This window comes from Bacillus sp. 5RYD7K, from assembly GCF_059831465.1.
In genome coordinates this window covers 1852501-1910171 of the sequence record NZ_CP191200.1, presented here as the reverse complement: position 1 = coordinate 1910171, position 57671 = coordinate 1852501, and the positions used below count along the sequence as shown (strand labels likewise).

Here is a 57671-nt window from a genome sequence, read left to right as displayed (position 1 = left end):
GTTCTATTAATCGATAAAGGAAACAAGCTGGGACGGAAGCTGGCGATTTCCGGCGGCGGGCGCTGCAACGTGACCAACCGCCTCCCTGTTGAAGAAATTATCAAACACATCCCCGGCAACGGCCGCTTTTTATACAGCGCATTTTCCGAATTTAATAATGAAGATATCATCGCCTTTTTTGAAAACCTCGGCATTCAGCTGAAAGAAGAAGACCACGGGCGCATGTTCCCGGTGACGGACAAAGCGCAAAGCGTTGTCGATGCGCTTTTGAACCGTTTAAAAGAACTGAATGTCACCATCCGCACAAATGAAAAAATCAAAGAAGTGCGGTACGAGAATGGCAGAACAGCAGGCATTACGACAAACAATGACGAACACATTAACGCACACGCCGTCATTATCGCGGTCGGCGGAAAATCAGTCCCCCATACAGGCAGCACCGGAGACGGCTATGCCTGGGCGGAAGCGGCCGGGCACACCGTGACTGAACTCTTTCCGACAGAAGTGCCGGTTACATCGTCAGAACCGTTTATTAAGCAAAAAACCCTTCAGGGGCTGTCTCTTAGAAACACGGCCGTCAGCGTCCTGAATAAAAAAGGCAAACCTGTCGTCACACATGTGATGGACATGCTGTTTACCCATTTCGGCTTGTCAGGCCCCGCCATTCTCCGCTGCAGCCAGTTTGTCGTCAAAGAACTGAAAAAGCAGCCAGAGGTCAAGCTCCGCATTGATCTGTTTCCCGGCATCACCGAGGAAGAGTTGTTTCAGCGGATGCACAAGGAGCTGAAAGACACGCCGAAAAAAGCGCTCAAAAACGCGCTCAGACCATGGATGCAGGAACGGTACCTGCTTTTCCTTCTGGAGCGGAACAGCCTTGATCCTCAGATCAGCTTCACGGAGTTGCCGAAGGATCAATTCAGGGCGTTTGTCAAAGACTGCAAACAATTTACGGTTTCAGCAGACGGAACGCTTTCTTTGGACAAAGCGTTTGTCACGGGCGGCGGTGTTTCCGTAAAAGAGATTGAACCGAAACAAATGGCGTCTAAAAAAATGGAGGGCTTATATTTTTGCGGGGAAATCCTTGACATTCACGGCTACACCGGAGGCTATAATATCACGTCAGCCCTTGTTACGGGCCGTCTCGCCGGTTTAAATGCAGGACGTTACTCACACTCGCTGTAAAATGGTTTTAAGCACATTAACCTGAGCGCCCCACCAAAAACATGATAGAGTTTTCTGCGTTTTGTTTCACCTGATTGAGGGAATAGGAAGAAAAGGATGATCTGCAATCGTACGATCATACTAAAGCAAATGGCGTATTGAAAAAATAGTCAAAGGGTGAGAACGGTTGAAGAAAAAGAATATCTCCAGTGTTTTTTGGATTGTGATCGTTATCACAGCCGCTGCGGTTTTATGGGGAGTTATTTCACCTGACAGCCTGCAGCAAGTGACAGATACGGCACAACGTTTTGTTACGGATTCTTTCGGCTGGTATTATCTGCTGGCCGTTTCAATATTTGTCGGTTTCTGTCTCTTTCTCATCGTGAGTCCGATCGGCAAAATAAAACTCGGAAAACCCGGGGAAAAACCGGAATTCGGCTTATTATCATGGTTTGCCATGCTATTCAGCGCAGGCATGGGAATCGGCCTTGTATTTTACGGGGCTGCGGAACCGATCAGCCATTACGCGATCAGCTCTCCCTCAGGTGAAACAGAAACGCCCCAAGCTTTTCGTGATGCGCTCCGGTATACGTTTTTCCATTGGGGGCTGCACGCTTGGGCCATATACGCCGTCGTCGCTTTATGTATCGCATATTTTCAATTCAGAAAAGATGCCCCCGGTTTGATCAGCAGCACACTGACACCGATTTTAGGCGATAAAGTGAACGGTCCGATCGGCAAGACGATTGACTGTATCGCCGTATTTGCAACGGTTGTCGGTGTGGCGACAAGCCTGGGGCTCGGCGCGACTCAGATCAACGGCGGTCTGCATTATTTATTCGGCATTCCGAAGACATTTTCCATTCAGCTGATCTTGATCGTTGTCGTGACCGTGCTTTTCTTAATTTCTGCGTGGAGCGGAATCGGAAAAGGAATTAAATACTTAAGCAATATCAACATGGTGCTCGCGGGTATATTAATGCTATTCATGCTCATTGCAGGCCCGACGGTGCTGATTATGAACTCATTTACCGATTCTATCGGGCAGTACATCCAAAATATCGTGCAGATGAGCTTCCGCTTGTCACCGAATGATCCCCAAAAACGCGAATGGATTAACAGCTGGACCATTTTCTATTGGGCCTGGTGGATTTCCTGGTCTCCGTTTGTCGGCATTTTTATCGCCCGTGTATCAAGGGGCCGGACCATCCGGGAATTTTTAATCGGTGTGTTAGTGACACCTTGTATATTGGCCTTTTTATGGTTTGCGATTTTCGGCGTATCTGCAATGGATCTCCAGCAGAAAGGCGTCTTCAATGTCGCCGGATTGTCGACGGATACGATGCTGTTCGGCGCTCTCAGCCACTATCCGCTCACAATGGTGACATCCGTGTTGACGCTTGTTCTGATCGCTGTATTTTTTATTACATCAGCCGATTCAGCGACATTTGTGCTTGGAATGCAGACGACTTACGGCTCGTTGGACCCTTCAAACCGGGTGAAAGTCACCTGGGGCATTATCCAGTCTGCCGTGGCAGCAGTTTTATTATATTCCGGCGGCCTTGCCGCACTGCAAAACACAGCCATTCTCGCTGCGGTTCCGTTTTCAGTCGTAATCCTTCTGATGATCGTGTCTCTGTACAAGTCATTAGCGAGTGAAAGAAAAGGAATCAAACAAGCGGAGAAATACCAAAAGCCGCGAAGTCCCCGCGTCAAAAAAGCATAATGCACAGTGAAGCCCGGCCATTCGTCCGGGCTTCTTTATTTCCGATATAAAATGAGAGCGGAAAAACAATAAAGCTGCTCCCCTTCCGGATCACAGGCTGCCGCGACCGTATATTTGATATCAACGAGCTGTTCTTCAGAAATCCCCTTTAAAAATGAATTGACTTCAGTCTGCAAATCCTTTTCATGCTCCTCATCAAACACAGCTATCTTCAGCACGTCATCCTCTCCTTTCCCTATCAATTTATTCCGTCAGAAATGAATTATGATAGGGAATAAACAAGTTTTTCGTTTTCACTTTATTTTTACCAATCTTTGATAACGCTTACAAAAATGTAACGGTAGCCGGAGCTGATAGACGAACTCCAAATTCCGCTTGATGAATATCCTAGGAGATGCGCAGAACAAATCAAAAATTGGGAAACGATGAGAGACGGCATCATCAACAATCAAAACCTGACGCATGAACGCTCGAAAGAATACGGTTCGAGAATGATAGAGGCGATGGAGAGGGGGCATTCGTCTATGTTCGGCGGCAATGTGCTGAATACGGGGCTGATACCGAATCTGCCGGCGAAAGCGATCGCAGAAGTGCCGTGCGCCGCCGTCAAAACTCAAATGATGCCGTGCTATTCAGGCGAACTTCCGGAACAGCTCGCGGCGCTCAACAGAACGAACATCAACACACAGCTTTTAACCATTGAAGCGGCCGTCACTTTAAAAAAGGAAGCCGTCTATCAGGCAGCGATGCTTGATCCGCATACGAACGCCGAGCTTTCCATAAATGACATCATATCTTTGTGCGATGACTTATTTGAAGCGCACAAAGACTGGCTTCCGGCTTATCACTAATCATTCGCGATCCGGCCCTTGAGGGGGCCGGACGCTTTATATGTTCAGCACCAGTTTGACCGTCTGTAGGGTGTGTCCTTTAAAGTCTTCTTCAAATTCACATACCCATTGAAATCCTTTAGCCTGATAAAAGGACAAGGCGGGGCGGTTCTCTTTTTCTGCATGGACATAAAGCTCTTTTATCCCGCCGGACTGTCTGATGCATTCTTTAAGAAGTGCCGTGCCTATCCCGCTTCCCTGACAATCCGGATCAATATAAATGGCGGCGAGCTCCGCTTTCCCGTCTTTTTGAACCGGGGTGGCATTTGCAAAACCGAGATGTCTTCCCTCTTTTTCTTCTGCCACAAGGAACAGTGAATGACGAAGCCGGCGTTCCATCATCTCATCATGATAGGCAGATTCGAGAAACTGATCCTGAATGTGTCTGGGGATAATCCCTTCATACGTATGATGCCAGCTTCGTTCCGCGATTTGCCGGACCTGTTTGATATCACTTGCTTTCATAGCGCGTATGACCGGTTTCACCTGATCGCCTCCCGTTTTTTCTATAAAAAAAGAAGAAAAGACGTGCATCCCTTTTCTTCTTTCACTTCACAACGTTATTTCTTCGGCTTTGTTTCGCCTTCCCATTCCAGCATTCCGCCTTCAACATTAACCGTACGGAAGCCCTGCTCATGTAAATACATACAAACGTTCATGCTTCTTTTTCCGGAACGGCAGATAAATACATATTCCTTTTCCTTGTCTAACGCATCCATCTTTTCTGGGATGTCCCCCATGCGGATATGAACAGCCTGCGGAATCATTCCTTCGGCTACTTCTTCATCTTCTCTGACATCAATCAGATACAGCTCTTCTCCCGCTTTTAATTTTTCTTCAAGTGCGGCTGTGCTGATTTCATTTATTTTCAATTTGTGACACTCCCATTCATCTTTATGGTGTAAGTATACCAAAGCCCGCGGTGCAATTTCTATGATAGAGGCCTGATAAAAAAGCCCCTCTCACAGAGGAGAGGGGCTTCGTCCGGTCAGTTTGCCACGATATTGACAAGCTTGCCCGGTACGGCAATGATTTTTCGGATCGTTTTTCCTTCAAGCTGCTCTTTTACTTTTTCGTCAGCTTGTGCGAGCTGTTCTAATGCTGCTTTATCAGCATCAGCCGGAACCATTAATTTCGCTTTTACTTTTCCGTTCAGCTGGACGACGATTTCCACTTCATCATCCACCAGTTTTGATTCGTCATAAGCAGGCCAGGCTTCGTATGCAATCGAACCTTCGTGGCCGAGTTTCTCCCACAGTTCTTCCGCCAAATGCGGCGCAACAGGAGAAAGCAGCTTCACAAAGCCTTCGACATATTCTCTCGGAAGTTCATTCGCTTTGTAGGCTTCATTAATGAAGACCATCAGCTGAGAGATGCCCGTATTAAAGCGAAGCGCTTCGAAGTTTTCTGTCACTTTCATAACCGTTTCATGATAGACGCGCTCAAGAGTTTCGCCCGCGCCTTCTGTCACTTTGCCCGTCAGCTCGCCGTTTTCCTCGATAAACAAACGCCATACACGGTCAAGGAAGCGGCGCGCTCCGTCAAGACCTGATTCAGACCAGGCGATAGAGGCATCAAGAGGCCCCATAAACATTTCGTACAGGCGGAGCGTATCTGCTCCGTGAGACGCCACAATTTCATCCGGATTAACGACGTTTCCGCGGGATTTACTCATTTTTTCATTATTTTCCCCGAGAATCATTCCTTGGTTATACAGCTTTTGGAACGGTTCTTTCGTCGGTACGACACCGATATCATAGAGGAATTTATGCCAGAAACGCGCGTACAGAAGGTGAAGCACGGCATGCTCCGCTCCTCCGATGTAAATATCGACAGGCAGCCATTTATCCAGTTTCTCAGGTGAAGCGAGCTGATCCGGATTTTTCGGGTCGATAAAGCGAAGGAAATACCAGCAGCTTCCCGCCCATTGCGGCATCGTGTTCGTTTCTCTTCTCCCTTTTCTGCCCGTTTCAGGATCAGTGACCTCTACCCACTCTTTAATGTTGGCAAGCGGTGATTCACCTGTTCCGCTCGGTTTGATCTCATCGGTTTTCGGCAGAATCAGCGGCAGCTCTTCTGCCGGAACGGCTGTTGAAGTGCCGTCTTCCCAATGAATGACCGGAATCGGCTCGCCCCAATAGCGCTGGCGGCTGAACAGCCAATCACGCAGACGGTATGTCACTTTTTTCTCACCGTTTTTCGTTTCTTCAAGCCAGGCGATCATTTTTTCAATCGCTTCCGCTTGATTCAGTCCGTTCAGAAAGCCGGAATTGATATGTTCTCCGTCTCCCGTGTACGCTTCCTCTTCCGTGTTTCCGCCTTTTACGACTTCTTTGACAGGCAGGCTGAACACTTTGGCGAATTCAAAATCGCGTTCATCATGCGCCGGCACGGCCATTACAGCACCCGTTCCGTAAGAAGCGAGGACATAATCAGCTATCCAGATCGGCAGCTTTTCCCCGTTTGCCGGGTTTACCGCATATGCGCCCGTGAAGACGCCCGTTTTTGTTTTCGCAAGATCCGTCCGTTCCAGGTCACTTTTCGCCTGAACTTCTTTAATATAAGCGTCTACCGCTTCTTTTTGTTCAGCCGTCGTGATGGCCTCCACAAGCTCATGCTCTGGAGCCAGCACGGCATAAGCCGCGCCGAACAGCGTGTCCGGTCTTGTCGTAAACACCGTGAATGTGTCGTCAGTGCCGTCGATCGCGAAATGGACGTTTGCGCCTTCTGAGCGTCCGATCCAGTTGCGCTGCATGTCTTTAATGCTTTCAGGCCAGTCAAGCTCTTCTAAATCTTCAAGAAGCCTGTCCGCATAAGCGGTGATTTTCAGCATCCATTGTCTCATCGGGCGGCGTTCAACCGGATGGCCGCCCCGCTCGCTTTTGCCGTCAATGACTTCTTCGTTCGCAAGCACCGTTCCGAGTGCCGGGCACCAGTTGACCGGCACTTCGTCTACATAAGCGAGACCTTTTTCATACAGCTTGGTGAAGATCCACTGCGTCCACTTGTAGTAGTCGGGATCAGTCGTATTGATTTCACGATCCCAATCATATGAAAAACCGAGCGATTGGATCTGGCGGCGGAAATTATCGATATTGTGTTTCGTAAACTCAGCCGGATCATTCCCCGTGTCAAGCGCGTATTGCTCGGCGGGAAGCCCGAACGCGTCCCATCCCATCGGATGAAGCACGTTGTACCCTTGCATGCGTCTCATGCGTGAAAGAATGTCGGTTGCCGTATAGCCTTCCGGATGCCCGACATGAAGGCCGGCTCCTGAAGGATACGGGAACATGTCAAGCGCGTAAAACTTCGGCTTGTCACTCTCTTCGCTGACGGCGAACGTTTTATGCTCCAACCAGTAATTCTGCCATTTCTTTTCTATTTTTTCGTGCTGAAAACTCAACGCAAAAACCTCCTTCTGATTGAATACGGCGTATGTAGTCCAAGTATTGACGGGATAAGGAAGATGATATTCAGATTATTCTAAAACTAAAAAAAACTCCCTCATCCCAAAAAGGGACGAGAGATTTTTGTTTCCCGCGGTACCACCCTCGTTAGCGCGGTTTTAAGCCGCACTCACTTGATACTTTTAACGCAGTTATGCGTCAGCGGTTTTGCCGCTGCAACTCTGAGGCGAGTTCGGAAACAGACTTGATTGACTTGCACCGGCCGTCAACTCTCTGACTGCAAAATCTGCTTCTTACTGCTCCTCTTCACTGTTCTTATCGCTACCGTAATCTTACCTGTATTTTATAGAATTCTGTTCATAAGTGCAAGCAGGTTTGTATACAATGGGAATGTACCCAGAACGGGTCATGAGCGGGGATATTATTTTGATGGAGGATTTTTTTGCTGGTGTGGTTTTGCTTCGGCCGAATCACTGTTTTGTTCCCTGACAAAATCAAAGCTCCTGAGAACAGCTTCTCCGCCGTAGCCTGCGATTATGGATAAGATGACGAGTTGAATTCCTGAATCGGGGTTAGCGGATAAGACAAGTAAGATGGAAGCAGCCATTCCGATAAAACCATCTTCCAAAAAACCGAGATAGATAAACCGCTTTGTCATTCTGGGTTTCTCCAGCCTGCCTCTCTTTTTCACATGACCGAGAACCCCCATGATTCCTCCAATTACACAAGCAATAATTACCTGATGCAGCATCTTCATCACCTTCCTAAAGCCCTTATTTAGTAAAGCGACTTCAGGCCATCCAGCCCCCTTACGAATACGATGATTTTCGATATCTACATACCGGCGAATGAGCAGGAAAGTAAAAAGCTTGTTTCTTCCATTATATGTGAACACATGATCGGTAAGCTTGATGCATTAGATTCATTTTTCACCCAGTGACAATGACCTAGTCACTTACTTAGCAATGATGTGCCTTCCCTTATATATTCAGTGTATATGAAGACAAGCCCGAATGACAAATTGCAAACTGCGGCTGCTTGAAACAGAACATGTGTTATGCTACGGTTACTGTAGATTCATTTAAAAAGGGGAGAAACAATGGCTGAAAAAAGTGCACAGCTTTACGGCCAAAAGGGGGTTTTATATGGCTGACTCAAATGTACTCGGAAAACTGGAGCAGCTGGAGCTTATCAAAAAGGCGCTTGATCACGCACGCATCGGCGTGGTGATTACAGACCCCTCTCTTGAGGACAATCCCATCATTTATACGAATCAGGGATTTATGGATATGACAGGCTATTCTTCCGAAGAGATATTAGGTAAGAACTGCAGATTTCTGCAAGGAAAAGAAACCGACCGAAAACAAATCGCGAAAATAAGAAAAGGCCTAAAACATAAAGAAAAGATCACGGTGCGGCTGAAAAATGTCAAAAAAGACGGCACCTCGTTTTGGAATGAACTCAATATTGATCCTCTTTATGTTGAAGACAAGCTCTATTTTGTCGGTTTTCAAAAAGACATCACAGAGCAGAAAGAGTACGAAAAGCTTCTTGAGGATTCCCTCGGTGAAATTGCGACGCTGTCAACGCCGATCGTTCCGATTCGAAACGGGATCTCCGCCATGCCGTTAGTGGGGAATTTAACAGAAGAACGATTTGATTCCATCGTGACAACTTTGACAGACATATTAACCGCATCTAAAGATGATTACTTAATTATAGACTTATCAGGTTTAGCTGAGGTAAACGAACAGACCGCAGACCGGATTTTCAAATTGCATCATCTGCTTAATTTAATCGGCACAGAATTAATCATCACCGGGATCAAGCCTTCCCTCGCCATGAGAATGAATCAGCTTGATGCAAGCTTTACTTCATTAAAGACGTATTTAAATGTTAAGGACGCGGTCAACGTGCTTCCGGTCTTATAAACAAAAAATCCCGCCGAAACAGCGGGATTTTTCATGTCGTCATCGCACTTGGACGTTTTGTTTATTAACGGTTTTCAGACGTTTGTCATACAGCACCGTCGCTAGGATGCTGACGACAAGAAGCGCCATCAGGATCAAGAGCAGCACGCTCATGCCGTATTGATCAACCAGCACGCCGCCAAGGAGCGGCCCGATCATTCTGCCGCCCGTCGCCGCACTGTTGACGAACCCTTGGTAAAACCCTTCTTTCCCCTTAGGCGCAAGCTGATCGGCAATAGTAGGCACGGCAGGCCAGACAAGCATTTCTCCGATTGTTAAAATCACCATCGCGGTAAGGTACATCGGAAAGTGCTTGGCGCCAAGGAGCACGCCGAACGAGACGATAAAAATACAAAAGCCGATGACCATCTGCGTTTTTAACGCACCGGACCATTTTTTCAGAACAGCACCTATAAGCGGCTGTCCGGCGACAATCAGGATTCCGTTTACGGTCCAGAGCACACTGTATAATGAAAGCGGCATACCGATGCTTTGAGTATGTGACGCAACGGTTGTGGACCACTGCGAATAGGCAATCCACCCGAGAACATACCCGCCGCTCAGTATAAGAAGCGCCGTAAATTTCGTTCTGCTGCTGACAGGCTCGTAGTCCAGTACAGAGACCTGGCCCGCGTTTCCGGTTTTAATATTTCGAAACCCGAAAAATACGATAAGGAAAAACAGCACATACAGCAAAGCATTGGCTAAAAACACGTACGTAAACGAGTACGCCGCAACCATTCCGCCGAGTGCCGAACCGACCGCGACACCTGCGTTCTGAGCTACATAAATTGCATTAAAAGCTTTCCGTCCGCCCTCTTTCCAGACTGCTCCCGCCATGGCGTAGCTGGCCGGAAACACGATGCCGGAACCGAACCCGACAATGACGAGCAGCCAAATATAAACGGGCCACTGGTGAAACAGAACGAGTCCGAGAAGACTTGCCAAGGTGATGATAATGCCTAGCATAATGGATTTGAATCCGCCGATTTTATCAAACAAAAATCCGCCGCATAAATTCCCCGCCACACTGGCTCCGGAATTCAGCATCAGCACAATCCCCGCGACAGTCAGCGATTTTCCTAAATGATTATGAATATAGATCGTATTCAGCGGCCACAAAAAAGATGCGCCCGTCACATTGATAAACATTCCGATAATTAATATCTTCAAAGCGCGCGGCATACCGATCCCCCTGTCTCTATAAAAAACCCCATGAAAAAACGGAAACCGCAAGCTGCAGCTCCGTATCGATCCCATTATCATAGCAGATTCATTTTATCGCCGCGGACGCCTTTTTACAACATCAGAATCTGAAAAAAATAATGCCGGAATGTTGAAAAAATTACAAATGATCGGCTTCACAAACATAAACAGGCTTCATGCTCTTTTCCTCAGCAGCCAAAACGGAATATACAGAATGAAAAAGCTCAGCACAACCGCCGCTTCCATTGAAAGAAGATACCACGGCCAAGGGCCGAGAACATTCAGAAGCGAAGCGGTCTTCGGTTTTTTCATTAAATAGAGGTAGTTTGCATTCAGCACACGGTCAATCAAAAAGACACACGCCCCGTACAGATTTACGATCAGCAATGACACCCAGAGCGCGCGCACCGACGGTCTGTACTTTTGGGCACCGGCCATAAACAGACAGGCTAGAAACACACAGCCGTGCGAGATAAAAAATACGATGTACCGAAAATGAGGGAAAGAATACGCCCCTAAATCAGGTGTGGCCATCGCTTGTATGGCGCTGCCCAAACCGGCAAAATAGAGAAAGGCGAACAGCTTTTTGCTTTTTGTCATGACCATCAGCATCGCCAAATAGACGGAAAGGTCGCTCAGCTGCAGCGGCAGAGATGTTTTCAGCGACCAGGCATGTTGGCTAAGCAGCCATATATGATAGCTAATCTGCGACACGGCTAGAAGAATGAACAGCACATATCGGAAAACGCGATTCGGCCGGCCGTGATGGAGCGTTTTCCGGAATACGATCACGCACGCCCCCAGCAATCCGATGATCAGCAGCGTGAAAATGTGTTCCTTGGAAAAAAGATGAAAAGCCCCTGTTTCAGATTTCAATTGAAAATACTTTTGCATAAGGCTCCCCCGTGCGAAAAAATGACGTATGTCTATTCTTTTAAAAATCGCTTTTTTCTATTCATGCAGAAAAAAGCCCCGCTGTGCGGGGCTCCTCAACTTGTTTTACAATGCGGACCGAATGACCTTTTTATAATAAAGCACCGACAGCATGCCGAAGATGGAGTACAGCAGCGTGTACAGCGCCATGACGATGATCATCGGCGTCCATACTTCCGTTCCGAACAAAAACCACCCTGACTGAACGGCAAAATAGCTGTGGAACAGCCCGAGAACGAGCGGAATGCCGAAATGATACACCTGCTTCCGGCGGATGCCTTTCAGCAGATCTCCCGTTGTGAAGCCGAGCTTCCGCAGTATCGTGTAATCAGCCTTCTCATCCTCACACTCGCCCATTTGTTTAAAATAAAGGATACAGCCCGAGGTGATCAGAAAGGTTAAGCCTAAAAACCCGACAATAAACATGATCAGCCCCATATTTTTCTTTTGGGTGTCAGCCGTTTCAAACTGTGAAAGGGCGCCGTCTGAATAATGCTGTGCCTGAAACAGGTCATCAGCTTTTTGGACGTCCTCTTCATGTTTGAGTGTAATGCCGAAAAACCGATTTGATTTTCCCTGAATGGACGGGTCGATATCTTTCTCGATCCTGTCAAATACGTGCTGTGTGACGATCACGGTCGGCAGCCCTCCGCTTGTAAATGTATATGACAGGAGGAAGTCGTTCTTCAAGCCCTTATACGCCAGCGGTATTTTATCCGTTTTGCCGTTTATATCAATGGAACCCGACGTTTTCAAGTCGAGAAATCTTTTCATCATATCATTATATCCGGTAAACACGGCTTCTCCGTCGGAGAGTGACACGCCTTCTGCGTCTTTCTCGCTGACAACCGGCAGCGCCAAGCTGGACGGGTCCTGTGCGAAGCTTTTCATATCGCCGTTTACGATGTTCTTCACATTGACACCGGCTTGAATGGTCTTGATTGTTTTCACTTGATGTTCAATTCCTTTCTTCTTCAATAAGGCGGTAAATGAGTCTGCCTCCTTTTGGTTATCAAACGCAAAGTCCGCCGCCGTATTTTGCTCAGCCGATTTTTCCGCGGAGTAGTACGAGATATAGCTTAAAGACAGCAAACCGATGGACAGCGCCGACAGCGTCGTAATAATTGTCAGCAGGACGGCGTTAGACTTCATCCGGAACATAATGGATGACAAAGACAGCACTTCACTGACATTCAGATACCCGCCTTTTGATTTCCGGATGAGGTTTGCCAAAAAACTGACTGAACCTTTAAAAAACAGATACGTTCCGATAATGACCGATCCGAGAATAAACACCATTGCCGAAAACAGTTCATTCATGGTTGTAAAACTGCCTCCGAATAAATCTGCGGACACGGCATAGCCGGCGATAATGGCCGCGATACCGATGACGCCGATTGTCATCTGCACCCAAGAGAGCCGCCTTATGCCGCTTTCTGACGATGACGCGGTTTTAAATAAAGACAAAATGCTTTGCCGTTTAATAAATAAGTAATTCATCATCATAATCAGCACATAAATGGCCCCGAACACAATTAACGTCTGAACGAGCGCCTTGCTTGAAAAAAACAGTGAGACAGAGGCTTTCACACCGACTGTATGAAACAGCATCATCATACATAATTTCGAGAGAGAAAAGCCGGCAAAAATACCGATCCATATCGATCCGAAATACAAAATGAAGTTTTCTGTGCTGAGTATGCGGAAAATGTGCATTTTCGTCATGCCGATTAATCGGAATAAGCCGATTTCCCGGCCGCGGCGTTTGATAAAAATGGTGTTGGCGTATAAAAGAAATACCGACACGATCGCCACAAGCAGTATGGAGGCGGCCCGGATTGCCGCTGCTCCTTTTATGGAGCTTTTCATTTCATCAAGCGCCGGATCGTATTGCATCGTGACAAACGCGAAATAAAGGGCGGAGCTGAACACCAGCGCAAACACGTAAAGGTAATAGTTTTTCATATTCTTTTTCAGGTTCTGGAAGATCAAATGATGAATGCTCATGCCTGAACTCCGCCCAATACACCTTGCGTTTTCATAATATCCTGAAAAAAGTCCGGTCTGTCCTGGCCGCCTTTATTCAGCTGTGTATACACGCGGCCGTCTTTAATGAAAACCACACGTCCGGAATAACTGGCGGCAACCGGATCATGCGTCACCATCACAATGGTGGCGCGGCGCTTCTGATTCAAACGGCTGAGTTTATTCAGCAAATCCGAAGCGGCTTTAGAATCAAGCGCTCCCGTCGGCTCATCAGCAAAAATAATCCCCGGCTCGTGAATAACAGCTCTCGCGGCAGACGTCCGCTGTTTTTGTCCGCCGGAAATTTCACTCGGATACTTATCTCTCAACTCATAGATGCCAAGCTCCTCTGCCGTCTCGGCAAAACGCCGATCCGCCTCTTTTTTAGGCATTTTCGTAATGGATAACGGCAGGAGTATATTTTCTTTCACGGTCAGCGTATCCAATAAATTATAATCCTGAAAGATAAAGCCGAGGTGCCGTTTTCTGAATTCGGCAAGCTGTTTTTCTTTCATGGATGTGATCTCCGTCTCATTCAGCCTGATCGTGCCCGCGCTCACTTTATCAATGGAAGAAAGCACATTCAAAAGAGTGGTTTTCCCTGATCCTGACGGGCCCATAATGCTGACGAATTCCCCTTTTTGGATCTGAAGATCAATTCCTTTCAGCACCTCCTGCTTATTCAGCTTATTTCCGTAGTTTTTTCGAATATTGCCTGCTTCTAAAATCATCACGTTACGATTCTCCTTTTACATTGGTTATCTTCATTTTAAAAACAAAAGCCGTTTTTTTCGTTTGATTAAGCGAACAAAAGAGAAAAGCATGTGACACTTTTGTCACACGCTGAACATGCTGACGGCGTCGTTTTGTTTCGGAAATACCAAGGTAAAAACCGTGCCTCGTTTCGGCTCTGATCGCACGCTGATCTGGATGTGAAGCGGAGCCGCAGCTTTTTGAGCCAAATACAGGCCCATTCCCGTTGACGCGTGATCACGGCTCATCCGCGTGGAGGTGAACCCCTTTTCAAAAATGCGCGGAAGATCTTTAGGCTTGATGCCGATGCCGCGGTCTTTTATATCCACATGCACCCGGCCGTTTAGTTCATAACTTTTTACGGTTATATCATCCGCTTCGCTGTATTTGACGGCATTGCTTAACAGCTGTCTGATGATGAAAGAAAGCCATTTTCCGTCACTGAGAACGTCCGGTGCCTCAAGTTGTATGTCAAACCCGATTCCTTTTTGTATACACCATGATTGCAGATTTTTAATTTCTTTGAAAACGAGCGGGCGGAGCTGAATGCGCTGGAACGATAAATCATTTTCGATAAAGGACAATCGTTTCTGATGAAGCTGCTGGTCGAGGAGATGGTGAATCCGCAGCCATTCATAATGCAAAGGGGCTTTCAGCAGCTGTTCATCAAGGCGCTCGATCATGAGATGCATCGCTGTCAGCGGTGTTTTGACTTCGTGAATCCACGACATCAGCTCATCCTTCTCATGCTCTGACGCCGCCTGCATATGAAGTGAGCTATTTCTTAATCGCTCTGTCTGTTCTTCAATGCTTTCTTCAATGATCAACTCAAACGGACTGTCGGGCGCTTTTAGACCGGAAATATCTAAATCAGCGTCCCAATCTTTTAAGCTTTTATAAAAAGCGGTCTCTTTCCGATAGCGGAACAAGAGAAAAACGAGAAAGGCGAGAAGTGACAAATAAATAAAATACAGCGCCGATAAAAATGGAATGGACGGATCAATATATGCCGCGAAAAGGAGTACGGCCTGCTGAAAAAGAAACATCGCGATCCAGCTTTTTCTTTCGAGCAGAAATGATTTAATCATAAAGACCGTCTTCCTCCTTCGCGATATACCCCTGTCCCACTTTGGTCTCAATCATTTTCCCGATACCTAAATGATCGAGCTTTTTCCGCAGCCGGTTGACATTCACCGTCAGCGTGTTATCGCTAACGAAACGTTCATCGTTCCATAGGCTTCTGATGAGTTCTTCGCGGCTGACGATTTTATTTTTCTGCTCGGCCAGCAGCTTTAAAATCAGCATTTCGTTTTTGGTCAGTTCGACCGAACCGTTTTTATGGCTGACTGTGCCGGTTTCTGTGTCAATGACCGCCCCGCACCATCTTTTCATCAGCACCGGTTCTGTGCCGTATTGGTGCACGCGGCGGAATACCGCCTGGATTTTCGCGATTAACACATCAAAGTGAAAAGGCTTCTGTATAAAATCATCCGCCCCGAGCTGCATCGACATGACCATATCTGCCGGATGGTCACGCGAGGACAAAAACAGAATCGGTACGTTTGATTGAGAGCGTATCATTCTGCACCAGTGAAAGCCGTCAAATTTCGGCAGCTGCACATCAATGATTACCAAATCAGGCTTGATTTCTGAAAACTCCTGAATGACCCGGCTGAAATCCTTTATTCCGTGCACCGCAAATGACCAGCCCGTTAATCTTTCTTTCATCTCGTGAAACAAAGTGTTATCATCTTCTATTAACAAAATGTGAAACATTTGTATTCACCCTTTTCTGATTAATAGATGAAAAACCGGCTGTTGCGTCCAGCCGGTTTTTTCTCTTTACAATTCTCTTCTTAATGCGGTCAGAACGTTGGTTTTTGTCGCTTTCCGTGCCGGATTCATACCCGAAATCACCGCGACCCCCGCACAAATGACCACTGCGATCACCACGAGGCTGAGCGGAATATAAGAGAAGGTATAATGAAGATCTTCAGCTCCGGTATTTCCCCCTACCGCTTCCAAAATAAGCGGGACAGCCAGGTTAACGGCAAAACTCACTCCGTAGGAAATGATAATACCAATGACAGAACCTAATATTCCGATATAGGCGCTTTCCATCAAAAACATTCTGCGGATGATGGACGGGCTTGCGCCGATCGCTTTCATAATCCCGATTTCCTGCGTTCTTTCCGTAACCGCCATCGTCATCGTATTGAAAATACCGATGGCAGAAATGACGACGGCGATAAAGCCGACAAAGATCAGACCGATTTTAAAGACGAGGAAAAACGTGTTGACGCCTTGCAGCTCGGTTGTGACGGACATGACTTGATAACCGTCATCACTCAAATCATTTGTTAACTGTTCAACATTGTCAAATTTGTCAGCGTAGACTTTTATGCTTTTTTCAGCATTTCCGCCTTTAAAATCTAAGAATTTCGAAAAATCCTTTTTGAATTGATCACTGATAAAAATATTTGTGTCCTCCATCCAATCTTGGGACGGTTTTTTTGTAATCCCGACAATTTTAAAGTCGTATGTTTTGGTTCCTTCCGTTTTTCCGCTATCATTGTTCGTCTTAGAAATGCTCAGCTGTATGGTTTTATTCAGCAGATCCTTCGTATAGCCTTTTGGCTTTTTCACGTCCGAGACATCGTCTTGATGATCCTTTAAGTCCTTGTTGTAAGCCTCAGCTTCTTTTTTCGTCCATAGGTTTTTCGCGAAATCATAACCGACCACAATTTCATTTTCTGATTTGGCTACTCTTCCCTGATCAAGCTCCATATTGGCTTTTACTTCATCTTTCATGTTCGTTAACACGACCGTTGAACCTTCGTTTGTCCTGTTATCCAATGACGCTTTATTCGGTTCATATACTTCGGTTCTTTCAACGACAGACTTGACATTCTTATATTTTTCCAAGTCTGATTTCTTCACGGCTTTTCCGTTCTCTTGGCCGAGCACTCTTATTTCCGTTACGATCTGCTGGCTCATAGTTATGTCTGTTATCGTTTTTTGTATGCCGAATCCGACGGAGGCCAGCACAACCAAAAATGCACATGCCATCGTTGTTGCAAGCACAGTCATGAAAACACGCAGGCGGTTTTTCTTCATATTTCTTCTGATAAAGTGAACCTGATCCTTAAATCTCAACAGTAACGCCCCCTTTTAATACGCCGTCATGCAGCTGGAATTTTGAGTGCGCAATCGAAGCGACTTCATCGTCATGCGTGATGATGACAAAAGTAATCCCGCGCTCCCGGTTCAACTGCTGAATTAATGCAAGCACCTCAAGCTCCGTTTCCGAATCAAGGCTTCCCGTCGGCTCATCTGCTAAAATGATCGACGGATTTAAAATCAGCGCTCTTGCGATGCTGACACGCTGCTGCTGGCCGCCTGACAGCTCATTCGGATAATGATTCGCATGATTCTCAAGCCCGACCCGTTTCAGCATGTCCGCGACTTTCTGCTTCCGTTCAGACGGTTTAACTCCTTTTAGGGCAAGCGGCATTTCAACATTTTCATAGGTTGTCAGACTCGGAATGAGCTGGAAGCTTTGAAAAATAAAGCCGAAATGCCCGAGGCGGAACTGAGCCCACTCCTTTTCACTGAAGCCCGTCACATCAGTGCCGTTAATGACGATACGCCCCTTCGTCGGCGCTATGTAGCCGGAAATTAAATTCAGAAGCGTCGATTTTCCGGAACCGCTTCGCCCGACGATACAGGCGATTTCCCCTTTTTCAACCGTCAAAGAGACGTCTTTCAGCACCGGAACCTGACTCTCTCTGCCTTTCCTGCCGATTTTAAATGAATGATCGATATGCTGTACCTCTATCACGTACACCACTCCCCTTTATATTTGTTTCGTTTTTTTATAGATGAAGTAATAACTGATGAAAAACCCGATCACCGCGCCGATCAGCATGCCGAATATGTAACCGGTATATGAACCGTTACCGTTATAAGCATATCCGCATACACCCGCACTTCCCAGCATACTAAGCGCCATGACCAGCCCTTGGATCATGCGTTCTGTATGTTTGTTTAAGATAAAATGTCCGCTTCGCTCACTCGGCATTTTCAGGAAATTCACATAGCCGAAAAGATAGAAACAAAATCCCATTAAGGCAGATATAAGCAAGGCATGTTTCGTGTAATACATCCATGGTGTATGGATGTAAGCGGCAGGCATGAAATAGATCAGAAATCCGCTCCAAGGAAAATCAATATTCTGCACAGACTGGCTGCCAAAAAGGAACTCAGCATTTAACAGGTAAATGATCAAGACAACGATCGGAAAAACGGAGACCATGAACGCTGTGATCAGCTGTGCTGCTAAATTGCCTGTTATCGTGCCGGCGGCTGTCACTAATGCATAAATCATCAAGCTGATGACCAGCATCCCGGCGCTGAATGAGTGAAAATGATCTACAGCGTCAGGTTTAAGCGCAAGAAACAATATGTCAGATAATCCGTAAGAAACAAGCTGCGAGCCGGCTAACACGGATGCTCCCAACAAAAACTTAGTATGGAATATCCGGCTTCTCGAATACGGCAGACTCAATGTGAACATGTTTTCAGCCCGTCCCGCTCTTGTCAGAAAAAGCCCCAATATAACCGGAGGAATGAAGTGCAGCCCAATCAAATTCTGATTGCTGTAATTCATGCTGAATGTACAAACTGAACCTGAATATTGATGAAGCGCACCCAAACAATCTTTATAGTGAAAATACTCATTTATAATTGCCAAAGGGCCTAATATAGATAAGAACCCCGCTGTAAGCAGCAGCAGCGTCTGCCGCTGCTTCCATTCTTTATAAAGCAAACCGTTAATCGGCACCTTGCCTTCCCCCAAACTTCTCATTTGCAAACGAATCTACATATGCTTTGTTTTCCTGTAAACCGTAAAATAAGTGATAAAAAACCCGATCACAGCGCCGAAGAACATGCCGGCTAAATAGCCGAACATCGTGTTTGTGACTTCATATCCGAATAATCCAAACCCCATAACGGCAAACACAATCACCAAAATCTGCACCGGGCGGTCCAATTTTCTCCAAAGAAAGAATCTGCCGTTCCGTTCATTCGGATGTTTCAGAAAGCTGACATAACCGATCAAATAAAAGACGAGGCTCATCACTGCCGGAATTATTAAGACTAAATCTCTTTCTCTGATCCAGTCGTTAAACACATATCCAATAGGAGTTATAAATACAAAAAGACGAGATTCGATATAGCTGCTGATGAAAGAGAATTGATTTCCCACACTAATATCGAAAACAACCTCCAGATTCGCGGCCGGCAGACCGATGAGTAAAAAGGGCAGAACCGTTACTGTAAACGCCGTTAACAGCTGGGCGAATATATGTCCCGTTAATGCGCCGGCTGCCATTAACAGGGCGAAAGCCATAAAACTGATCACAATCACTCCGATTGAAAAATGATCAAAATCGTTCGTATGGCTCGGTTTCAGCAAAGATATGAGCAATGACGCCGCTCCGTAGCCTATCGCCTGAGGAACAACAATGACTGCCGTGCCAAGCCAGAATTTAGTCTGGTAAATTTGACTTCTGCTGTAAGGCATGCTTAACAGTGCATCCATCGTTCCTTTGGTCCGTTCCAAACCCAATAAGCAGGCAGCAACGATGACACTCACAACCCAGCTGAAAGAAAGAAGCGACCCATTCGTATAACTCAACGTAAATTCACAATCTTGAAGTACTTGGTTATTCAAACATCCTTGATATGTTGAGTAGTTGTTATAAACCATAAAAGGGTTTGCTGCTATTAAAAAAATACCGCACAATATAAACAGCCACTGATTTTTCTTCCATTCCGTGTACAATAGTCCCCGCGGTATCATTCCGGTTCTCCTCTCTTACACATGCTTCGTTTTTTTATAAATTACAAAATAACTGACCAAAAACCCAACCGCTCCTCCGACAAGCATCCCGACTACATATCCTGTCATTGTATGGCCCGTCGAATACCCAGACAGACCAAAACCGAGAACGGCGATAATGATCACTACAATCTGAACGGGGCGGTCAAGCTGTCTCCAGAGGAAAAAACGGCCGTTCCGTTCCGCCGGCTGTCTGACATAGCAAAAGTACCCAATGGCATAAAATACAATGCTCATCACTGCCGGGATGAGTAATATATACTTGCTGGCAGATACCCAATCCGTATTAACATACATGATCGGAATCAGATATTGAAACGAATCGTTTAGGTAAGCATTGACTGACGGCATCAGCTCATACATGCCGACCCCGAAGATGACTTCCGCATTTGTCAGCGGCAACGAAATAATCAGGTAAGGCGCTATCGACACAGTAAACGCCGTTAACAGCTGGGCGAACGTATTGCCCGTTAAGCAGCCTGCACTCGCGACCAATGCAAAAGCCAAAATACTCACAATGATCTCACCGACGCTGTAATGATGGAAGAAATATACGCGCTCAGGCTTTAACAGAAGAATGAGCAGCTCGGCCAGCCCGTAGCCGATGACTTGGAATCCGGCAATGACCGCCGCTCCGAGCCAAAATTTGGTGTGAAACACCTGAGCGCGGGAATAAGGCAGACTGAACAGCGCATCAATCGTTCCTTTCGTACGCTCCAGTCCGAATAAGCAAACCGCCAAAATCACAGCGGGCGCCCAGTTCAAGCTCAGCATTCTGCTATCCAAAGAATTCACATAAAACTTACAATATGCTCCGTGGGTATCCAGACAGCCTTGGTAGACCAGATAGGTATTTAATACTTCAAACGGATTAACTGCCGCTAAAAAAATACCGACCATCACGAGAACAGTTCGATTCTGCATCCATTCTCTGTACAGCAATCCCCTGTCTACCATCTCCGGTTCCCCCCAAACTTCGCGATGAAGACTTCTTCTAAATTCACAGGAAGTTCGTTCCATACTTTCGGCCGCAGCTCTTGCAGAAATTTCTTTTTCTTCTCATCGTTTTTCGGAATCAGCACTGTATAAAATACACCGGCATGGTCGAGAATCGGTATGTTTTGTTCTCTGATCATCAAGTTGACATCCTCTTCAAACGCCATTTGGATTTTTATGTATTCTTCCTTCATATCATCCAAATCCATCACATTCGTCAGCTGGCTGCCTTCCAAAAATCCGATCCGGTTGCACATTCGCTCAATATCTTCTAAACGATGTGAGGTAATCAGGATGCTCGTTTCCCGTTCAGCGACTTCGTCCACCATAAGCTGAAGCACGTCATGACGTGTTACGGCGTCAATGCCGTCCGTCGGTTCATCCAAAAGAATCAGTGCCGGCCGTGAAGCAAAGGCAAGGACGAGCGCGAGCTGTTTTTTCAGCCCTGTTGATAGTTCACGGTATTTCTTCGTTTCCGGAATATTGTACCTGTTCATCAGCTCATTGGCGTAAGTCACATCAAAATTCGGATAGATTCTGCTTACAATCGCAACAAGCTGTTTATATGTATATTTGTCATAAAAAGGATTTTCAACAGGCATATAAATGATATTCTGTTTTACTTTTGGGTGCCGCTTTATTTCCACCTGATTAAATAAAACCGTTCCTTGATCCGGCAGGAGAATCTGCTGAATGAGCCGGAGCAGCGTTGTTTTCCCTGATCCGTTTCGGCCAAGCAGCCCGAAAATTTCTCCTTTTCCGATAGTAAGTGAAATGTCTTTGAGCACTTCTTTACTGTCAATTGTTTTTGAGAGATTACGCAATTCAATCATGATCCGTGCCTCCTTTCACATCAGCGCTGATTTCCTTTATCCATTCCTGCAGCTGCTCCAGCTCAACTCCCGCGTAATGGGCATCGATGATGAGCTGTTTCAATTGCTCTTTTATCATCGTCATCTTCCCTTCAACCAATGTCTTTTTTGCATTCTCCGATATATACGTTCCTCTTCCCCTCAGCGTTTCAATGACGCCATCGCGTTCAAGCTCCTTGTACGCTTTGCTGACGGTATTCGGATTGGCGATAATGATCGTTGCCAATTCTCTGACAGAAGGAAGTTTATCCCCCGGCTTCATGATCCCTTTCAAACAAAGCTCTTTCAATTGCTGTATGATTTGCTCATAAATCGGAGTTGAGCTTCTCGGGTCGATTTGAATCATTTACTTCCCTTCTTTCTTTTACGAGCTGCTCGATTTCTTTAAATGTTCTGCCACTGAAAACCGATGACGACAAGAATGACAAACAGACTGCTGGCCAAAACCGAAGCGGCGATAATAAGAGGCACATCTTGTTTTACGGATCTTTTGTTTTTCATGAAAGCTCTCCTTTCCTTTGCTCAGCATTTATATGTCGTTTTTATTTTTTTAAGTGTTTGTAGTGTATTACGTCAAGTAGTACACATAATACAATAAACACACTCCGCCTTATTGTCAATTCTTTTTTGAAAAGAAATACAAAAAAACCCGCCGGGATTCCGGCAGGGTTTTTTGCACCATCTGAGACAGCGCGGTCAGTAATCGAAATTACGCTGCAAAATCATATTGTTTTGCAAAGTCTGCAGCTGCAGCCTCATTCGGTAAAGCTGTTCTCTCTGCTGATCATTCGCAGATAATGACAGCTTGTTTAATTCATTCACCGCGTTTTCAAGCATCATTTGCGCTTCACTGTACTCATTATCATTATAATGCTCTTGTTTTGAAGCGGTTATAAATTGCTCATTCGCAAATTCATACGCCTGTTCGCTTCTTTGGAGATGTTCATCTACTGATTGTCTTGTTGCCAACGAAACCCCTCCTCAGTGAATGGAAATCAAATTTAGTTTGAGCGGATGAAAAATGAATAACACCCGAAGGTTGCAGGAAAGTGAACCAAATTTTCCGTATATCAGCTAAAGGAATGAGAATTCTGTCTGCAGTCATAATAAGCAAAAGAAAGCCGCATCTGTTTTCACATTGTGAACCCCCATCATTCATGCTACAATTTTAGGATGCATCTGATGTGAGGGAGGCTTTTTGAACATTGAACGAGAATAACCCTTTTCCTTATTCAAATACGGAAAAACGGTACCATACATTAAATTATCATCTGCGGGAGCATTTCGGAAATAAAGTGTTTAAAGTCGCGCTTGACGGCGGTTTTGACTGTCCGAATCGGGACGGCACGGTTGCACACGGCGGCTGCACGTTCTGCAGCGCTGCGGGCTCCGGCGATTTTGCCGGCAACCGGGCCGATGACTTAATCACGCAATTTCACGATATCAAAAACCGCATGCACGAAAAGTGGAAAGACGGCAAATATATCGCATATTTTCAAGCTTTCACGAATACGCATGCTCCGGTAGAGGAGCTGCGTGAGAAATTTGAATCCGTACTCAAGCTTGACGGCGTTGTCGGCATGTCTATCGCAACCCGTCCGGACTGCCTGCCCGATGATGTCGTGGAATATTTAGCCGAACTGAATGAGCGGACATATTTGTGGGTTGAGCTCGGGCTGCAGACCGTACATGAGCGGACCGCCCTTCTGATCAACCGCGCCCATGATTTTGACTGCTATGTTGAGGGCGTCAATAAGCTGAGAAAACACGGCATCCGCGTTTGTTCCCATATCATTAACGGGCTTCCGCTCGAAAACAGGGACATGATGATGGAAACGGCCAAAGCGGTTGCCGATTTGGATGTTCAAGGCATCAAAATTCACCTGCTTCATTTATTAAAAGGCACACCGATGGTGAAGCAGTATGAAAAAGGAAAGCTCGAATTTCTTTCTCAGGAAGAATATGTCCAGCTTGTATGTGATCAGCTCGAAATCATTCCCCCGGAAATGATCGTTCACCGCATTACGGGAGACGGGCCGATTGAATTAATGGTCGGGCCGATGTGGAGCGTCAACAAATGGGAAGTACTGGGCGCCATTCAAAAAGAGCTGGAAGCACGCGGAAGCTATCAAGGAAAGCTTTTCAGGAAAATCGGGGAGGAGACTGCCCTATGACCTTGATGCATATCCTCCCTTTCAGTAAAGAATTGCTGAAGTCAGCCGCACAAGAAGGAGATATCACGGTTGACGCGACGATGGGCAACGGACATGATACATATTTTCTGGCAGGCCTTGTCGGTGAGACAGGACATGTTCATGCCTTCGATATTCAAGCGGACGCACTCGCCAAAACGAAGGAGCGGCTCGGTGCCGCCTTCAGCCCGCGCGTCACGCTTCACCATAAGAGCCATGATCAAATCAAGGCCTCTCTGCCCAAGGAAGTGCACGGGCATGTGGCTTGTGCGGTATTTAATCTCGGCTATCTGCCCGGCGGCGATAAAACCATTACGACAAACGGCCGCTCAACCATTTCTGCCATCGAACAGCTCCTTGAGCTGCTGAAGGAAAACGGGCTGATCGTTCTCGTTGTCTACCACGGTCATCCTGAAGGCAAGACGGAAAAAAGTGCATTACTGGAGTACTGCAGCAATCTTGATCAGGAAAAAGCCCGCGTGCTGAGCTACGGCTTTCTCAACCAGCGAAACGACCCACCGTTTATTATAGCGATTGAAAAGAAATCTGCCGGCAAATAAAGAATCGGCCCGTATATGACAGGCCGATTCTTTTTGTGAATGGTGTTTACATTTTTTCAAAAGTCCCTTACCATTAATAATGGAAAAAAGTACATGTTTAAATGTAACATCCGGGAGGGGCAGCAGTTTGAATATTCTTCGCATCATATTTTCCAGTGTTCCCTATGTCATGTTCGTCATCATCTTATCAAGGCATTTAGGATTTGAGTTCGCAAAAACCTATTATTGGTGGTTTGCCGCATTTTTCGTCATCGGGCTGATCGGCAAATTTGCAATGCACCTTGCAGCAAAAAAGAAACCATTAGAAAAAGAGACAGCGTAAATGCGCATGTCTCTTTTTATTTACTGCTTTTGCAGCACGTTACGTGTATATGCGGGATTGTTTGTAAATACCCCATCTACTTTTTGTTTCAGCATAATCGGCGTCAGAGCCCGCTCATCTTCCTTATCAAAAAAGACGTGAACCTTCATCTTATTGTGATGGATACGTTTGACGGCGGCTTCATTTGTTAATTTAGCATTAAGACCGACTGTATCAGCATATGTTCTGATGGCTTGCAGCTGCTTATCATTTATGTTCTCAGCCTCTTTATCTTTTAATAACCGAACAAGAGGGACGTTTTTATTCATAGATCGAACTTTCTTTAAGCTCTTCTCGCTAAAGGATTCAATGACCGCTTTATGACTGGAAATCAGCTTATATTTTTGTAATATGTCAATCAGCTTCTTTTCCATCACCAGGCTGCCGTTGCTTTCTCTTGTCTCAATATAGTAATTGGCAGTTTGTCCGAATTTCTCTATGATTTCTTCAATCGTTAAAATCTTTTCTCCTTTTCCGGCATTCAGTTTTTTGATCTCAGCCAAAGACAGATCCTCTGTCAATCCTTTACCATCAGTTGTCCGATCGACCGTTTTATCATGAATTGCAATCAGATGGCCGTCCTTTGTCTCCCTTAAGTCTATCTCAATATAGTCTGCTTTGTCTTTAATGGCACGTGCATAGGATAAAGCAGTATGCTCCGGTTCAATCGCAGAAGAGCCCCTATGCGCTATTAATACGGGATGATAGCCGGCGAAAGCATGTATGACGGAGCAGCCGCCCGTCATGGAAATTAATCCTATGATGACTAAATACTTTAATTTTTTCATAAAATTAAAATATCATATTATGCCTGCGCAAACAATGTTTCATTCTTCACATAAGAATAAAAAAACCGCACCTTCATGATATACACACACGAAAGGCGCAGTTCACCCATTACGAACTTTTCGTCCAAGCCATCTTCTGAAATTTGCGGTAGGCTCTTCCGTTGATATAAAAGAAAAATGACGTTTTGCCGCTTGCTCTGATCAGCTTTCGCGCGAGGCGGCCCATTTCTTTTTGGCTGGCGACTTTGTCATCGGATAAATAGACGCCGAGCAGCCCCCTGTTAATCAGCCGGTGGAAGTTTTCATGCGGAATGCCGTGCAGATGTTCATCCGCTTTTTCAATAAAATGCTTCAGTCTCTGCATCATTTCTTCATGAGACTGATAATACGTGCAGAAATTCAAATCGCCTTCAAGCAGATCCTCTTCCTGGTCAATTAAATAATCGAGCAGAATGTGCAGGCCTTGTATGTACGGAAAATAACTGCTGCGGATTTTCTCAGCGGTATGTTCGTTAAAATCTGGCTGGAATGAGTAAGCAACGAGACAGAAAATGCCTAACGTCGAACCGGCGCAGGCCGAGAACTCAAACCATTCCATTTCCGGAAGCTTTGACTGATACTGCTCAAACCAGGCTTTAAGCCTCGGAACGCGTTCATGTTCTACGACATGCTTATGAACCTGAAGATCGCAATAATAATCGCACAGCTCAAGCAGATAAGGTTTAATAAGGCTGTAGTGTTCTATTGACCCAAGCACCCGCTGGCATGTTTTGACCAGCTCATGAAGATAACCGCCGTCATCCTGCTCCTCTCTGTACTGATAGTACGGCTGCACCTCTGCACCCACCGTCAGCGCGTCACGCATGGAAAGGTGAAGCATGCGGAAATCCTCCGGGTCAAGCGATGTGCTGCGGTCGCACAGATTGTCCAGATAATCACTGATCGTCTGATACGCAATGATAAATTGCACACACTTCTCTTTTTGCTCTCCCGACAGCAGTGCTAAAATGCCGCCGCCTTCACAATGAAACGATTTATCACGGATACTTGCGGCCGCCTGCTGCCGCAGCTCGGTATTTTTAATGGAATCTGATTTTTCCCGCCACATATTCAATTCCTGATGAACGAGCGGAAAAATTTCCCGATACACTTTTGCCATAAGGTTAAAAGGATGTTCCGGTACTGTCAACATATGCACCCCCAGCGAATTCAAATATACTGATCTGTAAAGGCTTTCGCCGCCTTAAACACAGCTTCTCTTTCCGGTTCATTAAAAATTTCATGATAAAGCCCTTCCCACTCCCGGTAAGACTTATTATGGGAAGCCACACCGGCAAACCATTTGCGGACTTTCATTTTATCGACGATTTTGTCATCACCGCCCTGCATAAGCAAAAGCGGCACCTTTAAAAACGCATCGGTCGGCACCATAGCGGCATCAATCGTTTTTATAAGCTCTCTGTACCATCTTACAGATACTTTCGTGACATATAAAGAATCGTTTTGATCCGCTTCAATCATATCCGCATTCCTTGTCGCCATATCAGGTGATAAACCGGAGTCCACTCTGATGGACGGAGCGAGGACATTCAGCCCTTTAGACGCAAAATCAAGCACTTTATTGACTTTTATTTGCAGCCCGAGACAAGGTGATGATAAAATGAGTGCCGTAATGCGGGGATTTCTCTGCTGCTTAAACCATTCTATCGCAATCAGTCCGCCCATGCTGTGGCCCAGAAGGAAAACGGGTGCTTCAAGCGTTCTCGCTTGATCAATCCATATATCTACTTCATCAATGTATTCTTGGAAAGAGCGAATATGCCCTCTGGCGCGGGTGGATGTTCCCTGACCCGGCAAATCGCCCATCACCACGTTATATCCGGAAGATCTCCACATTTCAACGAGCCATTTATAACGCCCGTGATATTCACTTGCCCCGTGGATGATGACAATGGTACCGACGGGCCTGTCTGCTTTCCAAGTCCACATGCAGTTCACCTCTTACATAAATTTAAAGAAAGAAGGATGAGACATGATAATCTACCCTTATAAACAATTTACGCCGGATATACATCCTGATGCGTTTATCGCGGATAACGCCGTCATTACGGGTGACGTCGTGATCGGAGAACAATCAAGCATTTGGTTCTCAGCCGTCATCCGCGGGGATGTTGCGCCGACAAGGATCGGAAAAAGAGTCAGCATACAAGACTTGAGCTGTCTGCATCAAAGTCCCGGCCGCCCGCTTCTTATTGAAGATGACGTCACGATCGGCCATCAGGTTACACTGCACAGCGCAGTCATCAGAAAGAATGCTTTAATCGGTATGGGCTCCGTCATTCTGGACGGGGCGGAAATCGGAGAAGGCGCGTTTATCGGCGCCGGAAGTCTCGTTCCTCCGGGCAAAACCATTCCTCCCGGCTGTCTTGCGTTCGGCCGGCCCGCAAAGGTCATCCGCCGGCTGACAGAAGAAGACATACGGGACATGGAAAGAATCAGAACGGAATATGTTGAAAAAGGCCGATACTATAAAACACTGCAAGAGAAATAAAAAAGATCAGCTTTGTTTTACTACTGTACCATTTTTCAAAATATTATTTAAGTAATAACCATTTGCGTTCCGCTGATTGTCAGGAAACAGTAGCAAAATGTTCAGGAATTTGTTTTATTCTTCCCCCTTTTACCCGATCCTATGAAAAAAGAGCCCATTTCAGCGGGCTCTTTTTTTACGCTTTTTCAGCGAATGTCTGTCCGTTTTCCAGGTTTATGTGTTTTCTTTTGTGGAAGCCTTTCCCGTAATAGGCTGCTAATAAAATGCCGAACCAGACAGGGCCGATGATGACAGCAACCCTGGTTTCTGCATCAAAAGCCATCAGCACAACGACAAATGCGAGAAAAGCCAGTGAGATGTATGAGGAAAAAGGGTATAAAGGCATTTTATATTTCAGTTTTTTCCGTTCTTCCGGCTGTAAACTTTTACGGTATTTCATTTGGGAAAGCAAAATAATCGACCATGTCCAAATTGCTCCGAACGTCGCAATGCTTGTCACCCACGTAAACACTTTCGCCGGCACCACGTAGTTCAGCAGAACGCCGATGCATAACGCACCCGCTGAAACCAATACCGCTTTTCCCGGCACGCCGCCTTTTGTGACCGTGCCGTAGGCTTTCGGGGCTTCATTTTGCTCCGCGAGATTAAACAGCATGCGTCCCGTGCTGAAGATCCCGCTGTTGCAGGAAGAAAGAGCCGCCGTCAAAACGACAAAATTAATGATTCCGGCTGCTGCGGGAATTCCGATTTTTTCAAATGTCAAAACAAACGGACTGCCGCCTGAACCGATTTCCTGCCACGGATAAATTGACATAATGACAAATAAAGCTCCGACGTAAAAAATGAGAATGCGCCAAAAAACCGTATCAATGGCCCGCGCCAATGATTTTTCCGGATTTTTGACCTCACCGGCTGTGACACCGATCAGCTCAATTCCGAGATATGCAAACATGACCATTTGCAGCGACAGCAGCACCCCTTTAATCCCATTCGGGAAAAAGCCGCCGTTGCTCCATAAATTGCTGATTCCAAGCGCGACGCCTCCGTTTCCGAGACCGAATACGATCATCACCAGACCGATCGCAATCATTGACAGAATCGCCAAGACTTTAATGAGCGCAAACCAGAATTCAAGTTCACCATACGCTTTGACCGCCAGAAAGTTGACAGCTGTCATAATGACGAGTGCACAAAGCGCCCAGATCCATGACGGCACGTCAGGGAACCAGTAGCCCATATAAATGCCGACCGCGGTGATTTCCGCCATACAGGTCACGACCCATAAAAACCAATAATTCCAGCCTGTTAAAAAACCAGCCAGCGGTCCGAGATAATCTCTTGCATAGCGGCTGAATGAGCCGGCAACAGGCTTTTGAATCGCCATTTCCCCTAATGCCCGCATAATAAAAAACATGACCAGCCCGCTGCAGGCGTAAGCGGCTAAAATCCCCGGTCCTGCAAGCTTTATGGCAGAAGCTGACCCGAGAAACAGTCCGACCCCTATCGCGGCGCCCAAAGACATAAGCGAGATATGCCTCTCTTCCAAACCGCGGTGAAGCGTTTTTCCTTTGTTTTGCATAACTCTCCCCCCTGATTTTGACAGAAAAGTAACAAACCGAGACGAAATAGCCAGAAAGCACTTTCCGGCATCTGCCCGATTAGTCCTATTATAACCTTTTTCTGAATATTGCGTAATACTTTACTGAAAACATAGCGGAATAGACGGTTTACATAAAACAATAGAAAAAAAGGCTTTCGATAACATCGAAAGCCTTTTGGATTAAACGAAAATGACTTCTTTCGGCTGGTGATTCAGCTCTTCCGGCACCAGTCTTTTTTCAACATTGATGCTGTGCCAGATCATGAAGATCAGCACGGTCCAAATTTTGCGGCTGTTGTCCGCTCTGTCGGCGCAATGATCTTCCAGAAGCTGAAGGACATAATCCTTTTCAATATAAGCGTCTGTTTCACTTTCACGAATGATGTTGCGCACCCATTCGTTCATTTCATTTTTCAGCCAGTGGCGGATCGGCACAGGGAAACCGAGTTTTTTGCGGTTCAGCACATGATCAGGCACAACTCCTTCAGCGGCTTTACGCAGAAGGTATTTCGTCGTACCGTTTTTCGTTTTCAGTTCATCCGGAATTTTAGATGCCACGTCAAACACGACTTTATCAAGGAACGGCACGCGCAGCTCCAATGAGTTAGCCATCGTCATTTTGTCAGCCTTTAACAGGATGTCGCCGCGCATCCACGTGTGAATGTCGACATACTGCATTTTATTAATGTCGCTGTATGAACGGCTTTCCGTAAAGTACGGCTTCGTAACATCACGGTATGAAAGCTCTGGGTTGTAATGTTTGAGCAGCTGTTTTTTCACAGGCTCTTCAAAAATCTTCGCATTTCCGATATAACGGTCCTCAAGCGGTGTACAGCCGCGGACTAAGAGGCTTTTTCCTCTCATTCCTTCCGGCATGACGGACGCCACATGAAGAAGCATTTTTTTCAGACCGGACGGAATGCGTTCAAACGGTTTAAGCGACAGCGGTTCGCGGTAAATATTGTACCCGCCGAACAGCTCGTCCGCGCCTTCCCCGGATAACGCAACCGTTACATGCTTTTTCGCTTCTTTCGCGACAAAATACAAAGGAATCGCCGCCGGATCTGCAAGCGGGTCATCAAAGTGCCACACGATTTTCGGAAGCTCGTTCATATACTCCTCAGGAGAAATGACTTTGCTGATATTTTCAATCCCGAGCGCGGCAGCTGTTTCCTTCGCTACGTCAACCTCACTGAAACCCTGCTGTTCAAAGCCGACAGAAAATGTTTTAAGGTTCGGGTGAAATTCTTTCGCAACTGAGACGATAAAAGAAGAGTCGATGCCGCCGGATAGAAACGAGCCGACAGGAACGTCACTTCTCATGTGGACTTTGACAGAGTCAAAGATTGCGTCTCTGACTTCTTTCACCAATTTATCTTCATCGGACTGAACGGGCTTAAAGTTCGCTTTGAAATACGTTTTAAACGTGATTTCGCCTTCCGGGCGGATCGTAAACTGGCTGCCCGGCTCGACTTTTTTCACTTCAGCGTCAAGCGTGCCCGGTTCAGGAACGAATTGGAAAGACATATATTGCTGTAAAGAAGCTTTATCGAGATCAATACCGTTTTGAGCGGCCATTAAACTTTTTCTTTCAGATGCAAAATACACTTTGTCCCCGATGGTTGTGTAATACAGCGGTTTAATGCCGAACGGGTCTCTCGCGCCGTACATGACACGGTCAGTTTTGTTCCAGATTAAAAACGCAAACATTCCGCGAAGCTTTGAAGCAGCTTCTTCTTTATAATGACGGTATGTCGCAAGGAGCACCTCGGTATCGGAATCTGTATTGAAAGTGTAGCCTTTCGCTTCAAGCTCTTCTCTCAATTCAATGTAGTTATAGATTTCGCCGTTAAAAATGATCCAATATTTCTCATCTTCATATGATAAAGGCTGTCCGCCGTTTTCTACGTCAATAATACTGAGCCGTCTGAAGCCGAATCCGACGTGCTCATCATGATAATACCCATCGCTGTCAGGACCGCGGTGAACGATCATTTGGTTCATTTGTTTGATTAGCTCTTCTTGATCTGCGGTTTGAGTTAATGGATGCTTATTAAAAACACCGACAAATCCACACATAGTATAGCCTCCATAAGTGTAATTTTCTAATTGGACCCCCTTTTTATAGACGCTTTGTTACGCCATTGGTTTCACGCTATGTAAAAAATAAGCATGGCAGCATCTGCAAAAAGGGAAAGCCGCTTAAATAAGCGGCTATAAAATTATTCTCCTAGTGCTTCTTTGCGAAGCGCATCCGCCTTGTCAGTACGCTCCCAAGGAAGATCCACATCGTGACGTCCGAAGTGGCCGTAAGCGGCAGTCTGCTTATAGATCGGACGGCGCAAATCAAGCATTTTAATAATGCCGGCAGGTCTCAGGTCGAAGTTATTCCGTACGACTTCGATCAGTTTCTCTTCAGAAGCTTTTCCTGTATCAAATGTATTGATGGAAATAGATACAGGCTGTGCCACGCCGATTGCGTATGCAAGCTGCACTTCACAAGAATCAGCAAGTCCTGCAGCCACGATGTTTTTCGCTACGTATCTCGCAGCGTAAGCCGCTGAACGGTCTACTTTCGTCGCATCCTTACCGGAGAATGCACCGCCGCCGTGGCGTGCATATCCGCCGTATGTGTCAACGATGATTTTACGGCCGGTAAGTCCCGCATCGCCTTGAGGACCGCCGATTACGAAACGTCCCGTAGGGTTGATGAAGTATTTTGTTTCGTCATCAATCAGTTCCTCTGGCACGACAGGGTTAATGACATGCTCTTTCAGATTGCGCTGAATCTGCTCAAGCGTAATTTCCGGATGGTGCTGAGTTGAGATGACGATCGCGTCGATGCGGACCGGCTTGTTGTTTTCATCATATTCAACGGTAACTTGCGTTTTTCCGTCAGGGCGAAGGTACGGAAGAATGTCTTCTTTGCGGACTTCGCTCAAACGGCGGGCCAATTTATGCGCCAAAGAGATCGGAAGCGGCATAAGCTCTTTCGTTTCGTTACACGCATAACCGAACATCAGACCTTGGTCACCTGCTCCGATAGCTTCGATTTCAGCATCGCTCATTGTGCCTTCACGCGCTTCAAGAGCCTGATCGACACCCATCGCGATATCCGCAGACTGTTCATCAATTGATGTTAAAACAGCGCAAGTCTCCGCATCAAATCCGTATTTTGCCCGTGTGTAGCCGATTTCTTTAATCGTTTCACGGACTGTTTTCGGAATGTCAACGTATGTTGATGTTGTAATCTCTCCGCTTACCAGCACAAGGCCTGTCGTTACAGATGTTTCACAGGCTACGCGCGCGTTCGGGTCTTTTTTTAAAATCTCATCTAAGATGCTGTCAGAAATTTGGTCACAGATTTTATCCGGATGACCCTCGGTAACAGATTCAGATGTAAATAATCGACGGTTTTTACTCATTCACTTTTCCTCCTGAAAAAAGATCTTTTGAAAGACCTTCTCATATGATACGGAACTCGCTCCCTCTTAATACAATGTCATACTATATCAGAGAATGTTAATTGGCATATTTTATGAAATAAAAAAACCTTTTCCACTCGAGGAAAGGGTTTGGTCTGTGTGCCTTTCACTCTTATCGCTCAAGGAAATATTAAACCTTGCATCAGGTTAGCACCTTGGTTTCCCACAGTGTATTCACCTGCTTTTTTACAGAGAAACCGGTTGCTGGGCTTCATCGGGCCTGTCCCTCCGCCAGCTCGGGATAAGAGTATCCGCTCAATGAAATATCTTATCGTAAAAGGGCGGAAAGTGTCAATATGAATTAAAGCGATTACGCGCCTTTATTTCGGGAAGCAATGGAAAAACACAAACAAAAAATAATAAACAGTATAGACTATTTTTATATATGTGTTATACTAATTACACATTCAGCGAAATAAAAATAAACCGGCAAAGGAAGGGTTTTATGAAATTAGTTGATTTAACTGCAGATCTTCAAGCATTACTCGCAAGTCCAAATGTGCATCATAATTTATCGGCGCCAAAACTTACCGAAAAAGTGATCACCCGAAATGAAGGCACACTGACATCTACGGGCGCCGTACGTGCCACTACCGGTGCATATACGGGGCGATCACCTAAAGATAAATTTATCGTTCGTGAAAAAAGCACAGAAAATCAAATTGATTGGGGCGCGGTGAACCAGTCCATTTCTGAAGAGGCGTTTGAAAAGCTGTACGCCAAAGTCGTCAGCTACTTAAAACAGAGAGATGAACTGTTTGTTTTTGAAGGATTCGCAGGCGCAGATGAAAAATACAGACTGCCGATTACAGTCGTAAATGAATTTGCATGGCACAACCTGTTCGCGCGCCAGCTGTTTATCAGACCGGAGACGGCTGAAAGGGATCCGGAAGCACAGCCGTTTACCATTCTCTCAGCTCCGCATTTTAAAGCGGATCCGGAGACGGACGGCACGCATTCGGAAACATTTATCATTGTCTCTTTCGAAAAGCGCGTCATTTTAATCGGCGGCACCGAATACGCCGGAGAAATGAAAAAATCAATTTTCTCCATTATGAACTTCCTTCTTCCGCAGCAAGATATTCTGCCGATGCACTGCTCAGCCAACGTCGGTGAAAAAGGTGATGTCGCCTTGTTTTTCGGTCTTTCCGGCACGGGGAAAACGACGCTTTCAGCCGATGCGGACCGGAAACTGATCGGCGATGACGAGCACGGCTGGTCAGACTCCGGCGTGTTTAACATTGAAGGCGGATGTTATGCTAAATGTATCAACCTGAGCGAGGAAAAAGAACCGCAGATTTTTCGTGCGATCCGCTTCGGGTCTGTTCTTGAGAATGTTGTGCTTGATGAAAAAACGGGTGAGGCGGATTACGACAATTCCTTCTACACGGAAAACACAAGAGCCGCGTATCCGATTGAGATGATCGGCAATATCGTGCAGCCGAGCATTGCCGGCCATCCGCAGGCGATCGTCTTTTTAACGGCGGACGCGTTCGGGGTGCTCCCTCCGATCAGCAAACTGACGAAGGAACAGGCGATGTATCATTTCTTAAGCGGGTACACCAGCAAACTCGCGGGAACCGAGCGCGGCGTGACATCTCCGCAAACGACTTTCTCAACATGCTTCGGTTCGCCTTTCCTGCCGCTTCCGGCTCACGTCTATGCCGAAATGCTCGGGCATAAAATCGACGAGCACGGCGCTCAAGTCTTCCTGGTCAACACAGGCTGGACCGGCGGAGGGTACGGAGTCGGAGAGCGGATGAAACTTTCGTATACAAGAGCGATGGTAAAAGCCGCAATTGACGGCACGCTTGATCAGACAGATATGACGGCTGACAGCATTTTCGGCCTGCACAGTCCCGTTCACGTTCCGGGCGTTCCCGATGAGGTTCTTCAGCCTGAAAACACATGGAGCGATAAAAAAGCATACAACGAAAAGGCGCTGTTTTTAGCCAATGAGTTTAAAGAAAACTTTAAAAAGTTTTCTCATGCAGACTCGATCGCCAAAGCCGGCGGGCCTCTCGTTTAATCAAAAAAGCCAAGGGCGCTGCTGGGGACTGACCCCATAATATGAGACAAACAAAAAACACCTTCAAGTTTGAAAACGGATCGTTGTTATCCGAAATTAGACTTGGAGGTGTTTTTCTATGAGGACAAGAGTGAGTTATCCGGTTGAAGTCAAACAGAAAGCTGTAGAAATGAGATTGGCGGGCGTGCCTGTGAAGGAGATCATGCAGGAATTGAATATAAAGAATAAGACGCAGGTGCAGACATGGGTCAGGTGGTATAAAGCTGGGGATACACATCGATTCGAACAACCTGTCGGAAAGCAATATTCTTATGGGAAAGGTCCAGAGTATTCTTCCGAATTAGAGAAACTGCAGGCAGAAAATTGTTATCTGAGACAACAGAATGAAGTGTTAAAAAAGTACAACGAATTGGAAAGGAAGCTGATAGCGAAACGCCAGTCGAGCTTGTAGAAGCATTGCGCGGCACAATGACCATAAAGGATATCTGTATTCATTTAGGTATCTCACGAGCATCTTATTATCGTTGGAAGAAGAATCTGATGAAAGATAACCCTAAATACCATTTAGAAAAACAAATCGGCACGTTGTGCCGAGAACACAAGTATCGATATGGCTATCGGAAAATCACAGCCATATTAAAAAAGGAAATGCGTATGAATCATAAAACAGTTCAGCGCATTATGCAGAAGAATCAGTGGCAATGCCGGGTTAAGGTGAAAAAGCGCAAGAAGAATGGGCAGCCATATGCCGTGGCCGAGAATATATTGGATCGAAACTTTCAGTCTGATCGCCCTCTGGAAAAGCTAGTAACGGATATCACATATTTGCCTTATGGGCAGAAACAATTGTATCTTTCCAGTATATTGGATTTATACAATGGAGAAGTGATTGCTTTTACGATTGGCGATAGACAGGACACAGACTTTGTCTTACACACACTTGATCAGCTGCCCGCACTGCCAGAGAACTGCGTGTTACATAGTGACCAAGGTTCTGTTTATACATCTTATGAGTATCAGAAAGCTGTTAAAACAAAAGGCATTACCATGAGCATGTCCCGCAAAGGGACGCCCGCTGATAATGCCTCCATCGAATCGTTTCATTCCTCACTAAAGTCTGAAACGTTCTACCTCGACAGGTTGGAAAGCACTACGACGACCATCGTAGAACAAACTGTCGAAACCTATATACACTATTATAACAACATTCGTATTCAAACGAAACTAAACAACCAGCCGCCGGTCACATACCGACAGCTGGCTGCTTAAAGGTGTTTTGATCCCTGTCTCAAAAACGGGGGTCAGTCCCGCTGCCCTCGGCTTTTGTTTTTTCAGTTAGTCGAATGAAGCGAAGTGAGTCTGTATGTAATGCTCGTCCGTCCGTTCGCCCATTCGAGCTTTTGGACTTCGCCGGTTCCGGATTTCTCGCCGTTTTTTGTTTTGCGCACGTCCATCGGAATATCAAGAGGATAAACGCGGTAGCCCTCTTTCTCCAATAAAAAGATATTTTCCTCTATCCGTTTTTCATTGCCTTTTGTCACAATCATTGTATTAAATTCAACAGGCATTCCCAAAATGAAAATCCCCTTTCATTCTCTTTTTCTTTATTATCATATCATAAATCCGTTACCTTACCTTGTCTTCATCCATTCCGCCAGACGCCGGACAATGCGCCTGTTTTCCTGCGGCGGAAAATAATGCGTAAAACCGCTGTAATACCAGGTTTCCACCGGTTTTCCCGCCTCTTTCAGCCTGTCCTCAATCATCCGGGCATGTTCGATCGAAACATTTTCATCATTCTCGCCGTGGATGAGCAGCACAGGCGCTTGAATACGGTCTGCTTTTTCAAACGGCGAACGCCATCTGTATTCATCCGGCACCTTTTTCGGCGTGCCGCCGATCACCCGCTTCATCATCCGCCGCATATCCTTCCGCTCTTCATAAGTAAGCACCATATCACTCACACCGCCCCAAGAGACGAGCGAAGCCGCCTGATGCCCCATCTCGATCGCAGTCAAAAGCCCCATGATGCCGCCCCGGGAAAACCCGAAAATATGGACCCGGCCTTCCCTGACGTTCGGGTGATCCCGAAGCAGGCGGAAAGCGGAAAATGCGTCCTCTCTGTCCTCTCCCGCAAAATCTTCATTTCCCTCGCCGCCCTGATTGCCTCTGTAATAAGGTGCAAACACGACAAAGCCTTGGGAAGCAAACTGAACGATTCTTCCCGGGCGGACCATGCCGACATTTTTTATGCCGCCGCGCAAATATAAAAAACCGTCGTATGTACCCGGCGCCGCAGGCTCGGCAAGGAGCCCCTTTACCTTCAGCCCTTCTGACTCATAGCACACCGCAAAGAGCCGGACATGCGGGCTCGGAGACGGAAACCTTCTCTTTTCAACCAGCAAAGCAAATGAGCCTCCTTCATCATCAGTTTTTTTATTCTTTCCCAACCTGAATATGGGCACTCACACATTTTTTATACCCATCATACGATATGTAAAGCAAAAAAGGTTATTTTAACGCTTAATACAAGGAGGTTACAACGTGAACAAATGGCTCAAAACGAGCTGCATCTTTGTCATATGCGCCTTTTTCCTGCTCATTCTTCCGGCCTGCAGACAGGAAGAAAGTCTGACGAAGGTGAAGGTGGCGGAAGTCACACACTCCATCTTCTATACGCCTATGTATGTCGCTGAAGCGAAGGGTTTCTTTAAAAAAGAAGGGCTTCAAGTGTCTCTTCAAACAACATGGGGCGGAGACAAAACGATGACATCGCTTTTGTCAAACGGCTCTGACATCGCGCTGGTCGGTTCTGAAACATCCATTTACGTGGAAGCGCAAGGAGCTAAAGATCCTATCATCAACTTCGCGCAGCTGACGCAGACAGACGGCACATTTCTCGTGGCGCGGAAGGATGAGACATCATTCAAGTGGGACGATTTAAAAGGAAAAACATTTCTCGGCCAGCGAAAAGGCGGCATGCCTCAAATGGCCGGTGAGTACGTCCTGAAAAAACATCACATACAGCCGAAAAAAGACATCAACCTGATTCAAAACATTGATTTCGCCAACATTTCCAACGCATTTGCATCCGGCACCGGTGATTATGTGCAGCTGTTTGAACCGACGGCATCCCAATTTGAAAAAGAAGGTATCGGCCATATCGTCGCATCCTTCGGGGAAGCTTCCGGCCAAGTGCCTTACACAACTTTTATGGCAAAAGAAAGCTATTTAAAAAACAATGAAAAAACGGCGGAAAAATTCACCCGCGCCATTTACCGCGCCCAGCAATGGGTGGAAAGCCACCCGGCCAAAGACATCGCAAAAACGATTCAAAAGGAATTTGCCGATACCGATCCGGCCATTATTGAAACATCAATAGAACGCTATAAAAAACAAAAATCATTCTCTTCAGACCCTGTTCTGCAAGAGGATGAATGGGAACAGCTCCAATCGATTATGGATGAAGCCGGAGAGCTCCCGAAACATATTCCGTACAGCAAACTCGTCAACACAAAAATCGCCAAAAAAGCCACCTCAGAACAATAGGAGGAACATGAATGTCTTTTTTACAAGTGGATCATGTGACACATACTTATTTCTCGCTGAAAGAAAGAACAACCGCCGTGAAAGATATACATTTTCATATTGAAAAAGGGGATTTCATCTCCTTTCTCGGGCCGAGCGGATGCGGAAAAACCACCCTCCTGTCCATTCTGGCCGGCCTTATCCCCCCCGCGCAAGGCCGGGTGCTGATTGAAGGAAGCGTGCCGAACCATAAAGAACACCAAATCGGCTATATGCTTCAGCAGGATTATTTATTTCCTTGGAAATCAATTGAGGAAAACGTCCTGCTCGGTTTACACATTTCCAAAACATTAACAGAAGAAAAAAGGGCTGAAGTTCTCAGCCTTCTGCCTAAACTCGGATTAATCGGCGTCGAAAAAAAATATCCGAAAGAGCTGTCAGGCGGAATGCGGCAGCGGGCAGCACTTGCCCGAACGCTTGCGCCGGACCCGGGACTGCTGCTTCTGGATGAGCCGTTTTCCGCGCTGGACTTTCAAACGAAGCTTTCTTTAGAAAACCTTGTCTTCAAAACATTAAAAGATTTTCAAAAAACCGCCGTGCTCGTCACCCACGATATCGGTGAAGCCATCGCCATGAGCGATACGATCTATTTATTTTCGAATCAGCCGGGCACCATCCATCAAATCTTCACCGTGCCCAAGGAGCTCGCGGCCTTAGATCCGTTTGACGCGCGTCAGGACCCGGCCTTTCAGCTGCTGTTTCAAACGATATGGAAGGAGCTGAACTCCCTTGAAAAACAGCAGCGGCACGATTGAACAGCTTCATCAGGAGTTTAAGAAAAAACACCAAAAAGAAAAACGCCGGATCCGTGCGTATCAGGCCGCTATTTTCATCGTATTTTTTGCCGGGTGGGAAATATCGAGCAAGGCAGGCTGGATCGATCCGTTAATCTTCAGCTCACCCTCTGCCGTTTGCCGGCTCTTGGCGGAAAAGATCGCGGACGGATCTCTTGCGGCCCACATCGGCGTTACATTAGGAGAAACCGTTCTGGGCTTTTTGCTCGGCACACTTCTCGGCACATGCCTCGCCGCTCTGTTATGGTGGTCAAACAGGCTCGCCCGTGTGTTAGACCCGTACCTCGTCATTTTAAACGCGATGCCGAAAGTCGCGCTCGGGCCGATTCTTATCGTCGCACTCGGGCCGAGTTTCACAAGCATCGTAGCCATGGGTGCAGTCATCAGTGTCATTATCACGACGATCGTCGTTTTTACGGCTTTTCAGGAAGTGGATGAGAATTATATTAAGGTCATGAAAACCTTCGGAGCGAAAAGGCGCATCATATTTAAAGAAGTCATTTTGCCGGCGTGCTCCCCCGCGATTGTTTCTGCGCTTAAAGTGAATGTCGGTTTATCCTGGGTCGGGGTCATTGTCGGCGAATTTCTTGTGTCCGAAAAGGGACTGGGCTACATGATCATTTACGGCTTCCAAGTCTTCAATTTCACTCTGGTGTTCTTAAGCCTTCTGATCATCGCGATTTTTGCGACACTGATGTATCAGGGAGTCGAATGGTTAGAAAGAAAATGGACGAAAGGAAAAATATAAAAAAGACCCGTGCGGTATCGCCGGGTCTCCGTTTTTATGATTGAAATACGCCGTCCTCTTTCAGCTTTTTCAGGCTGATCGGAAGCACTGAATCTTTCATGATGAAACTGAACTTTTTATTTCTCGGGAGATTCTCCGGCAGTTCGCTGAACAGCACCGGCCCCTTCGTTTCAAAATAATCAGCCTGTTTTTCAAGCCTTTCAATATCGGCAAAATATATATTCTTAATGATTATCTTTTCCCTGCCGAGAACTTTATACTGTCCGACGTACTGAAGGTGTCTTACCGCAGCGCCGGTTTCTTCTTTCACCTCGCGCAGTGCCGCATCCTCCGCACATTCCATCGGCTCCACTTTTCCGCCCGGAAATTCAAACCCCCGGTCTTCATGCTCAGTCAAAAGCCATTTATCGCCATATCGGCATATGACCCATACGTGCTTCGGGCTGTCTGAAAAAGGCTGGTGTTCAAAGGAGAGCTGAACAGTATTCTGATAATAGTCTTTAAACTCGTACATGTTTATCCCTCTAATCCGTTCCTTCATATCTTCCATACATCATACCACAGTTGCGTTTGTTCGGAAGCCCTTTCTCAAAAATTCAGAGGAAAACCATCATACCCGCTAGTATAGCCTCGTTTGAAGCAAATGTTACGGTTTGCGCTTGAATTTATTTTTCAAGGTGTCCAAAAGATCGACGAGCACCTGCGGAACCGGGATGCCCAGCGAGCTTGCCGTGATCACAATCTGTACCGATTCGTATAAGATATAAAACATGATAGCCAAATTACGGATAGCGCCTTCGGTATAAAGCAGCTGATCAAAAAAATGGCAAACTGAGACTAATGCCAGGGTCACAATTTTTTTGACCAGCCGCGCAAAAAGCCTTTTTGGGCTCAGCTGATGCAAAAGAGACTCTTTTAAGCTTGTACTGATAAATTCGATCGCCATGACCGATAGCAAAATCAGAAACGAATACTGAAAACCGCCAAAGAAAAATCCCGCTGCCGACACAACCACTGCAAAAAACGAAAAGATGCCAAAGTCTCTGCCCATATGATCCAACATCCTTTCACAGAAACGGCCTTACATTATTCTATGAAAAGTGAACGGAACGGTCTGGATTTTTCAGAAAAATGGACAACATCTCTTCGGCAGCCAAATAAAAGACCGGACGCTCTAAAGCCCCGGTCTTCCCTTGTTAATTATCCCAAATACGCTTTGAGCATCCAGTTATGTTTTTCGATATTCTGGTGAATGGCTAGCAGCATATCGCCGGTCGTTTCATCCCCGACCTCATCTGCGAGATCCATTCCGCTTTTCAGCTCTTCTGCAATGACAGTGAAATCATCATAAATGTTCTGTACCATTTGTTCTGCACTCTCATTGCCTTCCGCTTCTTTTATAGAAGCAGTTTTCAATGATTCCGTCATGGTACCGATCGGCTTGCCGTTTAATGCCAGCAGACGCTCTGCAAGGTCATCAATATATGTAGCCGTTTCGTTATACAGCTCTTCGAATTTCTCATGCAATGTGAAAAAGTCCTTCCCTTTAACGAACCAATGATAGTTATGTAATTTCACATACATGACCGTCCAGTTTGCAACTTGTTTATTAACTGCTTCCAATAGTTTTTCTGACATGCCAATCTTCCTCCTTTGGTTTACTATTGATATACCCTATATATCGTGTGTTAAAACATAAATTTTTAGCCCTTGGTTTTCCAGATGGAAAATATGTTATAATTTGTTAAAAAGGAGGGATTTCATGCTGCTTCTTCTGAGTCTCGGCTTTCTTATCGTGCTTGCCGTGCTGCTTTTATCCATCTGGTCGACTGTAAGAGCCTATAACGTAAAGCATACGATCGATCCGCCGCAGGACACATCAAACGGATTGACGGATAAAAACAAACCTTAATGATGTTGTGCCTTTTCCTCACGGCCGGAGGAATCGTCGGCAGCTTCAGCATCCCCGACACGCACTTTTACAGTCGGCATATTGTGCTGCTGTTTTGCCGTTACGTGGGATTGAACGGTATACACACCTTCTCCATCGAATTCAGTCCGCAGATGATACGCCCCTTTTTCCTCCTTGGCCTTGATTGTTTTGCCGCTGCCTTTTTTTCCTTCTTTCCATACTTCAAACATGACTTCATCCGCATCCGTGACCCGCTTACCGCCGTAAAAAACCTCCGCCTTGTATTCTGCTTTTTCATGCGGCTCTGCCGTTTCCGGTCCGGTAAGCTTGACTTCAAGCGCTTTCGGCTCTTCATCCGCGGAGGTTTTGTCCGCATTGCCTCCGCAAGAAGATAAAAGAAATACCATACCGCACATACCCGCCAATACAGCCCGTTTCATTCCATCACTCCTTCATGTTTGCTTCTATTTTAGCAAACGCTTACACATAAGGTGTGACATTTTTTAGAAATATGTAAAAAAGCCTTTTTGCACGACAGCAAAAAGGCCTGTTTTTTATCCGAACACTTTGAGCAAATCTTCTTTATCCTGTGACAGCCAGAAACGCATCAGGCGTTTCGCGCCTTCCAAATCATGAAGTTTCGCCTGGCCGCACTGTTTTTCATTGGCTGCCGGGATCTCCGTAATATCGATGGCTTCTTTCAGCGTAGCGTCAAGCAGGTCGACAATTTCTTCCGCTGTCGGCTCGCCGCTCACAACAAGATAATAGCCTGTCTGGCAGCCCATCGGTGAAATATCTATGATGTCGAAGTGATCGTATTTCTCAGAATGTGTGCGAATCGTAAACGCAAGCAAGTGCTCAAGCGTATGAATCGTATCCGGCTTCATCGCCTGTTTGTTCGGCTGGCAGAAGCGGATGTCAAACTTATTCACGACGCCGTCTGTTCCGACTTTATGCACTCCGCAATGTCTTACATACGGAGCCACAACCGCGTTATGGTCAAGCTCAAAGCTTTCTACTGAAGGCATAATAGCACTCCCTTTTTTCAGAATATGCATCCATTATAACACAGTTTTCCGATAAGAATTGCGGCGGAAGCTTTTCAATCTGAAATTTTTTTTCTATACTGGCATTAGAAAGGTGGTTTTTTTGATGAAAACCATAATGATTGCGTTAATCCGCGGATACCAGAAGTTCATCTCTCCGCTGACGCCGCCGTCATGCCGCTTCTATCCGACATGTTCTCAGTACGGAATCGAAGCCGTCAGGACTCACGGCGCATTAAAAGGCGGATGGCTGACCTTGAAGCGAATCTTAAAGTGCCATCCGTTTCATCCGGGCGGGGTTGATCCCGTACCGGAAAAAAAACAAAAGCATTAGTCCATATGCTGGTAGCCGTCGATCACCAGATCAAGTTTACCGGTTTCAGGATCAATCACCAGACCGTGCACCGGCACATTGTCAGGGAAAAGCGGATGGTGTTTAATGACGTTTACGCTGTCTGTCACACTCGCTTCTACAGAATCAAAGCTTTTCAGCCATTGATCAAGATCAACTCCTGAGTGCTTCAGCATGTCAATCCGCTCTTTCGGAATACCGCGGTCAATAATTTTACCGAGCATATCCTCGCTGTTGATTTTGCTCATGCCGCAATCATGATGGCCGATCACGCAGACTTCATCAGCGTTTAATTCATATACGGCCACTAAAAGGCTGCGCATGATGCTTCCGAACGGGTGGGCGACAAGCGCGCCGGCACTTTTAATAATTTTTACATCGCCGTTTCGCATGTTCATCGCATGGGGAAGCAATTCAACAAGACGTGTGTCCATGCAGGACAAAATCGCCATCTTTTTATCCGGGAATTTAGATGTTTGGTATTTTTCATAATCTTTGTTTTTAGTGAACTGCTCATTAAAATTCATGATATCGTTTAGAAGACTCATCGTGGTGTTTCCTTTCTGCTTTTTTATTCACAATATAACACAAGGCGGGCCATTTCGTCACTACCCGCACCTGATCACAAAGTAACAGACGGCCCAATAAATAAGACAAACCCCCTCGGGCTTGTCTTATTTCCCCATATTGTATTTTTTGTTGAACTGTTCGACTCTCCCGCCCTTTTCGTTGAACTTTTGGCGGCCTGTATAAAACGGATGCGTATCTGAGCTGACTTCTACTTTAATCAGCGGGTATGTTTTTCCGTCCTCCCACTCTGCCGTTTCCTCTGACGTTTTCGTTGAATGGCTTAAAAATCGGTAGCCGCTGTTCACATCTTGAAAAATCACTTGATGGTTATCCGGATGAATATCTTTTTTCATGCTGATCTCCCTTTCTCAAATCGTAATAATTACGTTTTATTCTAAACCTTAAATAGGCGCTTGTCAATCATATATGCCCCGATCCCTTGATTTCTAAACCCTGCTCATATATGGAATCAGAAGAATAATCTAATGGCTTCAGCAAATAATATAACCACATTACATAAAACGGTAATAAGAAAGGCGGTTTATGACATGGATGATTTAGTGTTAGCCAGAAGCCTGTTCGGGACAACCATGGGCTTTCATATTATTTTCGCGACGCTTGGTGTCGGCTTGCCTCTGATGATTTTAATGGCTGAATTGATTTATCAAAAAACCAAAGATCCTCATTATGCCATAATGGCGAAAAGGTGGACAAAGGCGCAGGCGGTTCTGCTTGGCGTGGCGATACCGACCGGAACGATCGCGGGTACACAGCTTGCTCTTTTGTGGCCCGGATTCATGGAAGTTATCGGCAGAGTGATGTCACTCCCGTTTCAAATTGAAATTTATGCTTTCTTTATCGAAGCGCTGTTTATGTCCATTTATGTCTATGCCGCTGACCGGCTGACTCCGGCGATGCGCATCATTGCGGTTATTTTCGTTTTGATCGGCGCCGCGGCATCTGCCGTCTTAATCACAAATGTTCACGCATTTGAAGGAACGCCGGCCGGCTTTAAAATTTTAAACGGCAAAATCACTGACGTCGAACCGTGGGCCGCATTTTTTAATCCAAGCTTTTTCACCACCGCGGGCCATGTCGTTCTGACGGCTTTCATGACCGGTGCATTTATCGTCGCCTCTGTAGCGGCTTATAAAATGCTGAGAACGAGAAAACAGGAGCAGATATACCGGTTTCACCGAAAAGCGCTGCTGCTCGCTTTAACGATCGGCGGAATTTTTTCCATTATTGCTTCTTTAAACGGACACGAATCTGCTCAGCTTCTTTACGAATACCAGCCTGAAAAGCTTGCGGGCGCAGAAGGGCTGTTCGAAACAAGATCACACGCTCCGCTTGCGATCGGCGGTTTTACCGATGCAAAAGAAGAAAAAGTAAAATGGGCAATAGAAGTGCCGTGGGCTTTAAGCTTTTTGGCTGCAAACAGCTTTGATACCGTCGTTAAAGGGTTGAACGCGTTTCCGAAAGACGAGTGGCCGCCTTTATTCATTCATACACTGTTTAACGGAATGGTCGGCATCGGAATGCTGCTCATTTTGTACTCCATCATCGGCATCGTATGGAGAAAAATCTTAAAGAAAGACAGCTTTCCGACTTGGCTTTTGATTTTATTTTTAACTGCAGGACCGCTCAGTCTGATCGGAATTGAATTCGGGTGGATATTCGCTTGTACGGGACGGCAGCCATGGGTGATTTATCATCTGCTGAAAACATCAGATGTCGTTACCACAACCGGTTCAATCGGCTTGCTGTTCATCCTGTTTACGGTGGTTTACGCCATTTTGGCGGCCGCAGTCATTTATGTGCTGCTTTATTATTTCCGCAAACATCCCGTTGAGGAGGATGTAAAAGCGGCGGAATCTTAACAAAGAAAGGGCTGAATTGAAATGGACATTACCATGGACGCTCTCATCGCGATATCAATCGTATGGGGCTTCGTGTTTATCTACGCGGTCATGGCAACGATGGACTTCGGAGCCGGCTTTTGGTCGATGATTTATTTAAATAAAGAACAAACAAAGGCGACAAACATCGCCAACCGTTATTTGTCCCCGACATGGGAAGTGACCAATGTCTTTATCGTCGCAATCGTTGTCGCCCTTTTCAGCTTCTTTCCCGGGGCGACCTTCGTGCTGGGGACCGTTTTATTGATTCCGGGGAGTATCATTCTGCTGCTTTTAGCGATCCGCAGCGGCTTTCTCGTCTTCTCCAATACGGCGAAAGAAAGAAAAATCATGAGATATATCTCCGGAATTTCAGGTTTCATTATTCCTGCCGTGCTGATTTTGGTCCTTCCGGTTACACACGGGGGATTTATCGAGAAGACGGGCGGAGTGTATCACTTAAATTTGGCAAGTGTCTTTACAAGCCTGAATGCGTATACGTTTATCGGCTTTGCCATTTTAACTACTTTGTTTTTATCTTCGCTGCTTCTGGCCGACTTTTCAAATGTTGCGGAAGAGGAGCATGCGTACCGCATCTACAGACGGAGCTCTTTAATAACAGGCCCGCTGTCTCTTCTTTTTGCCATCTTCATTATGGTGACATTACGCGCTGAAGCCGGCTGGCTGTATACGGGGATGATGAAAGACAAGACATGGCTCATCCTGTCTGTCATTACATTTATTATTGCCGGTGTGGCCCTGTTTCTGCCGAATAAACGCTTCGGCCAGAACATCGGCAAACCGAGAATCGCCATGATCGCCATTGCGCTGCAGTATTTTCTGGCAAGCTATGCGTACGGACGCGCTCACCTTCCTTATATGATTTATCCCGATATTACGGTCATGTCGGGATTTACGGAGCCGGCAACCTTCAGGGCGCTGTTTATGACGTATATCGTCGCTTTCATTATTTTGTTTCCCGGGTTTTATTTCTTCTGGAAGCTCTTTATGAAAGACAGACGTTATATCCGCCAGGAGGAATAACAGAAATCAGAGCGGTTCATACTAATGGCGTACCTTTTATCATGGAGGGGGAGTCAGCATGGATCATCAAAAAATACTGTGTGAAGTCAATAACTGCTCTTATTGGGGCAAGGGAAACAAATGCACGGCCGACGCGATTTATGTTGTCAGCCATACAGGCGAAACCGCTGAAAAAAGTGAAGAAACCGATTGCAAAACCTTTAAACCGTATGATTTATAAAAAAAGAGCTGTTTTTATACAGCTCTTTTTCATTTCCGCGCCGATGAGAAGCATGGCAGAAACGGCAAATTGGCGGCGGCAGACGGTACAATCCGTATCGCATTCATGACATGCACAGAATTTTTTATCAAGATGTACATGTTTGCCGCAGCCAGAAAGCAACGCCTGTGATGTTAAGCTGAGACTGCTTGAAAAAAAATCATCGCATTCGCCTGTTAAAAAAACCGGCTTTTTCAGCCGGTTCAAACAGGGAAGGGGTGATGTTGAACAGTTTCAATATAACAGCAGCTTACAGTGTGCTCAACTTGTTGAAATAAAGTTTTATCAGCTGTTTGTTGTGAAAACGTCCATTTGGGTGACGTATTTTCTCATTACTTCCTGATTCACGCTGACACCCAGTCCGGGACCGTCCGGAACAGAAATAAATCCCTCTTCGATACGGATGTCAGGAGTGACGATATCCTCCTCCCAGTATCGGTCTGATGAGGAAATGTCACCCGGTATCGTAAATTGCGGCAGCGAAGCAAGCGCGACTGTCTGCGCTCTTGAAATACCGGTTTCGAACATTCCGCCGCACCATACCGGCATGTGATGCTCTCTGCATAAATCATGTATTTTTAAAGCTTCTGTCAGGCCTCCTACACGCGCCGGTTTTATGTTAATGATTTTACAGCTTCCAAGCTCAATCGCCCGCCTCGCGTCATCAAATGAGCATATACTTTCATCAAGACATATCGCCGTTCTCAAATGTTTTTGCAGGTGGCGGTGATCGACAATATCATCTGCCTGAAGCGGCTGTTCTATCATCATTAATTGGAACTCATCCAATTCTTTCAGCCTGCTGATGTCTTTCAGTTCATATGCCGAGTTGGCATCCGCCATCAGCGGTAAGTTCGGGAAACGGCTGCGGATGGCTCTGACCAAATCAACGTCACGGCCGGGCTGAATTTTTATTTTTATACGTTGATAACCTTCTTTTACGTATTGCTCAATTTCCCGAAGCATCACATCATCCGAAGCAAGACCAACTACGACCCCGGCAGGCACTTTATCTCTTTTGCCCCCTAAGGCTTCTGCGAGAGATATCCCCTTTTTCTTGGCATATAGATCCCACACGGCTGATTCGAGCCCCGCTTTTGCCATGCGGTTTCCTTTGAAACGTGCGAGACTGTCAGGCACTTCTGACGGATGGAAAAACTCGCGGCCTACGATATTTGGGATGAAAAAATCTCTCAGCATATGCGCGCATGTCTGAATCGTTTCTTCTGTATACCAAGGAGAAGAAAACGCCGATACCTCTCCCCAGCCGGTTCTGCCGGTTTCGTCGATCGCCTCCACAATCAAAAATTTGCGGTCCTGCAGCGTTTCAATACTTGTTTTAAACGGTTTTTTCAGCCTCATACTTACATGATAAAGGGTGATTTTTTCTATCTTAATCATGACAATTCTCCTTTACGAAGCTCATTCAGCCGATGTCTCATCAGTTTATTGGACGCATTCCGCGGGAGCTCGTCAACCGCGAAAAAAGCAGCCGGTATTTTATATTTTGCAAGGCGTTCACGGCAAAAGGCGGCCAGCTCTTCTGCACTGACAGAAGAAGTCAGCACGAGAAAGGCATGCGGCACTTTCCCCCACTTTGGATCTTCGGCTCCTGAAACACCTGCTTCCGCTACAGCCGGATGGGCAAGCAGCGCCGCTTCCACTTCAGCCGGATAGATGTTCTCTCCGCCTGAAATGATGAGGTCCGACCGTCTGTCCAGCACATATAAAAACCCTTCGTCATCTAAATAGCCAAGATCACCCGTTTTAAACCAGCCATTATGAAAAGCGGCCTGATTCGCTTCATCACGATGATAGTACCCTTTCATCACATTCGGGCCTTTTACCGTGATTTCACCGTGTTCAAACGGCGTACAGCGATTTCCTTCTTTTTCAATTCTGATCTCGCATGAAAACAGCGGTTTACCGGCCGAGCCGAGCTTTTCCATGCTGAATTCAGGTGACAGCGTGACAATCTGTGAGCAGGTTTCGGTCAAGCCGTAAGACTGGAAGACCGGAAATTGCTTTCTTCGGCATTCTTCAAGGAGCGGCAGCGGGGCCGGCCCTCCGCCAAGCAGAATACACCGCAATGATTCCGGACATTGTTCGGTTTCCGAAAGCAGGCCTGAAAGCATTGTTTGCACCGCTGATATGATCGTGACCCGGTGTGAGCTGATGCTGGCAAGCACATCAGTAACTGAAAATTTTCGGTGCAGCACGACGGGCATACCGTAAATGACCGACTTAAATAGCGCAGACAGGCCGCTGATATGAAACAGCGGCAGCGCAATAAGCCAGCGGTCCCGCTCCGTGACCCCCAGATTCAGCGCAGACGAAACAGCGCTGGAATAATGGTTTCCGAAGGTCTGCTGCACCCCCTTCGGCCTTCCCGTTGTTCCTGACGTATACATAAGAGTCGCTGTATCATCAAGCGTTACATAAGCTTCCGGCTCCAAGTCACCCGCCTTTTCAGCCTGCAGCTCGTCCACATCTGCGACAGCGACTGCAGATTCATAATCTTCGCGGCAAAAACCGTCTTCCGTCAATAAAAGCTTCGCCTCTGAATCTTCGAGCTGAAACAGCCGTTCCTGTTTTGAGAGCTTCGTATTTAACAGCACCGCTTCCGCTCCTAATAAGAAGCAGGCGTGAACGGCATAAACCATTTCCGGTCGGTTAGAAAGCAAAATCGCGACACGGTCTCCTTTTTTAAGCTTGCAGTATTCGGACAGCCGCGCGGCCATTTGTTCAGAAGCATGATACAATTCTCTGAATGTCATCTGTTTGTTTTCAAATATGAGAGCGATTCTCTCAGGTGTCAGCTGAGCCCTTTGAATGAGCCAATTTGGCTGTTCTGTCAGCATGTTATCATCTCCGAGGTAAAAGTACTGTGTTTGAAAAGAAAACAGCTTGGACCAGAGCGGCTCAAGCTGTTTCGTAGTGTCATCTGATCACGGAAAACGAGGGAACTGACCGAAATCCGGACTGCGTTTTTCTTTAAAGGAATCGCGGCCTTCTTTCGCTTCGTCTGTCGTGTAATAAAGAAGTGTCGCATCTCCCGCAAATTGCTGAATTCCGGCGAGGCCGTCTGTATCTGCGTTAAATGCCGCTTTAAGGAAACGAAGGGCTGTAGGGCTTTTCTCAAGCATTTCCTCACACCATTTAATAGTTTCTTCTTCAAGTTTCTCTAATGGGACTACCGTATTGACAAGACCCATGTCGAGCGCTTCCTGCGCGTTGTATTGACGGCACAGGTACCAGATTTCACGGGCTTTCTTATGTCCGACGATACGCGCCAGGTAGCCTGAGCCGTAACCGGCATCAAAGCTTCCCACTTTCGGTCCGGTTTGGCCGAAAATCGCGTTATCGGCCGCAATCGTTAAATCACAGACGATATGAAGCACATGGCCTCCGCCGATGGCATAGCCTGATACCATCGCTACGACCGGTTTAGGAATAACGCGGATCAAACGCTGAAGATCAAGCACATTCAGACGCGGGATCTGATCGTCTCCGACATATCCGCCGTGACCGCGGACTTTTTGGTCTCCGCCTGAACAGAATGCTTTATCTCCCGCTCCCGCAAGAACGATGACACCAATATTGGAGTCATCACGCGCACGAGCAAACGCGTCAATCATTTCTGATACCGTCTTAGGAGTAAATGCGTTATGTACCTCCGGGCGGTTAATTGTTATTTTTGCAATACCGTTATACGTCTCGTACAGGATTTCATCGTACTGACGTTCACTTTTCCATTCTGCAGCCATTGATATGACCTCCTTCATTTTTGCCTGAGTCCGGCCGAAAAGCTATTTTCTTTATGCTTTACAAGCCGTATAAAAACTCACTTACTATCTTACCAAAAATTCGCGGCTGTTCCACATGTACCGTGTGCCCCGCCTGTTTGACAACCTCTATTTTACTTGATGGGAGCAGGTTATGCACCTTTTGATTAATCACGCAAAACTTTTCGTCCCATTCACCGCATATAAGCAGAACGGGCGCCTTGATGCGGTCTAAAGCATCCCACCAGGAAGGCTGCGAACCCGTCCCCATTCCGAGCAGACTGCCTGCAAGTCCGGACGGATTATTTTTCAGCCTGCCGGCACGGATGGACGCCTTTACGCTGTCCGGCAGAGAAAGCTGTGTGGCAAACAACGGAATGCCCTCCCAATAATCGACAAACGATGTTATGCCTTCCTTCAATATAAAGTCAGCAAGCTTCCGGTCTGACTGAATCCGCTTTTTGCGTTCCTGAAGCGTGCTGAGACCCGGAGTGGAGCTTTCCAAAACAAGCGCTGACACCCGATGCGGAAATGCCTGTGCAAAGGAATACGCAAGTCTTCCCCCCATAGAATAACCAATAAGTTTCACTTTGTGAAGTTTTAATTGATCAAAAACGGCGGCAAGGTCCGCAACCTGCCGGCTCGTACTGTACCTTGCCGCTTGCACAGGCGCGTCTGTCTCCCCATGACCCAGGCAGTCAATCAGCACCATTCGCTTGCCGGGAAACATCTCGCGCAGAAACATCCATGATTCTTTACTGCCCGTAAATCCGTGCAGACAAACAATTGCTTCAGACGAGCGGTCACCGGTATCATTCACCCGGTAGCACACGCCGTCAGCCATTTTGACAGTTACAGTCTCCATTCTTTTTTCACTTCCCGCACTGCGGCCTGCAGCAGATCGCGATGGAATTGAACTCTTGAGGTCCGATCTGTTTTCAGCTCGATAATATGAAGTCCGGGCTTGTCCGCCTGCGGCTGATACGCATCCTTAAATGCTTCCCATGTCTCAGGGCAAGTATACGTCCCGCCATACAGCGCTGCGGCATGCTTGAAATCAAGGCCCGTCGGCGTACCGAACAGTTCTTCAAAATGAGTTTTATCAGATGCCTGCGGCAAAAATGAGAAAATCCCGCCGCCATCATTGTTTATTAAAATAACCGTAAGCGGAATTCCAAGTTTTTTAGCCGCTAACAGCCCGTTTAAATCATGGTAAAACGATAAATCTCCAATCACAAGCGTGACGGGGGCTTTTGTTCCCTCACATACGCCCATAGCCGAGGAAACAACTCCGTCAATTCCGTTAGCGCCGCGGTTGGCATAGACGCGGAAGGAACGATCTTGCTTTTCAAAGAAAGTATCCACATCGCGAATCGGCATGCTGTTGCCGACAAAAATCGAACTGTCTTCAGGAACAAGGTGCTGAAGGTGGCGATATACATTTCCTTCGAATGACAAATTATCCATGCCCGCATGCTGTAAATGGCCACGGAACCGCTCATTGACAAACTGCCATTTTTCCAGCCATCCGGACGGCCGTCTTCCCGTTTCAACTGAACGGACCGCTTCCAAAAACACCGACGGATGGCAATGAATCATATACGCGCCGGCCTGAGTGGGATCTCTCCACCCTCCGTCTTCATCGACGATAAACTGCTCAATGGCAGGATCATCCCTGAGCCATACAAAGAGCGGTTTGGAAACCGGCATCGGACCGAAGCGGATCACAGCTTCCGGACGCAGCACTTCTTTTATCTCCTCATCTCTTAAGAACGAGTCATAAGCATCAATGATCAGCGCCTTATCATGCTTTCCGTTTCGCAGATTTGAAAGCGGATCAGCCAAAATCGGGAATTGAAGCATCTCGGCAAGCGCGAGGATCTGCTGTTTTTCTGCTTCACCGTGAATTTCGCCGCAGACGATCATACCCTTTTCGGTATTCGCAAGACGCTCTGTAATATGACGCAATGAGGCCGGATCGGCAGACTGAATCCCTGTTGTGACAGAGACATGCCGATCTGCTCTCATTCTTTCAAAAGGCCGGGCTGACAAATCAGGCATCAAAGGCTCCCTGAGCGGCACATTGACATGCACCGGTCCCATCGGCTGCTTCCCCGCTTCACTTGCGGCTCTGCCGGCCAAAGTTCTGATATAACTCAGCATTTGAGGATTTTCCTCGGGAAGAGCCGAGTCTGTGAAAAACTTAACAAAGTTACCGAACAGAAAATGCTGGTTAATCGCCTGAGGCGCCCCTACTTCCCTTAATTCATGGGGCCGGTCAGCAGTCAGGACAATGAGAGGCACTCTTGAATAATGAGCCTCAATCACGGCCGGATAGAAGTTAGCCGCTGCCGTTCCTGACGTACAAATCAGCATGACCGGACGCTGACGGGCTTTTGCAAGGCCGAGTGCGAAAAAACCTGCGGATCGTTCATCAATTTGTATATGGACTTGAATATCCGGGTGGGCCGCTGCCAAAACCGCCAGCGGAGTCGACCTTGATCCGGGACAAACGACCGCGTCGGTTACACCCGAAAGAGCGAATTCATCAATAAAGCTTCCGATATAATGTGTAATCGGGTTTGTCAAAGCCTTTCACCTCCTAAAGCAGAGATCATCGGCTTTAGTTTAATTTGTGTTTCTTCATATTCTGATTGCGGATCTGAATCTTCAACAATGCCGCAGCCTGCGAAAAGGCGCGCCCTTTTGTCTTCAATCAATCCTGATCGGATGGCCACGACAAATTCTCCGTTTTCCCTGCCGTCCATCCAGCCGATCGGCGCCGCGTACCACCCGCGTGTCATCGGTTCAATTTCAGCGATGACCTCAACAGCTTTCTGCTGGGGCGCTCCGCCCAATGCCGGTGTGGGATGCAGCTTTTCAATTAAATCAAACAGCGAAGCGGACGTTTTAAGGCGGCCGGTGATCGGTGTATACAGATGCTGCACACTTTTTGTTTTATATAATTGCGGACCTGCAGGCTTTTTCACATCACTGCAGCTCGATAAAAAAGCATCGTTTATCATCTGAACCACAAAATCATGCTCCGCCAGGTTTTTTTCGTCATGCAGCAATTCTTCGCCGAGACGGTCATCTTCTTCCTGACTTTCTCCGCGCTTAATTGAACCTGCCAGACAAGAGGACATGACGTCTTTGCCGGATTTTTTGATCAGCCGTTCCGGTGAAGCGCCGACAAAGCATTTATTTCCCTGCTCAATCGCAAAAACATAGCTTGTCGTTTGATCTGTCAAAAGCTTGCGGATAACGCTTTCTGCCGGAATTGGCCCGCCATATGACAAAACGACTTCCCTTGCCAGCACGACTTTATCATACTGATTTGCTTTCATATCATTTGTTGCTGTTTTAATGGCGTCAAGCCAGTTTTCTACATCAAGTTCTTCCGCTTTTGTTAAATCAGGATATTTCTCATATGTCATTGAAGAAACTGTAAAAGCTTCAGAAAAAGATTTCAGACGTTTCAGTACATCTTCTGCCTGATTGCCGTCTGCCGCCCATTGATTGACGGTTAAATAATCACCATCCGCCGTCTTTGTCAGCATGAGTGAGGGAATAAAGAACAGTCCTTCTTCGAACCCATCCCATTCGTCTCCTCTTTCTTCAGCGGGATTAAATGAAAAACCGCCGAATAAGACAGGGCCGACCGCGGTATGCGCCGCCTCTTCTTCTTCATGAATATGATAAGCCGTCTTTTTAAAGCGCTCCCATTGTTCAAAAACGTCTTGATAACGTTTTTCGTTTTTTTCATTCGATTGGAACAGCGCTTCTGTGCCAAGACCGACTATTGTTAATTCACTACCGGGTTCTGACCAAAAAAATCGTTTGCCTTTATATTTTTTTGCTCCGTCTTTGAAAAATGATAGAGGGTCTAAAGACGCAATACGTCTTGAATAGCTCAATAAGACAGCATGGTTGACTTGTTTGGCTTTATGTAATGCATGATCTGCTTCCTCTCGGAACGTATGCTGCACCGTTGTCACCATGAGACATTCCTCCATAATCCGTTAAATGCTTTTAATACAATACACCTGTGATGACTTTGTGTCAAACACACAGATTTGCGCACGACAAAATGCCTGCATTTCTTATTATAAACCTTTTTGCACAAATGAATAAAGAAACAAACTTGAATTTTCTTTCCCCACTCTCGGCAATCACTGTATCCTTTACTTTACTGTGGGAAAACGACCATTTTTATCCACCATTTTTCTGCACAAAAACGTTCATACTAACAGTCATAAGCATCACATAGAAACGAGGGAATGATGTGCTTACAAACGAACAGATCACACACTTGAAAAAAGAACTCGAAGAAGCCAAACATGATATCTTAAGCCGTTTTAAAGAAAATGACCAATTTCAATTAACAGATGAATTCCCGTATCAGTCATCCGGCGAATTGTCTTCCTATGACAATCATCCCGGCGATCAGGCGACTGAATTATACGAGCGTGAAAAAGATCTGGCGCTCCTCGACCATGAACGGGAGCATCTTCGCGACATTGATTACTCCCTGAAACAAATTGAAAACGGCACATACGGTATTTGTGAAGTCAGCGGCAAGGAAATCCCTTATGACAGACTGGAAGCTCTGCCGACGGCTACCACCTTGGCGGAATATTCCTCTCAGGATGCCGTTTCTAAAGACAGGCCGATTGAAGAGGAAACACCGTTCGGACAGTTTGAATTTGATGATGATGAATCAATACGGCCGCCTTACGATAGTGAAGACTCATATCAGGATGTAGAGGAATACGGAAACTCAGAAACACCTCAAGATTTAGAAGTTCCGCCTCTCAGCTACAACGATATGACAATGAACTCAGAAGAAAACATCGGCTATGTTGAGGATTATGAAAATTTTATCGCCACAGATATTACCGGAAAAAACATTTCCGTGTATCCAAGCAGAGACCACGAAAAATATGAACAGGAACTGGACGAAGAAGGAATTATGACGACTTTCGGTGATCTTCATGCTGACTAAAACCCCGGCTTACCGGGGTTTTTACATTTGTTGCATTTTTGCAATGGAAACTCATACACTTAATGGTGCATGGCTCTCAAAAAGGTTTGACCTTTCCAAAATCGGGAATGACATTGAACAATGGAGGGAAGAGATGAAAAAGAAGTATATCGGTGCGATCATTGTATTTATCATTACATATGCCTTGTTTTCCTTAGCGGGGTTTCTCTTTCCCGTAGATCGGGAATGGTACGACGCGCTTCAAAAACCTGAATGGACGCCGAGCGGATCAGTGATAGGCATCATATGGGCGGTTTTGTTTGCGCTTATCTCCCTGTCAGCAGCCTTGGTATACGTAAAGTTCTCATGTAAAGAATCCAAAGCTTTCTGGTTGATGCTTCTCATCAATTATATCGCGAATCAAGGCTTCAGCTTTTTTCAATTCACACAGAAAAATTTGCTTGCTGCATCTATCGATTGCCTGCTTGTAGCCGTTACAACACTCATTCTATTGATGATTGCCGGTAAATACAGCAAAGCTTCAGCCTGGCTTTTGGTTCCTTATTTATTATGGAGCGCTTTTGCCACATACCTGTCTTTTACCATTTACACTATGAACTCATAATAAAAAACCTTGCATAGTATGCAAGGTTTTTTAATGACCCGTACGGGATTCGAACCCGTGTTACCGCCGTGAAAGGGCGGTGTCTTAACCGCTTGACCAACGGGCCTTATGGCGGAGAAGGAGGGATTTGAACCCTCGCGCCGCTTACACGACCTACACCCTTAGCAGGGGCGCCTCTTCAGCCACTTGAGTACTTCTCCATATGGCTCCACAGGCAGGATTCGAACCTGCGACCGATCGGTTAACAGCCGATAGCTCTACCACTGAGCTACTGTGGAAAATTATCATGGTGGGCCTGAGTGGACTCGAACCACCGACCTCACGCTTATCAGGCGTGCGCTCTAACCAGCTGAGCTACAGGCCCACGACAATATAAAAATGGAGCGGGTGATGGGAATCGAACCCACGACATCAGCTTGGAAGGCTGAGGTTTTACCACTAAACTACACCCGCATTTGTTTGGGGCGATTGATGGGAATCGAACCCACGAGTGCCAGAGCCACAATCTGGTGCGTTAACCACTTCGCCACAACCGCCAAAACATATTAAATTAAAATGGTGGCTCGGGACGGAATCGAACCGCCGACACACGGATTTTCAGTCCGTTGCTCTACCAACTGAGCTACCGAGCCTTTTTATATAAATGGCGGTCCGGA

At 46.3% G+C, this 57671-nt stretch carries 58 protein-coding genes, 8 tRNA genes, 2 pseudogenes, 1 riboswitch and 1 other annotated feature (2 of these 70 only partly in view); of the genes and pseudogenes, 20 read left to right on the top strand and 48 right to left on the bottom strand.

Annotated features, from left to right (window positions below; translation table 11 throughout):
• Both ACQE26_RS09610 and opuD read left to right on the top strand, forming a co-directional pair.
• Positions 1-1182, top strand: the 3' portion of a protein-coding gene (locus tag ACQE26_RS09610) for a BaiN/RdsA family NAD(P)/FAD-dependent oxidoreductase (RefSeq protein WP_500471383.1). It extends 84 nt beyond the left edge of the window; only the last 1182 of its 1266 coding nucleotides appear in the window; the start codon falls outside the window, past its left edge; it ends in the stop codon at positions 1180-1182.
• Between the two features lie 166 nt (positions 1183-1348).
• Positions 1349-2887 (top strand): glycine betaine transporter OpuD, encoded by a 1539-nt coding sequence (gene opuD, locus ACQE26_RS09605; RefSeq protein WP_500471381.1) that lies wholly within the window; start codon positions 1349-1351, stop codon positions 2885-2887.
• A gap of 35 nt (positions 2888-2922) precedes the next feature.
• On the opposite strand, the gene ACQE26_RS09600 is transcribed toward opuD, so the two are convergent.
• Positions 2923-3105, bottom strand: a complete 183-nt coding sequence (locus tag ACQE26_RS09600; protein WP_013353238.1) for a sporulation protein Cse60 — start codon at positions 3103-3105, stop codon at positions 2923-2925.
• A gap of 126 nt (positions 3106-3231) precedes the next feature.
• Between ACQE26_RS09600 and ACQE26_RS09595 the strand changes: the two are divergent.
• Positions 3232-3738, top strand: a pseudogene (locus tag ACQE26_RS09595) (family 4 glycosyl hydrolase); the annotation flags it as partial.
• A gap of 36 nt (positions 3739-3774) precedes the next feature.
• On the opposite strand, the gene ACQE26_RS09590 reads toward ACQE26_RS09595, so the two are convergent.
• The 4 genes from ACQE26_RS09590 to ACQE26_RS09575 all read right to left on the bottom strand — a co-directional run bounded on the left by ACQE26_RS09590 (position 3775) and on the right by ACQE26_RS09575 (position 7941).
• Positions 3775-4311: a GNAT family N-acetyltransferase gene (locus ACQE26_RS09590; protein ID WP_500471379.1), complete on the bottom strand. Its 537-nt coding sequence runs from the start codon at positions 4309-4311 to the stop codon at positions 3775-3777.
• A gap of 26 nt (positions 4312-4337) precedes the next feature.
• Entirely contained in the window at positions 4338-4649 is a 312-nt protein-coding gene (locus tag ACQE26_RS09585; RefSeq protein WP_438420428.1) for a rhodanese-like domain-containing protein, read from the bottom strand.
• Positions 4650-4765: 116 nt separating this feature from the next.
• Positions 4766-7180 carry a leucine--tRNA ligase gene (gene leuS, locus ACQE26_RS09580; protein WP_060964509.1) on the bottom strand — a complete coding sequence of 805 codons (2415 nt, stop codon included), beginning with the start codon at positions 7178-7180 and terminating at the stop codon, positions 4766-4768.
• A gap of 109 nt (positions 7181-7289) precedes the next feature.
• Positions 7290-7503, bottom strand: a binding site (T-box leader).
• Positions 7504-7605: 102 nt separating this feature from the next.
• A complete protein-coding gene (locus ACQE26_RS09575; RefSeq protein WP_076982551.1) occupies positions 7606-7941 on the bottom strand; it encodes a DUF4257 domain-containing protein in 336 nt (111 codons plus the stop codon).
• Positions 7942-8329: 388 nt separating this feature from the next.
• Here ACQE26_RS09575 and ytvA point away from each other — a divergent pair, with 388 nt between their 5' ends.
• A complete protein-coding gene (gene ytvA, locus ACQE26_RS09570) occupies positions 8330-9115 on the top strand; it encodes a YtvA family blue-light photoreceptor (RefSeq protein ID WP_500471376.1) in 786 nt (261 codons plus the stop codon).
• A 39-nt stretch (positions 9116-9154) separates the two neighbouring features.
• Here ytvA and ACQE26_RS09565 read toward each other — a convergent pair whose 3' ends face one another.
• From ACQE26_RS09565 to ACQE26_RS09500, 14 genes and pseudogenes are all read right to left on the bottom strand, one after another.
• On the bottom strand, positions 9155-10339 hold the full coding sequence (locus ACQE26_RS09565) for an MDR family MFS transporter (RefSeq protein WP_060964508.1): 1185 nt from the start codon (positions 10337-10339) through the stop codon (positions 9155-9157).
• A gap of 195 nt (positions 10340-10534) precedes the next feature.
• Positions 10535-11254, bottom strand: coding sequence for a YwaF family protein (locus ACQE26_RS09560; protein WP_500471375.1), 720 nt, complete (start codon positions 11252-11254; stop codon positions 10535-10537).
• Between the two features lie 105 nt (positions 11255-11359).
• The gene (locus ACQE26_RS09555; protein ID WP_500471374.1) at positions 11360-13300 is read right to left on the bottom strand and encodes an ABC transporter permease; all 1941 of its coding nucleotides are present in this window, start codon (positions 13298-13300) and stop codon (positions 11360-11362) included.
• Positions 13293-14052: pseudogene (locus ACQE26_RS09550) on the bottom strand (ABC transporter ATP-binding protein); the annotation flags it as partial. The pseudogene ACQE26_RS09550 and the gene ACQE26_RS09555, both read right to left, overlap by 8 nt.
• A 102-nt stretch (positions 14053-14154) precedes the next feature.
• A complete protein-coding gene (locus tag ACQE26_RS09545; RefSeq protein WP_500471373.1) occupies positions 14155-15159 on the bottom strand; it encodes a sensor histidine kinase in 1005 nt (334 codons plus the stop codon).
• Positions 15152-15847: a response regulator transcription factor gene (locus tag ACQE26_RS09540; protein ID WP_500471372.1), complete on the bottom strand. Its 696-nt coding sequence runs from the start codon at positions 15845-15847 to the stop codon at positions 15152-15154. Before ACQE26_RS09540 ends, ACQE26_RS09545 begins: the two co-directional genes overlap by 8 nt.
• A gap of 66 nt (positions 15848-15913) precedes the next feature.
• A complete protein-coding gene (locus tag ACQE26_RS09535) occupies positions 15914-17227 on the bottom strand; it encodes an ABC transporter permease (protein WP_500471371.1) in 1314 nt (437 codons plus the stop codon).
• On the bottom strand, positions 17217-17912 hold the full coding sequence (locus ACQE26_RS09530) for an ABC transporter ATP-binding protein (protein ID WP_060964501.1): 696 nt from the start codon (positions 17910-17912) through the stop codon (positions 17217-17219). Before ACQE26_RS09530 ends, ACQE26_RS09535 begins: the two co-directional genes overlap by 11 nt.
• 15 nt (positions 17913-17927) lie before the next feature.
• Positions 17928-18914 carry an ABC transporter permease gene (locus ACQE26_RS09525; RefSeq protein ID WP_438420435.1) on the bottom strand — a complete coding sequence of 329 codons (987 nt, stop codon included), beginning with the start codon at positions 18912-18914 and terminating at the stop codon, positions 17928-17930.
• A 36-nt stretch (positions 18915-18950) separates the two neighbouring features.
• Positions 18951-19937, bottom strand: coding sequence for an ABC transporter permease (locus ACQE26_RS09520; protein ID WP_500471370.1), 987 nt, complete (start codon positions 19935-19937; stop codon positions 18951-18953).
• Positions 19938-19952: 15 nt separating this feature from the next.
• Complete coding sequence (locus ACQE26_RS09515) at positions 19953-20933, bottom strand: ABC transporter permease subunit (RefSeq protein ID WP_500471368.1); 981 nt, start codon at positions 20931-20933, stop codon at positions 19953-19955.
• Positions 20927-21805, bottom strand: a complete 879-nt coding sequence (locus ACQE26_RS09510; RefSeq protein ID WP_500471366.1) for an ABC transporter ATP-binding protein — start codon at positions 21803-21805, stop codon at positions 20927-20929. The genes ACQE26_RS09515 and ACQE26_RS09510 overlap by 7 nt, the downstream gene beginning before the upstream one ends.
• The gene (locus ACQE26_RS09505; protein WP_500471365.1) at positions 21798-22190 is read right to left on the bottom strand and encodes a GntR family transcriptional regulator; all 393 of its coding nucleotides are present in this window, start codon (positions 22188-22190) and stop codon (positions 21798-21800) included. Before ACQE26_RS09505 ends, ACQE26_RS09510 begins: the two co-directional genes overlap by 8 nt.
• Before the next feature lie 350 nt (positions 22191-22540).
• Positions 22541-22813: a YtzC family protein gene (locus tag ACQE26_RS09500; RefSeq protein WP_016938496.1), complete on the bottom strand. Its 273-nt coding sequence runs from the start codon at positions 22811-22813 to the stop codon at positions 22541-22543.
• Positions 22814-23049: 236 nt separating this feature from the next.
• Between ACQE26_RS09500 and mnmL the strand changes: the two genes are divergently transcribed.
• From mnmL to ACQE26_RS09485, 3 genes are all read left to right on the top strand, one after another.
• A complete protein-coding gene (gene mnmL / locus ACQE26_RS09495; protein ID WP_500471363.1) occupies positions 23050-24018 on the top strand; it encodes a tRNA modification radical SAM protein MnmL/YtqA in 969 nt (322 codons plus the stop codon).
• Positions 24015-24596, top strand: coding sequence for a tRNA 5-(aminomethyl)-2-thiouridylate-methyltransferase MnmM (mnmM, locus tag ACQE26_RS09490; RefSeq protein ID WP_500471362.1), 582 nt, complete (start codon positions 24015-24017; stop codon positions 24594-24596). Before mnmL ends, mnmM begins: the two co-directional genes overlap by 4 nt.
• Before the next feature lie 127 nt (positions 24597-24723).
• Positions 24724-24918 carry a hypothetical protein gene (locus ACQE26_RS09485; protein WP_500471360.1) on the top strand — a complete coding sequence of 65 codons (195 nt, stop codon included), beginning with the start codon at positions 24724-24726 and terminating at the stop codon, positions 24916-24918.
• A gap of 20 nt (positions 24919-24938) precedes the next feature.
• Here the strand turns inward: ACQE26_RS09485 and ACQE26_RS09480 are convergent, their stop codons facing one another.
• From ACQE26_RS09480 to ACQE26_RS09470, 3 genes are all read right to left on the bottom strand, one after another.
• A complete protein-coding gene (locus tag ACQE26_RS09480; RefSeq protein WP_500471359.1) occupies positions 24939-25745 on the bottom strand; it encodes a glycerophosphodiester phosphodiesterase family protein in 807 nt (268 codons plus the stop codon).
• 109 nt (positions 25746-25854) lie between these two features.
• Positions 25855-26934 (bottom strand): tetraprenyl-beta-curcumene synthase, encoded by a 1080-nt coding sequence (gene tbcS, locus ACQE26_RS09475; protein ID WP_029575344.1) that lies wholly within the window; start codon positions 26932-26934, stop codon positions 25855-25857.
• A gap of 20 nt (positions 26935-26954) precedes the next feature.
• Positions 26955-27734 (bottom strand): alpha/beta hydrolase, encoded by a 780-nt coding sequence (locus ACQE26_RS09470; RefSeq protein ID WP_438420441.1) that lies wholly within the window; start codon positions 27732-27734, stop codon positions 26955-26957.
• A gap of 46 nt (positions 27735-27780) precedes the next feature.
• Here ACQE26_RS09470 and ACQE26_RS09465 point away from each other — a divergent pair, with 46 nt between their 5' ends.
• On the top strand, positions 27781-28296 hold the full coding sequence (locus tag ACQE26_RS09465) for a gamma carbonic anhydrase (RefSeq protein ID WP_101605599.1): 516 nt from the start codon (positions 27781-27783) through the stop codon (positions 28294-28296).
• A gap of 175 nt (positions 28297-28471) precedes the next feature.
• Here ACQE26_RS09465 and alaP read toward each other — a convergent pair whose 3' ends face one another.
• From alaP to metK, 3 genes are all read right to left on the bottom strand, one after another.
• Positions 28472-29875 (bottom strand): alanine permease AlaP, encoded by a 1404-nt coding sequence (gene alaP, locus ACQE26_RS09460; protein WP_438420442.1) that lies wholly within the window; start codon positions 29873-29875, stop codon positions 28472-28474.
• Positions 29876-30076: 201 nt separating this feature from the next.
• A complete protein-coding gene (asnB, locus tag ACQE26_RS09455; protein WP_500471358.1) occupies positions 30077-31975 on the bottom strand; it encodes an asparagine synthase (glutamine-hydrolyzing) in 1899 nt (632 codons plus the stop codon).
• A 143-nt stretch (positions 31976-32118) separates the two neighbouring features.
• On the bottom strand, positions 32119-33321 hold the full coding sequence (gene metK / locus ACQE26_RS09450) for a methionine adenosyltransferase (protein ID WP_016938485.1): 1203 nt from the start codon (positions 33319-33321) through the stop codon (positions 32119-32121).
• A 169-nt stretch (positions 33322-33490) separates the two neighbouring features.
• A riboswitch (SAM riboswitch) is annotated at positions 33491-33629 on the bottom strand.
• A gap of 197 nt (positions 33630-33826) precedes the next feature.
• On the opposite strand from metK, the gene pckA reads away from it, so the two are divergent.
• Both pckA and ACQE26_RS09440 read left to right on the top strand, forming a co-directional pair.
• On the top strand, positions 33827-35410 hold the full coding sequence (gene pckA / locus ACQE26_RS09445; protein ID WP_500471356.1) for a phosphoenolpyruvate carboxykinase (ATP): 1584 nt from the start codon (positions 33827-33829) through the stop codon (positions 35408-35410).
• 118 nt (positions 35411-35528) lie between these two features.
• A protein-coding gene (locus tag ACQE26_RS09440; protein ID WP_438420396.1) for an IS3 family transposase occupies positions 35529-36679 on the top strand; the annotation gives its coding sequence in 2 pieces (ribosomal slippage) (positions 35529-35802 and positions 35802-36679; 1152 coding nt in all).
• Positions 36680-36741: 62 nt separating this feature from the next.
• Here ACQE26_RS09440 and ACQE26_RS09435 read toward each other — a convergent pair.
• The gene (locus tag ACQE26_RS09435; protein WP_013353269.1) at positions 36742-36984 is read right to left on the bottom strand and encodes a DUF2584 domain-containing protein; all 243 of its coding nucleotides are present in this window, start codon (positions 36982-36984) and stop codon (positions 36742-36744) included.
• A 57-nt stretch (positions 36985-37041) separates the two neighbouring features.
• Positions 37042-37815, bottom strand: a complete 774-nt coding sequence (locus ACQE26_RS09430; RefSeq protein WP_016938483.1) for an alpha/beta hydrolase family protein — start codon at positions 37813-37815, stop codon at positions 37042-37044.
• Between the two features lie 139 nt (positions 37816-37954).
• Here ACQE26_RS09430 and ACQE26_RS09425 point away from each other — a divergent pair, with 139 nt between their 5' ends.
• The 3 genes from ACQE26_RS09425 to ACQE26_RS09415 are packed head-to-tail and all read left to right on the top strand — an operon-like array spanning position 37955 to position 40540.
• Positions 37955-38959, top strand: coding sequence for an ABC transporter substrate-binding protein (locus ACQE26_RS09425; RefSeq protein ID WP_438420447.1), 1005 nt, complete (start codon positions 37955-37957; stop codon positions 38957-38959).
• An 11-nt stretch (positions 38960-38970) separates the two neighbouring features.
• Entirely contained in the window at positions 38971-39753 is a 783-nt protein-coding gene (locus tag ACQE26_RS09420) for an ABC transporter ATP-binding protein (RefSeq protein ID WP_500471354.1), read from the top strand.
• A complete protein-coding gene (locus ACQE26_RS09415) occupies positions 39728-40540 on the top strand; it encodes an ABC transporter permease (RefSeq protein WP_095241460.1) in 813 nt (270 codons plus the stop codon). The genes ACQE26_RS09420 and ACQE26_RS09415 overlap by 26 nt, the downstream gene beginning before the upstream one ends.
• A gap of 34 nt (positions 40541-40574) precedes the next feature.
• Here ACQE26_RS09415 and ytkD read toward each other — a convergent pair whose 3' ends face one another.
• The 3 genes from ytkD to ACQE26_RS09400 all read right to left on the bottom strand — a co-directional run bounded on the left by ytkD (position 40575) and on the right by ACQE26_RS09400 (position 42178).
• A complete protein-coding gene (gene ytkD, locus ACQE26_RS09410) occupies positions 40575-41054 on the bottom strand; it encodes an RNA deprotection pyrophosphohydrolase (RefSeq protein ID WP_500471353.1) in 480 nt (159 codons plus the stop codon).
• A 132-nt stretch (positions 41055-41186) separates the two neighbouring features.
• Complete coding sequence (locus ACQE26_RS09405) at positions 41187-41591, bottom strand: phage holin family protein (protein ID WP_060964483.1); 405 nt, start codon at positions 41589-41591, stop codon at positions 41187-41189.
• 149 nt (positions 41592-41740) lie between these two features.
• Positions 41741-42178: a Dps family protein gene (locus tag ACQE26_RS09400; protein ID WP_500471352.1), complete on the bottom strand. Its 438-nt coding sequence runs from the start codon at positions 42176-42178 to the stop codon at positions 41741-41743.
• A gap of 124 nt (positions 42179-42302) precedes the next feature.
• Here ACQE26_RS09400 and ytzI point away from each other — a divergent pair, with 124 nt between their 5' ends.
• Positions 42303-42452 (top strand): YtzI protein, encoded by a 150-nt coding sequence (gene ytzI, locus ACQE26_RS09395; protein WP_060964482.1) that lies wholly within the window; start codon positions 42303-42305, stop codon positions 42450-42452.
• On the opposite strand, the gene ACQE26_RS09390 is transcribed toward ytzI, so the two are convergent.
• Both ACQE26_RS09390 and ACQE26_RS09385 read right to left on the bottom strand, forming a co-directional pair.
• A complete protein-coding gene (locus ACQE26_RS09390; protein WP_500471351.1) occupies positions 42449-42892 on the bottom strand; it encodes a FixH family protein in 444 nt (147 codons plus the stop codon). The two genes, ytzI and ACQE26_RS09390, sit on opposite strands and share 4 nt — an antisense overlap.
• A 114-nt stretch (positions 42893-43006) precedes the next feature.
• Positions 43007-43480 (bottom strand): S-ribosylhomocysteine lyase, encoded by a 474-nt coding sequence (locus ACQE26_RS09385; RefSeq protein ID WP_003152237.1) that lies wholly within the window; start codon positions 43478-43480, stop codon positions 43007-43009.
• A gap of 124 nt (positions 43481-43604) precedes the next feature.
• Between ACQE26_RS09385 and yidD the strand changes: the two genes are divergently transcribed.
• Positions 43605-43832 (top strand): membrane protein insertion efficiency factor YidD, encoded by a 228-nt coding sequence (gene yidD, locus ACQE26_RS09380; RefSeq protein ID WP_016938474.1) that lies wholly within the window; start codon positions 43605-43607, stop codon positions 43830-43832.
• Here yidD and ACQE26_RS09375 read toward each other — a convergent pair.
• Complete coding sequence (locus ACQE26_RS09375; protein ID WP_016938473.1) at positions 43829-44398, bottom strand: beta-class carbonic anhydrase; 570 nt, start codon at positions 44396-44398, stop codon at positions 43829-43831. The two genes, yidD and ACQE26_RS09375, sit on opposite strands and share 4 nt — an antisense overlap.
• A 126-nt stretch (positions 44399-44524) precedes the next feature.
• Positions 44525-44773 (bottom strand): type B 50S ribosomal protein L31, encoded by a 249-nt coding sequence (locus ACQE26_RS09370; RefSeq protein WP_003152229.1) that lies wholly within the window; start codon positions 44771-44773, stop codon positions 44525-44527.
• A 195-nt stretch (positions 44774-44968) separates the two neighbouring features.
• Here ACQE26_RS09370 and ACQE26_RS09365 point away from each other — a divergent pair, with 195 nt between their 5' ends.
• From ACQE26_RS09365 to ACQE26_RS09355, 3 genes are read left to right on the top strand one after another with little or no spacing between them, the layout of a single operon-like run.
• Positions 44969-46300 (top strand): cytochrome ubiquinol oxidase subunit I, encoded by a 1332-nt coding sequence (locus tag ACQE26_RS09365; RefSeq protein WP_369546280.1) that lies wholly within the window; start codon positions 44969-44971, stop codon positions 46298-46300.
• Between the two features lie 21 nt (positions 46301-46321).
• Positions 46322-47362 carry a cytochrome d ubiquinol oxidase subunit II gene (locus ACQE26_RS09360; protein WP_500471350.1) on the top strand — a complete coding sequence of 347 codons (1041 nt, stop codon included), beginning with the start codon at positions 46322-46324 and terminating at the stop codon, positions 47360-47362.
• Between the two features lie 58 nt (positions 47363-47420).
• Positions 47421-47582 (top strand): DUF1540 domain-containing protein, encoded by a 162-nt coding sequence (locus tag ACQE26_RS09355; RefSeq protein WP_016938469.1) that lies wholly within the window; start codon positions 47421-47423, stop codon positions 47580-47582.
• 324 nt (positions 47583-47906) lie between these two features.
• On the opposite strand, the gene menC is transcribed toward ACQE26_RS09355, so the two are convergent.
• From menC to ACQE26_RS09325, 6 genes are all read right to left on the bottom strand, one after another.
• Complete coding sequence (gene menC / locus ACQE26_RS09350) at positions 47907-49022, bottom strand: o-succinylbenzoate synthase (protein WP_047476776.1); 1116 nt, start codon at positions 49020-49022, stop codon at positions 47907-47909.
• Entirely contained in the window at positions 49019-50482 is a 1464-nt protein-coding gene (locus ACQE26_RS09345; protein ID WP_500471349.1) for an o-succinylbenzoate--CoA ligase, read from the bottom strand. Before ACQE26_RS09345 ends, menC begins: the two co-directional genes overlap by 4 nt.
• Positions 50483-50569: 87 nt before the next feature.
• On the bottom strand, positions 50570-51388 hold the full coding sequence (menB, locus tag ACQE26_RS09340) for a 1,4-dihydroxy-2-naphthoyl-CoA synthase (RefSeq protein WP_007408846.1): 819 nt from the start codon (positions 51386-51388) through the stop codon (positions 50570-50572).
• Between the two features lie 58 nt (positions 51389-51446).
• A complete protein-coding gene (gene menH / locus ACQE26_RS09335) occupies positions 51447-52271 on the bottom strand; it encodes a 2-succinyl-6-hydroxy-2,4-cyclohexadiene-1-carboxylate synthase (RefSeq protein WP_438420452.1) in 825 nt (274 codons plus the stop codon).
• Positions 52259-53995: a 2-succinyl-5-enolpyruvyl-6-hydroxy-3-cyclohexene-1-carboxylic-acid synthase gene (gene menD / locus ACQE26_RS09330; protein WP_500471348.1), complete on the bottom strand. Its 1737-nt coding sequence runs from the start codon at positions 53993-53995 to the stop codon at positions 52259-52261. Before menD ends, menH begins: the two co-directional genes overlap by 13 nt.
• The gene (locus tag ACQE26_RS09325) at positions 53992-55407 is read right to left on the bottom strand and encodes an isochorismate synthase (protein WP_500471346.1); all 1416 of its coding nucleotides are present in this window, start codon (positions 55405-55407) and stop codon (positions 53992-53994) included. Before ACQE26_RS09325 ends, menD begins: the two co-directional genes overlap by 4 nt.
• Before the next feature lie 284 nt (positions 55408-55691).
• Here ACQE26_RS09325 and ACQE26_RS09320 point away from each other — a divergent pair, with 284 nt between their 5' ends.
• Together ACQE26_RS09320 and ACQE26_RS09315 are read left to right on the top strand one after the other, a co-directional pair.
• Complete coding sequence (locus ACQE26_RS09320) at positions 55692-56411, top strand: TraR/DksA C4-type zinc finger protein (protein WP_016938461.1); 720 nt, start codon at positions 55692-55694, stop codon at positions 56409-56411.
• A 133-nt stretch (positions 56412-56544) separates the two neighbouring features.
• The gene (locus ACQE26_RS09315; protein ID WP_500471344.1) at positions 56545-57015 is read left to right on the top strand and encodes a TspO/MBR family protein; all 471 of its coding nucleotides are present in this window, start codon (positions 56545-56547) and stop codon (positions 57013-57015) included.
• Between the two features lie 34 nt (positions 57016-57049).
• Here ACQE26_RS09315 and ACQE26_RS09310 read toward each other — a convergent pair.
• From ACQE26_RS09310 to ACQE26_RS09275, 8 genes are all read right to left on the bottom strand, one after another.
• Positions 57050-57121 (bottom strand) — tRNA-Glu (locus ACQE26_RS09310).
• A gap of 3 nt (positions 57122-57124) precedes the next feature.
• Positions 57125-57215 (bottom strand) — tRNA-Ser (locus ACQE26_RS09305).
• Between the two features lie 3 nt (positions 57216-57218).
• A tRNA-Asn gene (locus ACQE26_RS09300) sits at positions 57219-57293 on the bottom strand.
• A 9-nt stretch (positions 57294-57302) separates the two neighbouring features.
• Positions 57303-57379: transfer RNA gene (locus tag ACQE26_RS09295), tRNA-Ile, on the bottom strand.
• Positions 57380-57394: 15 nt separating this feature from the next.
• Positions 57395-57468 (bottom strand) — tRNA-Gly (locus tag ACQE26_RS09290).
• A 7-nt stretch (positions 57469-57475) separates the two neighbouring features.
• Positions 57476-57551: transfer RNA gene (locus tag ACQE26_RS09285), tRNA-His, on the bottom strand.
• Positions 57552-57571: 20 nt separating this feature from the next.
• Positions 57572-57647 (bottom strand) — tRNA-Phe (locus tag ACQE26_RS09280).
• Between the two features lie 12 nt (positions 57648-57659).
• A tRNA-Asp gene (locus ACQE26_RS09275) sits at positions 57660-57671 on the bottom strand; it runs 65 nt beyond the window's last position.

Bases quoted from the DNA above. Each gene is read 5' to 3' on its own strand.
- ACQE26_RS09590 (WP_500471379.1), bottom strand. From the start codon at position 4,311: ATGCACGTCTTTTCTTCTTTTTTTATAGAAAAAACGGGAGGCGATCAG.
- ACQE26_RS09575 (WP_076982551.1), bottom strand. From the start codon at position 7,941: ATGAAGATGCTGCATCAGGTAATTATTGCTTGTGTAATTGGAGGAATC.
- ytvA (WP_500471376.1), top strand. From the start codon at position 8,330: ATGGCTGACTCAAATGTACTCGGAAAACTGGAGCAGCTGGAGCTTATC.
- ACQE26_RS09565 (WP_060964508.1), bottom strand. From the start codon at position 10,339: ATGCCGCGCGCTTTGAAGATATTAATTATCGGAATGTTTATCAATGTG.
- ACQE26_RS09560 (WP_500471375.1), bottom strand. From the start codon at position 11,254: ATGCAAAAGTATTTTCAATTGAAATCTGAAACAGGGGCTTTTCATCTT.
- ACQE26_RS09555 (WP_500471374.1), bottom strand. From the start codon at position 13,300: ATGAGCATTCATCATTTGATCTTCCAGAACCTGAAAAAGAATATGAAA.
- ACQE26_RS09545 (WP_500471373.1), bottom strand. From the start codon at position 15,159: ATGATTAAATCATTTCTGCTCGAAAGAAAAAGCTGGATCGCGATGTTT.
- ACQE26_RS09540 (WP_500471372.1), bottom strand. From the start codon at position 15,847: ATGTTTCACATTTTGTTAATAGAAGATGATAACACTTTGTTTCACGAG.
- ACQE26_RS09520 (WP_500471370.1), bottom strand. From the start codon at position 19,937: ATGATACCGCGGGGACTATTGTACACGGAATGGAAGAAAAATCAGTGG.
- ACQE26_RS09515 (WP_500471368.1), bottom strand. From the start codon at position 20,933: ATGGTAGACAGGGGATTGCTGTACAGAGAATGGATGCAGAATCGAACT.
- ACQE26_RS09510 (WP_500471366.1), bottom strand. From the start codon at position 21,805: ATGATTGAATTGCGTAATCTCTCAAAAACAATTGACAGTAAAGAAGTG.
- ACQE26_RS09505 (WP_500471365.1), bottom strand. From the start codon at position 22,190: ATGATTCAAATCGACCCGAGAAGCTCAACTCCGATTTATGAGCAAATC.
- mnmM (WP_500471362.1), top strand. From the start codon at position 24,015: ATGACCTTGATGCATATCCTCCCTTTCAGTAAAGAATTGCTGAAGTCA.
- ACQE26_RS09480 (WP_500471359.1), bottom strand. From the start codon at position 25,745: ATGAAAAAATTAAAGTATTTAGTCATCATAGGATTAATTTCCATGACG.
- ACQE26_RS09470 (WP_438420441.1), bottom strand. From the start codon at position 27,734: ATGTGGACTTGGAAAGCAGACAGGCCCGTCGGTACCATTGTCATCATC.
- alaP (WP_438420442.1), bottom strand. From the start codon at position 29,875: ATGCAAAACAAAGGAAAAACGCTTCACCGCGGTTTGGAAGAGAGGCAT.
- asnB (WP_500471358.1), bottom strand. From the start codon at position 31,975: ATGTGTGGATTTGTCGGTGTTTTTAATAAGCATCCATTAACTCAAACC.
- metK (WP_016938485.1), bottom strand. From the start codon at position 33,321: ATGAGTAAAAACCGTCGATTATTTACATCTGAATCTGTTACCGAGGGT.
- pckA (WP_500471356.1), top strand. From the start codon at position 33,827: ATGAAATTAGTTGATTTAACTGCAGATCTTCAAGCATTACTCGCAAGT.
- ACQE26_RS09420 (WP_500471354.1), top strand. From the start codon at position 38,971: ATGTCTTTTTTACAAGTGGATCATGTGACACATACTTATTTCTCGCTG.
- ytkD (WP_500471353.1), bottom strand. From the start codon at position 41,054: ATGTACGAGTTTAAAGACTATTATCAGAATACTGTTCAGCTCTCCTTT.
- ACQE26_RS09405 (WP_060964483.1), bottom strand. From the start codon at position 41,591: ATGGGCAGAGACTTTGGCATCTTTTCGTTTTTTGCAGTGGTTGTGTCG.
- ACQE26_RS09400 (WP_500471352.1), bottom strand. From the start codon at position 42,178: ATGTCAGAAAAACTATTGGAAGCAGTTAATAAACAAGTTGCAAACTGG.
- ytzI (WP_060964482.1), top strand. From the start codon at position 42,303: ATGCTGCTTCTTCTGAGTCTCGGCTTTCTTATCGTGCTTGCCGTGCTG.
- ACQE26_RS09390 (WP_500471351.1), bottom strand. From the start codon at position 42,892: ATGAAACGGGCTGTATTGGCGGGTATGTGCGGTATGGTATTTCTTTTA.
- ACQE26_RS09385 (WP_003152237.1), bottom strand. From the start codon at position 43,480: ATGCCTTCAGTAGAAAGCTTTGAGCTTGACCATAACGCGGTTGTGGCT.
- yidD (WP_016938474.1), top strand. From the start codon at position 43,605: ATGAAAACCATAATGATTGCGTTAATCCGCGGATACCAGAAGTTCATC.
- ACQE26_RS09375 (WP_016938473.1), bottom strand. From the start codon at position 44,398: ATGAGTCTTCTAAACGATATCATGAATTTTAATGAGCAGTTCACTAAA.
- ACQE26_RS09370 (WP_003152229.1), bottom strand. From the start codon at position 44,773: ATGAAAAAAGATATTCATCCGGATAACCATCAAGTGATTTTTCAAGAT.
- ACQE26_RS09365 (WP_369546280.1), top strand. From the start codon at position 44,969: ATGGATGATTTAGTGTTAGCCAGAAGCCTGTTCGGGACAACCATGGGC.
- ACQE26_RS09360 (WP_500471350.1), top strand. From the start codon at position 46,322: ATGGACATTACCATGGACGCTCTCATCGCGATATCAATCGTATGGGGC.
- ACQE26_RS09355 (WP_016938469.1), top strand. From the start codon at position 47,421: ATGGATCATCAAAAAATACTGTGTGAAGTCAATAACTGCTCTTATTGG.
- menC (WP_047476776.1), bottom strand. From the start codon at position 49,022: ATGATTAAGATAGAAAAAATCACCCTTTATCATGTAAGTATGAGGCTG.
- ACQE26_RS09345 (WP_500471349.1), bottom strand. From the start codon at position 50,482: ATGCTGACAGAACAGCCAAATTGGCTCATTCAAAGGGCTCAGCTGACA.
- menB (WP_007408846.1), bottom strand. From the start codon at position 51,388: ATGGCTGCAGAATGGAAAAGTGAACGTCAGTACGATGAAATCCTGTAC.
- menH (WP_438420452.1), bottom strand. From the start codon at position 52,271: ATGGAGACTGTAACTGTCAAAATGGCTGACGGCGTGTGCTACCGGGTG.
- ACQE26_RS09325 (WP_500471346.1), bottom strand. From the start codon at position 55,407: ATGGTGACAACGGTGCAGCATACGTTCCGAGAGGAAGCAGATCATGCA.
- ACQE26_RS09315 (WP_500471344.1), top strand. From the start codon at position 56,545: ATGAAAAAGAAGTATATCGGTGCGATCATTGTATTTATCATTACATAT.